This is a genomic window from Parabacteroides faecis, assembly GCF_014647375.1.
Lineage (GTDB): Bacteria > Bacteroidota > Bacteroidia > Bacteroidales > Tannerellaceae > Parabacteroides > Parabacteroides faecis.
In genome coordinates this window covers 57,672-115,342 of sequence record NZ_BMPB01000003.1, presented here as the reverse complement: position 1 = coordinate 115,342, position 57,671 = coordinate 57,672, and the positions used below count along the sequence as shown (strand labels likewise).

Annotated in this window: 36 protein-coding genes (2 of these 36 cut by a window edge); 28 read left to right on the top strand and 8 right to left on the bottom strand. The window is 47.7% G+C overall.

The features are described 5' to 3' along the window. The 5 genes from IEY67_RS04850 to IEY67_RS04830 form a co-directional block, all read left to right on the top strand. On the top strand, positions 1-2,847 hold the 3' portion of the coding sequence (locus IEY67_RS04850) for a TonB-dependent receptor (protein WP_183669458.1). The gene continues 555 nt to the left of window position 1, outside the view; only the last 2,847 of its 3,402 coding nucleotides appear in the window; its start codon lies off the left edge, out of view; the stop codon is at positions 2,845-2,847. A 12-nt stretch (positions 2,848-2,859) separates the two neighbouring features. After that, entirely contained in the window at positions 2,860-4,560 is a 1,701-nt protein-coding gene (locus tag IEY67_RS04845) for a RagB/SusD family nutrient uptake outer membrane protein (RefSeq protein ID WP_122352384.1), read from the top strand. 158 nt (positions 4,561-4,718) lie between these two features. Beyond that, complete coding sequence (locus IEY67_RS04840; protein WP_183669460.1) at positions 4,719-6,626, top strand: FAD-dependent oxidoreductase; 1,908 nt, start codon at positions 4,719-4,721, stop codon at positions 6,624-6,626. A gap of 16 nt (positions 6,627-6,642) precedes the next feature. Further along, positions 6,643-8,502, top strand: a complete 1,860-nt coding sequence (locus IEY67_RS04835; protein WP_183669462.1) for an FAD-dependent oxidoreductase — start codon at positions 6,643-6,645, stop codon at positions 8,500-8,502. A 197-nt stretch (positions 8,503-8,699) separates the two neighbouring features. Further along, positions 8,700-10,355 (top strand): glycoside hydrolase family protein, encoded by a 1,656-nt coding sequence (locus tag IEY67_RS04830; RefSeq protein WP_183669464.1) that lies wholly within the window; start codon positions 8,700-8,702, stop codon positions 10,353-10,355. A gap of 652 nt (positions 10,356-11,007) precedes the next feature. Here IEY67_RS04830 and IEY67_RS04825 read toward each other — a convergent pair. Next, complete coding sequence (locus IEY67_RS04825; protein ID WP_183669466.1) at positions 11,008-11,568, bottom strand: RNA polymerase sigma factor; 561 nt, start codon at positions 11,566-11,568, stop codon at positions 11,008-11,010. Between the two features lie 660 nt (positions 11,569-12,228). On the opposite strand from IEY67_RS04825, the gene IEY67_RS04820 reads away from it, so the two are divergent. From IEY67_RS04820 to IEY67_RS04785, 8 genes are all read left to right on the top strand, one after another. After that, entirely contained in the window at positions 12,229-13,113 is an 885-nt protein-coding gene (locus IEY67_RS04820; RefSeq protein ID WP_122374279.1) for a FecR family protein, read from the top strand. A 212-nt stretch (positions 13,114-13,325) separates the two neighbouring features. Then, positions 13,326-16,694, top strand: coding sequence for a TonB-dependent receptor (locus tag IEY67_RS04815; RefSeq protein WP_229800957.1), 3,369 nt, complete (start codon positions 13,326-13,328; stop codon positions 16,692-16,694). A 22-nt stretch (positions 16,695-16,716) separates the two neighbouring features. Next, positions 16,717-18,576, top strand: coding sequence for a RagB/SusD family nutrient uptake outer membrane protein (locus IEY67_RS04810; protein WP_183669471.1), 1,860 nt, complete (start codon positions 16,717-16,719; stop codon positions 18,574-18,576). 30 nt (positions 18,577-18,606) lie between these two features. Beyond that, entirely contained in the window at positions 18,607-19,095 is a 489-nt protein-coding gene (locus tag IEY67_RS04805) for a DUF5018-related domain-containing protein (protein ID WP_183669473.1), read from the top strand. A 94-nt stretch (positions 19,096-19,189) separates the two neighbouring features. Continuing rightward, positions 19,190-20,698, top strand: coding sequence for an endo-alpha-N-acetylgalactosaminidase family protein (locus tag IEY67_RS04800; RefSeq protein ID WP_183669475.1), 1,509 nt, complete (start codon positions 19,190-19,192; stop codon positions 20,696-20,698). 20 nt (positions 20,699-20,718) lie between these two features. Beyond that, positions 20,719-23,763: a glycoside hydrolase domain-containing protein gene (locus IEY67_RS04795; protein WP_183669477.1), complete on the top strand. Its 3,045-nt coding sequence runs from the start codon at positions 20,719-20,721 to the stop codon at positions 23,761-23,763. A 50-nt stretch (positions 23,764-23,813) separates the two neighbouring features. Continuing rightward, positions 23,814-25,541 carry an endo-alpha-N-acetylgalactosaminidase family protein gene (locus IEY67_RS04790; protein ID WP_183669479.1) on the top strand — a complete coding sequence of 576 codons (1,728 nt, stop codon included), beginning with the start codon at positions 23,814-23,816 and terminating at the stop codon, positions 25,539-25,541. 27 nt (positions 25,542-25,568) lie between these two features. After that, positions 25,569-26,918, top strand: a complete 1,350-nt coding sequence (locus IEY67_RS04785) for an endo-alpha-N-acetylgalactosaminidase family protein (protein WP_183669481.1) — start codon at positions 25,569-25,571, stop codon at positions 26,916-26,918. Between the two features lie 6 nt (positions 26,919-26,924). Here the strand turns inward: IEY67_RS04785 and IEY67_RS04780 are convergent, their stop codons facing one another. After that, entirely contained in the window at positions 26,925-29,069 is a 2,145-nt protein-coding gene (locus tag IEY67_RS04780) for an outer membrane beta-barrel family protein (protein ID WP_183669483.1), read from the bottom strand. Between the two features lie 174 nt (positions 29,070-29,243). Here IEY67_RS04780 and IEY67_RS04775 point away from each other — a divergent pair, with 174 nt between their 5' ends. Beyond that, positions 29,244-30,704, top strand: coding sequence for a sensor histidine kinase (locus tag IEY67_RS04775; protein WP_229800956.1), 1,461 nt, complete (start codon positions 29,244-29,246; stop codon positions 30,702-30,704). Positions 30,705-30,714: 10 nt separating this feature from the next. Beyond that, positions 30,715-31,386 carry a response regulator transcription factor gene (locus IEY67_RS04770; RefSeq protein WP_122374288.1) on the top strand — a complete coding sequence of 224 codons (672 nt, stop codon included), beginning with the start codon at positions 30,715-30,717 and terminating at the stop codon, positions 31,384-31,386. A gap of 10 nt (positions 31,387-31,396) precedes the next feature. Here IEY67_RS04770 and IEY67_RS04765 read toward each other — a convergent pair whose 3' ends face one another. After that, a complete protein-coding gene (locus IEY67_RS04765; RefSeq protein WP_183669487.1) occupies positions 31,397-32,668 on the bottom strand; it encodes a Gfo/Idh/MocA family protein in 1,272 nt (423 codons plus the stop codon). A gap of 201 nt (positions 32,669-32,869) precedes the next feature. Here IEY67_RS04765 and IEY67_RS04760 point away from each other — a divergent pair, with 201 nt between their 5' ends. From IEY67_RS04760 to IEY67_RS04745, 4 genes are all read left to right on the top strand, one after another. Continuing rightward, positions 32,870-33,406 (top strand): hypothetical protein, encoded by a 537-nt coding sequence (locus IEY67_RS04760; RefSeq protein ID WP_183669489.1) that lies wholly within the window; start codon positions 32,870-32,872, stop codon positions 33,404-33,406. A gap of 103 nt (positions 33,407-33,509) precedes the next feature. Next, positions 33,510-36,692, top strand: coding sequence for a SusC/RagA family TonB-linked outer membrane protein (locus IEY67_RS04755; protein WP_122374291.1), 3,183 nt, complete (start codon positions 33,510-33,512; stop codon positions 36,690-36,692). 15 nt (positions 36,693-36,707) lie between these two features. Continuing rightward, positions 36,708-38,195: a SusD/RagB family nutrient-binding outer membrane lipoprotein gene (locus tag IEY67_RS04750; RefSeq protein WP_183669491.1), complete on the top strand. Its 1,488-nt coding sequence runs from the start codon at positions 36,708-36,710 to the stop codon at positions 38,193-38,195. A gap of 104 nt (positions 38,196-38,299) precedes the next feature. Then, positions 38,300-39,319, top strand: a complete 1,020-nt coding sequence (locus IEY67_RS04745; RefSeq protein WP_183670002.1) for a metallophosphoesterase family protein — start codon at positions 38,300-38,302, stop codon at positions 39,317-39,319. Between the two features lie 160 nt (positions 39,320-39,479). Here IEY67_RS04745 and IEY67_RS04740 read toward each other — a convergent pair whose 3' ends face one another. Continuing rightward, positions 39,480-40,649, bottom strand: a complete 1,170-nt coding sequence (locus IEY67_RS04740; RefSeq protein ID WP_183669493.1) for an MFS transporter — start codon at positions 40,647-40,649, stop codon at positions 39,480-39,482. 227 nt (positions 40,650-40,876) lie between these two features. Between IEY67_RS04740 and IEY67_RS04735 the strand changes: the two genes are divergently transcribed. From IEY67_RS04735 to IEY67_RS04710, 6 genes are all read left to right on the top strand, one after another. Next, positions 40,877-42,058, top strand: a complete 1,182-nt coding sequence (locus IEY67_RS04735; protein WP_183669495.1) for a DUF4934 domain-containing protein — start codon at positions 40,877-40,879, stop codon at positions 42,056-42,058. 93 nt (positions 42,059-42,151) lie between these two features. Further along, complete coding sequence (locus IEY67_RS04730) at positions 42,152-43,453, top strand: phenylacetate--CoA ligase family protein (RefSeq protein WP_122374295.1); 1,302 nt, start codon at positions 42,152-42,154, stop codon at positions 43,451-43,453. Positions 43,454-43,475: 22 nt separating this feature from the next. Beyond that, positions 43,476-43,901 carry an ACT domain-containing protein gene (locus IEY67_RS04725; RefSeq protein WP_028726750.1) on the top strand — a complete coding sequence of 142 codons (426 nt, stop codon included), beginning with the start codon at positions 43,476-43,478 and terminating at the stop codon, positions 43,899-43,901. 67 nt (positions 43,902-43,968) lie between these two features. After that, positions 43,969-44,781 (top strand): outer membrane protein assembly factor BamD, encoded by an 813-nt coding sequence (locus IEY67_RS04720; protein ID WP_122352405.1) that lies wholly within the window; start codon positions 43,969-43,971, stop codon positions 44,779-44,781. A gap of 25 nt (positions 44,782-44,806) precedes the next feature. Continuing rightward, positions 44,807-45,139, top strand: coding sequence for a DNA-directed RNA polymerase subunit omega (locus IEY67_RS04715; RefSeq protein WP_122352406.1), 333 nt, complete (start codon positions 44,807-44,809; stop codon positions 45,137-45,139). Between the two features lie 76 nt (positions 45,140-45,215). Beyond that, entirely contained in the window at positions 45,216-45,677 is a 462-nt protein-coding gene (locus IEY67_RS04710; RefSeq protein ID WP_183669497.1) for a DUF4293 domain-containing protein, read from the top strand. 93 nt (positions 45,678-45,770) lie between these two features. Here IEY67_RS04710 and IEY67_RS04705 read toward each other — a convergent pair whose 3' ends face one another. The 4 genes from IEY67_RS04705 to IEY67_RS04690 form a co-directional block, all read right to left on the bottom strand. Continuing rightward, entirely contained in the window at positions 45,771-48,875 is a 3,105-nt protein-coding gene (locus IEY67_RS04705) for a glycoside hydrolase family 2 TIM barrel-domain containing protein (protein WP_183669499.1), read from the bottom strand. 5 nt (positions 48,876-48,880) lie between these two features. Further along, a complete protein-coding gene (locus IEY67_RS04700; RefSeq protein WP_183670004.1) occupies positions 48,881-51,196 on the bottom strand; it encodes a family 20 glycosylhydrolase in 2,316 nt (771 codons plus the stop codon). A gap of 125 nt (positions 51,197-51,321) precedes the next feature. Further along, positions 51,322-51,990 (bottom strand): porin family protein, encoded by a 669-nt coding sequence (locus IEY67_RS04695; RefSeq protein ID WP_183669501.1) that lies wholly within the window; start codon positions 51,988-51,990, stop codon positions 51,322-51,324. After that, positions 51,987-53,786 (bottom strand): LysM peptidoglycan-binding domain-containing protein, encoded by a 1,800-nt coding sequence (locus tag IEY67_RS04690; protein ID WP_122352415.1) that lies wholly within the window; start codon positions 53,784-53,786, stop codon positions 51,987-51,989. The genes IEY67_RS04695 and IEY67_RS04690 overlap by 4 nt, the downstream gene beginning before the upstream one ends. An 80-nt stretch (positions 53,787-53,866) precedes the next feature. Between IEY67_RS04690 and IEY67_RS04685 the strand changes: the two genes are divergently transcribed. The 3 genes in view from IEY67_RS04685 to uvrA are tightly spaced (at most 18 nt apart) and all read left to right on the top strand, a layout consistent with a single transcriptional unit that may run on beyond the window. Then, positions 53,867-55,246 carry a T9SS type B sorting domain-containing protein gene (locus tag IEY67_RS04685; protein WP_183669503.1) on the top strand — a complete coding sequence of 460 codons (1,380 nt, stop codon included), beginning with the start codon at positions 53,867-53,869 and terminating at the stop codon, positions 55,244-55,246. Next, positions 55,224-56,198 (top strand): lytic transglycosylase domain-containing protein, encoded by a 975-nt coding sequence (locus tag IEY67_RS04680; RefSeq protein WP_183669504.1) that lies wholly within the window; start codon positions 55,224-55,226, stop codon positions 56,196-56,198. Before IEY67_RS04685 ends, IEY67_RS04680 begins: the two co-directional genes overlap by 23 nt. An 18-nt stretch (positions 56,199-56,216) precedes the next feature. After that, positions 56,217-57,671: the 5' portion of an excinuclease ABC subunit UvrA gene (gene uvrA, locus IEY67_RS04675; protein ID WP_183669506.1), read on the top strand. Its footprint extends 1,389 nt past the window's final position; 1,455 of the gene's 2,844 nt are visible here — the first part of the coding sequence; the start codon lies at positions 56,217-56,219; the stop codon falls past the right edge of the window.

The following is a 57,671-nucleotide window of genomic DNA, read 5'->3' as shown; positions in this document are numbered from 1 at the left end:
GTCTCAAAAGATATTCAGGTGAAAGACAGATCCAGCTTTACCATCTCTCTGGAGGAAGACTCCGAATTATTGGATGAGGTAGTCGTTGTCGGATATGGAACCATGAAAAAGAAAGACCTGACGGGAGCTGTCGGAACCCTGAAGGGAGAGTCCTTGTCTGCACGGAAGACAACGCAGTTGTCCACCGCTTTGCAAGGGGCGACCTCTGGCGTTCTGGTTACGCGTGACAACAGTGCTCCGGGAGCTACGGCATCTATCAAGATACGTGGTGTGACAACTATCGGCGAATCGAGTCCGTTGGTCATTGTCGACGGGGTTCCCGGCGATATCAACCAGGTAAATCCGGATGACGTGGAAAGCATGTCCGTATTGAAGGATGCGGCTTCCGCTTCTATTTACGGTTCGCGGGCTGCGGCAGGTGTGATTGTGATCACGACGAAACGGGCAAAAGAAAACGATCTGTCACTCAATTATAATTTTGAATATGGCTGGGAGATGCCTACGCGGCTACCTGAATATGTAGGTGCCCAAAGGTTTATGGAAATGGTCAATGAACTGCGTTATAACGATAATAATGCAGGAGGTTGGTATCAGACCTATTCGGAAGACCAGGTCAACAACTGGATAAAAAACAATGCGACCGATCCGGATGCCTATCCAATCACCGACTGGCAGGATGAGATCCTGAAGAACTCAGCACCCCGCCAGACGCATTCGATCAATATCGCCGGCGGTAGTAAAGTCGTCCAGACAAAAGCCTCTTTCCGGTATGATAAAACAGACGGTATCTATGTGAACCGGAACTATGAGCGTTACATGATCCGGGTCAATAACGACTTTAAGATCAACAAATATATAGAAGCTCATTTAGATGTGAATTTCAAACGCTCCAAGTCAGAGGAACCGCATAGAAACCCGATGGACCTGCAATATCGTGCTACTCCGCCTATTTATGCGGCCCGGTGGAGCAACGGGATGTGGGGAGATGTGAAAGACGGCGAGAACACATTGGCTATGATCACCGACGGAGGTCTGAAGACTTCCTGGTATAACCGTTTGGGCGGTAAGGCGGCTATCGATATCTCTCCGATCGAAGGACTGAAGATATCTGGCGTGATCGCCCCGACCTATAACTTCGATAAAGTAAAAAGTTTCCGTAAACAGGTTCCTTTTACTTATGCCAACGATCCTAATACAGTAAAGGGATATATGAATGGTTTTACGACGACCAAGTTGACCGAGAACAGGAATGACAGTTACGATGTAACCACCCAGTTTTTCGCTAATTATAATAAATCATTCGGACAACATGATCTTTCCGCCATGATTGGTTATGAAGATTATTACGCATTCTGGGAAAACCTGAGCGCATCCCGCGACCAGTATGAACTGATGAATTTCCCTTATCTGGATATTGGTCCGGAGAATTTGAGAGACAATGGAGGCAACGCCGAAGAATATGCCTATCGTTCTTTCTTTGGCCGTATAGCATATAGTTATGCGAGCCGTTATCTGTTGCAGGTGAATTTCCGTCGTGACGGTTCGTCCCGCTTTGCCCCTGACAGCCGGTGGGCTAACTTCCCTTCGCTTTCGGCAGGATGGGTTGTCAGCGAAGAACAGTTTATGAAGAACCTGAACTGGAACTGGCTCTCGTTCCTGAAGTTAAGAGGTTCGTGGGGTACGTTGGGCAACGAACGTATCACGATGACTAAAAACAGCAGCACCGTACAGAATTATTATCCGTATCAGTCTGCTCTGAATTTTGGTTCAGCCTTGTTCTATAGCGGAAATTCCCTGAACTCCCTGTTGAGTGCCGCCCAGCAATATTATGCTGTCCGCAATATCTCCTGGGAAACGACAGAGACATGGGACATCGGTCTGGACGCTAATTTCCTGGATGGACGTTTACATTTTTCCGGAGACTTCTATAAGAAAAAGACCAAAGACATGCTGCTGGCCCTCGAAATACCCAAGTTCATCGGATACGACAACCCGAGTGTGAATACGGGCAATATGCATACGACCGGTTATGATCTGGAAATAGGATGGCGTGACCAGGTGGGCGATTTCAGATATTCCGTTTCGGCCAATTTATCTGATTTCATCTCGAAGATGGGTAATCTGGGAGGTACTGAATTTCTGGGAGAGAAGGTGAAGATGGAAGGCAGCCAGTTCGACGAATGGTATGGTTATATCAGCGACGGATTGTTCCAGACACAGGAAGAGGTGGATAATTCACCGAAACTGAATAATAACGTGACGGTTGGCGATATCAAATATAAAGATATTTCCGGTCCGGACGGCGTGCCCGATGGTAAAATATCTTCTGAATACGACCGCGTATTGTTGGGAGGTTCTCTTCCCCGCTACATGTTCGGCGTGAATTTCTCGGCTTCCTATAAAGGCTTTGATTTTTCAATGATGTTCCAGGGAGTAGGCAGTCAGAATTCCCGTATCAGCAGAAATATGATCGAAGGATTGAATACGAACTGGGGCGGATTCCCCTCCATCCTGGAAGGCGATTATTGGAGTACGAACAATACGGCTGCGGAAAATGCAGGGGTGAAGTATCCCCGCCTGACACGTAATAGCGTGGATGCCAATATGAGCATGTCAGATTATTGGATGTTCAACGGACGTTATTTGAGAATGAAGAACCTGACGGTAGGTTATACGCTTCCTGGCGTATGGACGAAGAAGATAAGCATGGAGTCTGTCCGGTTCTATCTCTCCGGCAATGATCTGTTCTGCCTGAGTAAATACCCTCGCGGCTGGGACCCTGAAGTAAGTACGACGGGCTATCCTATTACGATGTCGGTGCTGTTAGGTGTATCTGTTAATTTTTAAATGAAAAAGACCATGAAACGAAATAATATAATAGTTTGCTTATTCAGCGGTATCACGCTGCTTACTGCCTGCCATGATTTGGATTTGAACCCGTTGTCTTATGGTTCGACAGAAACCTGGTATTCCAATGAGATAGAGATAGAAATGGCTGTCAACGAATTGTATAGAGATGCATTCTGGCCGTTGGATGAAGAGGGTAATACCGATTGGTCTGACGATAATATCTATCGCGAGTCCCTGACTCCTTTTCAGAATGCGACCTTGAACGGGCAGACGGATAAGGTGACGGACTTGTGGTCCAAACAATATAAAGTCGTTTCCCGTGCCAACGGGGTTATTCTGAAAGCACACCGTGCCGTCGAGGCCGGAGCTTCTGAATCGAAGATCAATGGTTTTGTTGCTGAAGCCCATTTTCACAGGGCATGTGCCTATGCGAAATTGTCCTCGAAGTTCGGAGATATCCCTCTGGTAGAGACCGATATCGACATAGAGGAAGGGATGGCGATGGGACGCACGGATATTGCCCTTGTAAAACAATTTGTGTATGACGAGTTCGATACCGCTGCGGAAACCTTGCCCGTTTCCTATTCCGGAGTCCAGCGGGCCACGAAAGGCGCGGCTCTGGCAATGAAGGCCAGGTATGCACTTTATATGGGTGATTACGAGGTGGTCGTTGCTGCAACGAAGGCTGTTATGGATTTAGGAGTGTATTCTTTGCATAAAGATTACAGGAACTTATTCCTGACAAGTACTAAAAATGCGGAAGAGTCTGTTTTCCTGATTCCCCGTTCCGTTGAATATAATGTCGTAATGAATGTGAGAGGCTGGTTGCCCCGGAATTCCGGCGGATATGCGGTCCCGAATCCGACCTGGGAATTGTTCGCTTCGTATACCTGTACGGACGGATTGCCGATTGATGAATCTCCGTTGTTCGATCCCCATGACCCGTTTAAGAACCGTGATCCCCGCTTGTCCATGACGATCGTTCCGTTTGGTGAGACTTTTCTGGGGATAGAGTTCAACCCCCATCCGGAAGCGTTGGAAGTAATGAATTATAACACAGGTACGATGATCAAGAACAACGATAGCCGTGCAGTCGCTCAGTATGCTTCCTACAATGGCCTGGTATGGAAAAAGGGAATGGATGAAAGTTGCCTGGAAAATGCTTATAATATTGATCCTGATAAGATAATCGTTCGCTATGCGGATGTCTTGTTGATGTATGCGGAAGCAAAGATCGAATTGAATCAGATCGATCAGTCTGTACTGGATGCCATGAATGAAGTTCGGGCAAGAGCCTACGGTGTCGATAAATCTGCCGTAGGTCAATATCCGGCGTTTACTTCTACCGACCGGAATACGTTGAGGTCTCAGTTGCGTATGGAAAGACGGGTGGAGTTTGCCAAGGAAGGACTTCGTTACATGGACCTGATGCGTTGGAAGCTGATGGATAAAGTAATGAGCAAGAAGGTCTATATGATGCTTTATCCGGCTTCACTGCTGATAGAGAAAGTAGTCAGCCAGGGTGACTGGTTCTGGCCTTTTGCTCCGGAGATCGACGAGAATGGCCTGGCCGATTTTTCCAAAATAGAGGCAGCGGGTAAGATTGCTGTTGTGGCACAGAAGAAGTGGGACAATCGCCAGTATTTGTGGCCGATACCTACGACTGAGATTCTGATCAATCCGAATATGAAACAAAATCCGGATTATTGATCAGAAAGGTAAAAGGTATTTTATTTTTCGTAAAAGGAAGATAAAATACCTTTTCTTTCCTGATAGATACTTCGTATCTGAGGAAAAGATTGAAAGAAGAAGGACAGTTGATCTTATAGTCTTCTTATGCTATTTAGTAATAATAAATGTCGATTTTTATGAAACAATGGTGGATTATAATATGCATGATACTCTCTCCTTGTTTAAAAGCGGATAACCTTTTCATAGAAGCGGAAAGCTTTGACAAAAAAGGCGGATGGGTTCTGGATAACCAGTCTATGGGGCAAATGGGGTCTCCCTATCTGCTGGCACACGGGATGGGAGTCCCGGTGGAAAATGCCTCGACTCTCCTGCAGGTCCGGGAGGCTGGTGAGTATCGTGTCTGGGTACGAACCAGGGATTGGGTGAAGCAATGGGATAAGCCCGGTTCTCCGGGACGTTTTGAAGTGCTGTTGAATGGAAAAGCTTTGCGTACGACCTTCGGGACGGAAAAGGCGGTCTGGCATTGGCAGGATGGAGGAACAGTTCTGCTGAAGGTCGGTGAAAACAGTCTGGAACTTCATGACCTGACAGGTTTTGAAGGCCGGTGCGACGCTGTTTTTCTGACATCTTCGCTGGATTTACTACCCCCGGACGGAGGAAATGAATTGGCTGATTTTCGCCGGAAGATGTCGGGGTTGCCTGCTGAACCGGAAGAGGCCGGTGAATATGATCTGGTTGTCGTTGGCGGCGGTATGGCCGGATGCTGTGCAGCTCTCAGTGCTGCCCGTCTGGGTTGTAAGGTCGCATTGATACAGAATCGTCCGGTGTTGGGCGGGAACAATAGCTCGGAAGTCCGTGTCGGTCTTTCCGGCCTGATTGCCAGCCAGCCGTACCCTAACCTGGGCAATTTGCTTGATGAGTTCGGCGTTGTGGGGCATTGGAACGACTGGGAAGCGAAACAAGACCCATCGTCGGCAAGAAGTAAACAGATCCGGGAGATTTTACAGCGTCACCCGGAAAAGAAAATCCATAATGCAGGTCCGGCGACAAATTATGAGGATGAGAAAAAGCAATCTTTGTTGCAGGGGCAGGAAAACCTCAGCTTATTCCTGAATATGCAGGTGTATGATCTTAGAAAAGAAGGGGATAGGATTACTTTTGTGATCGGGAAAAGCATTATTTCCGGAAAAGAATATATCTTTAGAGGACGATTATTTGCTGATTGTACGGGGGATGGTGAAGTAGGATTCCTTGCCGGAGCCGATTATCGGGTAGGCAGGGAAAGCAAGGATGAAACGGGTGAACCCAGAGCTCCCTTAAAAGCCGACCGGTTGGTCATGGGAACGTCTGTGCAATGGTATGCGGAGGATGCGCCTGACCGTTCCGGGTTCCCTGATTGCCCGTGGGCTATCCGCTTCACAGAGGAAACCTGTGTTCCCGCCACGCGGGGCGACTGGGATTGGGAAGCTGGTCTCGACAGAGATCAGATCACGGAGATTGAATATATCAGGGACCATGCCCTTCGTGCCGTTTATGGTAATTGGGCCTTTCTGAAAAATCAAAGCAGTAAGAAAGAACAGTTTGCCGGAAAGAAATTGGCATGGGTCGCTTATATCGGCGGAAAACGTGAGTCCCGTCGTTTGCTGGGAGATATCGTTTTGCGTGAACAGGATTTGCTGGAGAATATTTCTTATGAAGATGCTACCTTTACGACGACCTGGGGAGTAGACCTGCATTATCCTAAACCGATAGCGGGAATGGACGAAGAACCGTTCCTGTCCTATTGTGATGTGCAGGAGATAAAACCCTATGCAGTTCCGTACCGTTGCCTGTATTCGAGAAATGTCGGAAATTTGTTCATGGCAGGCCGGAATATAAGCGTGACTCATGTCGCACTCGGAACGGTACGGGTGATGCGTACCGGGGGAATGATGGGAGAAGTGGTTGGCATGGCGGCTTCGTTGTGTAAAAAGTTCGACACGTATCCCAGAGGGATATATGAAATGTATTTGCCGGCTTTGCAGACGTTGATGCGGCAGGGTGTGGGTAAACCCGGCTTTCCCGATGCTGATAAATTAGACTAATGTAAATATATGTATCATGAAAACAGTACTGACATTCTTTTTATTATTGAGTTTTGGAACGATACGTGCCGCCGATCTGTTCGTCGAAGCCGAGAGCTTCACCCATAAAGGCGGTTGGGTTGTCGACCAGCAGTTCATGGACCTGATGGGGTCGCCTTACCTGCTGGCACATGGCATGGGTGAACCGGTGGAGGATGCTTATACGGAAGTTACTTTCCCTGAAACAGGAACCTATTATGCTTATGTCCGGACGTATAACTGGACTTCTCCCTGGAAAGACGGGGAAGGCCCCGGCAAGTTCAGTCTGTCTGTCGGAAACAAAAAGTTGATTTCTCCCCTGGGAGCCGAAGGTTCAGCCTGGATGTGGCAGGTTGCCGGGAAAATATCCGTCAAGGATCGGAAGACTGTCCTGAAGCTGCAGGACCTGACCGGTTTCGACGGCCGTTGCGATGCAATCTATTTTACGACGGAAGAGGGGAAAGTGCCGCCTTCAGATGTAAAAGAGCTGGAAGCTTTCCGGCGCGAGGCATTGGGTTTGCCTGATACGCCTGCCCTCGCAGGACAGTATGACCTGGTTGTCATAGGGGCCGGGATTGCAGGGATGAGTGCGGCGGTATCCGCTGCCCGGCTCGGATGCAAGGTCGCGTTGATCAACGACCGTCCCGTTGTCGGAGGTAACAACAGTTCGGAGATACGTGTACATCTGGGTGGCCGTATCGAGGCAGGTCCTTACAAAGAACTGGGAAACCTGCAGAAAGAATTTGGACCGACCCGCGGAGGAAATGCACAACCGGCGGATTATTATGAAGACCGGAAGAAGCTGGACTGGCTGGCAAACGAAAAGAATATAACTCTTTTCCTCAATTATCGTGCTATCGGTGTCGCGAAGGATGGCAATAATATTACTTCGGTCGTGGCCAAACATATTGAAAGCGGCAAAGAACTCGAATTTAAGGCTCCTTTATTCTCGGATTGTACAGGTGACGGAACGATCGGTTACCTGGCAGGTGCCGATTATCGTATGGGTCGTGAGAGCCGGGAAGAATTCGGTGAAAATACCGCACCGGAGAAGCCGGATAAAATGACAATGGGTGCATCGGTCCAATGGTATTCGGTCGATAATAAAAAGCCTTCTGCATTTTCTCACTTCAACTACGGTGTGGAATTTAACGAAGAGAATTGCGAAAAGGTGATGATGGGAGAATGGACCTGGGAGACAGGAATGAATTATGACCAGATAAAAGATTTCGAACGCATACGTGATTACGGATTATTGGTCGTATATTCCAACTGGAACTACCTGAAGAACCGTATGAAGGATAACTCCCAATACCGTAACCGTAAGTTGGGTTGGGTCGCCTATGTGTCCGGCAAACGTGAGTCCCGCCGTCTGATGGGAGATTATATATTGAAGGAAGACGACCTCCGTAAATACGTGATGCATGAAGACGGGACAGCCGCTACGACCTGGAGTATCGATTTACACTATCCCGATCCCGCTAACACGAAGAACTTCCCGGGGCAGGAATTCAAATCGATTGCCAAACACATCAATATTTATCCGTATCCGATTCCTTACCGCTGCCTGTATTCCCGGAATATCGACAATCTGTTTATGGCAGGCCGTAATATAAGCGTGACTCATGTTGCTTTGGGAACTGTCCGTGTTATGCGTACAACGGGAATGATGGGGGAAGTGGTCGGAATGGCTACCTCTATCTGCAAGAAATATGGTGTCAAGCCCAGAAACGTCTATCAATCCCATTTGGATGAGTTGAAGAAACTGATGGAAGACGGTACCGGAAAGAAAGGTTTGCCTAATAACCAAACGTATAATGAAGGAGGAACATTGAAGGAGAAACCGGTTGTCAAATAGTATTTCTTAGCTATATATTCCCAGCCACCTGATATAGTTCTGTCAGGTGGCTGGCTTAGTTATGCTGCTCACCTGTCTCAGGTGTACCGGGAGAAGGAACTACGCAAACCTTTGCGTAGTTTTTTTTCATATAACCGGCTGTATACAATATATAAAAGTTATACATTTGAGGTATTAAAAGCTTAATAATTAATACTATGAAACTCTATTCTTTATTATTGTGTACATCTGCCGCTCTCTGTATCGGAACGCAAAGTCTGACTGCGCAGATAACCGAAAGGCCGCGTCCTGCCGAATGGGATAACCTGGTGGAAGGTGCCCGGTTCATAGACCGCTTTCTTCCCATGCCTGCCGGAAAACTGAGTGCCGATGTCTGGGGAGCCAAAGAAGTGGTTCCGCGTTATGTGGATAACGGGATTGAAGACAATGTTCGTTCCTATTGGGGTGGTAATATCCTGAAAGAGAAGGATAACAAATACCATCTGTATGTCTGCGGATGGCCGGAGAACTCGCCGAAAGGGCATATGTTCTGGCCTAACTCGACAGTCTATCATGCTGTATGCGACAATTCGACAGGCCCTTTCATCATCAAAGATACGATCGGACCGGGACATAATCCGGAAGCCTTCCGCCTGAAAGACGGGCGTGTGGTCGTCTATGTCATCGACGGTTATTATCTGGCGGATGACCTGAACGGTCCGTGGACCCGTAAGAAGTTTGATTTCGACAACCGCGACCGCCGGATCATAGAGGGCCTTTCAAACCTGACATTCGCCCGGCGTGAGGACGGCTCTTACCTGATGGTCTGCCGGGGAGGGGGCGTATGGATCAGCCAAACCGGACTTTCCCCTTACAACCAGATTACGGATAAACGGGTATATCCTCCGGTAAAGGGTGAGTTTGAAGATCCTGTCGTGTGGCGCGACCATATCCAGTATCACTTGATCGTAAACGACTGGCTGGGCCGTATCGCCTTTTATCTTCGTTCAAAAGACGGTGTGAACTGGGTAACCGATCCGGGGGAAGCTTATCTACCGGGCATATCCGTACATGAGGACGGTAAGGTGGAAAATTGGTTCAAGTACGAGCGTATCAAGATATTGCAGGATAAATACGGCCGTGCCATTCAGGCTAATTTCGCTGTGATCGATACCTTGAAAAATGAAGACTTGCCAAATGACAATCATAGTTCCAAGAATATAAGCATCCCGTTGAATCCGGGTCTGTTGCTGACCGTTCTCGATGCTGCTCCCGTTACGGATAAAACAAAAACGATCCGTGTAAAGATCACTGCCGAGGAAGGTTTTAACCCACAGACGGATATCGACTTGGCTTCTTTGCGTTTCGGCGCATCTACCGAGGTCAATCATGGCAGAGGTTGCCGGGTGCAGAGCACGAAGAATGACGGGAAAGACCTGATCGTCACTTTCGATGCAAAGGGTAACGGCATAACGGCCGAAGAGTTCGCCCCAAAATTATTGGGAAAAACGACTTCCGGTAAATTACTTTACGGATATGCCCGTTTGCCCTGGATCAGCTATAACGACCCGATCCTTTCTGCCCGTCTGCCGGTATTTGCTTCTGACAGTCAGGATATACATGTAGTGGTGGAGAATTTTGGTCAGGTAGCTTCCGGACCTGCCGTTCTGAAACTGGAACAGCTTCAGGATGGAAACAGGAAGGAGATCGGGCAAACAAAACTGACCTCTCTGTCCCCTTATGGCAAAACAAATGTGACACTAACCCCTAAAATAAAGTTTGAGAAAGGAAAAGCATACGATTTTGTCCTGACTATCCGTACGTCGGACGATGTCGTATCCACTTTCACTTTTCAGACTACCCCGGTTGAATGAGTTTATTTTGAATATAGCCATAGGTTATTCTGTTTACTGAAAATTGATCTTGGCAAAATGATTTCGTATTTCCTATTTCTGTATTAATATGTCTGATATATTGCTGAATGGGTAACGGGTGATCTTCCGGAAGAGTGCTTTTAGACATTTTTTTTGTTACAATAATTAACAAATATACCCCGGAATCGTTTTCTAAAACAAATTTTGGAAAAATAGTCAGTTCGTTTAAAACGAATTTTTTTTCATTTTAAATGAGTAGGTGATTCGTTTAAGACGAAAAAAGTGTTAAAAGTGGTTGCGCGAAGGATAGACTGATGCTTTTTTTAGCTTGAATAGTATGTTTTCTAGCAGTATTTATCTCTGGAGTGTCTGTGAAAAAGTTAGAAAATAGAGCGTTATAAGTAATGGAAATATCTGATTTGTAAAATAAATGGATATAATATAGGGGTAAATGTTATCTATCTGTTCTGTTATTTTGTCATAAAGCATCCTGTTTGATAAACCTAAACCCTCGGAGAATACAGTAAAATTCATCAGTTCCATCCCTTGCTGGTATAATCGCTCCAGACATAGGTTGAAATAGCATTTTGACACATTTGACATTTTGCCTGTCGGAATGAATGAGAGTTGTATGTATATTATATTTCATGAGTCAATACCTTTTCTTCAGATAAGCATGTATTTTCTTATAGCCGGTAGCAATATGGGCTTCCACTGTTTTTTGTGATATTTCCAGCAAAGTGGCGATTTCTTTCTGTTTAAGTTTATCGGAAAGAAACAATCTGAATACTTCCCTGCACTTTTCCGGTAAAGAGTTGATCGCTTTTTGTATCAGTTCCCGTTGTTCCTCATCCAGTAGTTTGGATTCAGGATTATTGTTGTCCGGTATCACTTCGATATGGTACAGATCCAACGGAGCTTTTTCCGGCTCGTTCGTCCGGCGGATATAATGTAATGCCTGATGTTTTACGGAGGTATACAGGTAGCTTTCAATATTTTCTATTTTATCCAGCGTCTCTCTTTTCTTCCATATAATAAAGAATACGTCGGATACCGCTTCTTCAGCTTGTTCCTTGGATGACAGGTAATAAAAAGCTTGATGGAACAACTGCTGATAGTACATGTCAAAAAGCAGACGAAAGGCTTTTTCGTCTCCCTTGGTGATTTTATCAATCAAGGATGATTTCGTGTATCCGCTCATTTTGAATTTCATACGTACTGCGTTCAGTGGTTTATCTCGATACTAAGGAAAAAGCAGTTTTTACAGGAGTAAATATACGGCTTTTCTTTTACGTGCAGTTTGTTCTCTGTGTTTTTAATAAAATAAATGGCAGAGTAATGTTCCTGTAAATCAAATGGATATATAGGATGAATCAATGATGGACGTTTGCTTTTCATAAGGTAGACCTATTTGCTTATCCGAAAATTCCCTGTCCGGATTGAACATAAAGAAAGCGTGGGAACTGCTGAATGTACCTAAATACGAGGTTCTAGACTACCTTAGTAACCGATACAAACAACATACCCACGCTCTTTATTTGATATATAGGTACACCCATGGGTATACGTACGTATATAACAAGATAAAGAACATGAGCGTTTGTTGTCTACTACCCGGTTACTATGAAATTGTCTAGATTTCGTATTTAGGATAATATCATTAACGCTTATGTTTTTAACATGTGAATGTGCCGCAACGCTTTGCTTTTTAAGCACGAAACAAATATATATAAAAAAGCCGAAAGGTGTATATCCGTATATATAATTTTCTGCCCCTTTCATTAAAATGTTAAAAATGAAATTCTTTATTAGGGTTTTTTCCGGAAGCTGTCATCTATATAAGTGAACAGGATAATTATCATAATAAAAAAAGATGTCGGATATAAAAAATAGAAGAGACGAAGAGATTATAGGACGCATTCGGTTTAAACCGGTTAAAACAGAACCGGATGTTGTCTACGATAGACTATGGCAGCGGGTAATGAATTCGGATACGATCATAATGGGTGTTTCTTCCGTCTGGAAATATGCATCGATCGCTGCTTCGGTTGCCTTGCTGGTCGTTTCTTCTTTCTTATATAAGATGTATACGGAACCGAGGCCGTTGGCTTATCTGGAGGTTACTTCCATGATAGGTTCAAAGACACAGGTTTTGTTGCCGGATAGTACCGTTGTCTGGCTGAATGGAAATTCACATATCCGGTATCCTGAAGTGTTTGATAGTAAAACAAGGCAGATTGAGTTGACGGGTGAAGCGTTCTTTGATGTAACCGAGAATAAAGAGAAACCTTTTATTGTAAACCTGGAGGGCATGCATGTGAGAGTTCTGGGAACAGAATTCAATATCTGGGCAGATCCGGATTCGGATTTGATCGAAACGACGCTGGTTAAAGGCTCGGTTGCATTATATACTGATACAAACAGTACCCCGACACCCGATGAGATTTTGATTCCGGGTGAACAGGCCCTGTTCGATAAGCAGAGTGGAAGTATCGAAGTACGTCCGGTAAGGACCTCTTCCTATACTTCGTGGATGACAGGTGACTTCTTTTTCGAAAAAATCACATTCGGAGAAATCCTCAGTGTACTGGAACGTTCTTTTAGTGTGAAGTTTCATTTGAAAAACGAATCAATGAAAGATGTATTCCTGACGGCACAATTTACGCATAAGGAGTCGCTGGAGGAAATATTGTCTATCCTTCAAATCTCGATGAGATATAAATTTGAGATAAAGGATAGGGATGTGTATATCAGATAAACGATTGTTGAACCTTAAAAATTAATTGAAGACCATGAACAGTACGTAAAACAGTTAAAAAAATTGGGAATGCTACCAACATCCCCAATTTATGCTCTAAGCGCAGATCATTTAAGTAAAAGGCAACTACCAATTGCCATAAATAATCAACTAGATTTTGCAAATGTATGAATAAACATTTAATTAGAGTGTTTCATGGGGCAAAAAGCTCTATGAATGAGGGAAATATTTCTCATAAGACACGCAATCAAGTTTTAAAAGTAACGAAATTAGCCTTATTGTTCCTCTTTGTTTGTTTATGGGAAGCCACAGCCGCATTATCCTATTCCCAGGTAACAAAATTGAACCTTGAAATGAATGGAACGATCCTTCAGGTGTTAAATTCCATAGAGAGCCAGTCAGAGTTTACCTTCGTGTATAAACTGAATGAGGTGAACCTGGATGAGAAAGTCTCCGTCGATCTGAAGAACAAATCCATAGATGAAGTATTGGAAGTATTGCTCCGTAACAAATCGTTGGGATACAAAATAACGGACAGACATATCGTTTTATTTAAGAAAGAAGAAGTAAAGCAACAGTCACAACCTAATACGATTGTTACCGGAACGATTCTCGACGACTTCGGCGAGCCAGTTATCGGTGCCAATGTCCTGGTAAAAGATCAGGCAGGTATAGGTACAACGACCGATATGAACGGAAAATTCTCCCTGGATCTGAGAGATCTAAAGTCTCCGGTTTTAGTCGTCTCTTTTATCGGTTACACAACACAGGAAGTGGTTGTAGGTAATAAAACAACATTGAATATCACACTAAAGGAAGACTCGAAAGCACTGGAAGAAGTCGTTGTGATCGGTTACGGTACCAACTCAAAACGTAATCTTACTTCAGCGGTTTCGACTGTGAATGCTGAGAAAATGAAAAACGTACCGGTAGCTAACGTAACAGATGCGTTGGCGGGGCGTGCTACAGGTTTGATCGTTACTTCAGCCGGTGGTGGTTTGAATAAACAATCCACGGTTTCTATTCGTGGTGGCGGAACGCCTATTGTTGTTATCGATGGATTTGTTTCAGAGTATAATGACTTTGTTAATTTAAACTCAGACGATATCGAATCAATGTCTATTTTGAAAGATGCCGCTGCTGCTGCCGTATACGGACAACGTGCCGGAAATGGCGTATTGGTGGTGAAGACGAAGAATGGTTTGAAAGGTCTTCGTGTAGATTATAGTTTTAACCAGAGTTGGAGTGAACCGACTTATTTGGAAAAGAAACTGGATTCATACGAACGGGCATCATTCGATAATACTGTACGTAATCTGTATGGTTTGGAACCTCGCTGGACAGATGAGGAAATCGAAAAATACCGTACGGGATCTGATCCGTATAATTATCCGAATACGGACTGGCAAAAGATCATGCTGCGTAATTTAACTCCGGAAACTAAGCATTCGCTGGCAGTACGTGGTGGTTCGGAATTTAATAAGTATTATGTTTCTTTTCAGGCATACGACCAGAAGTCGATGTACAAAGCCGATACGGAATGGTTTAAAAGATACAATGTCAGAATGAATGAAGTATCGGAGTTTAAGGATCTGGGATTGAAACTGACGTTTGGTTTGGATGGTTATATTTCGACTATGCAAACTCCACGTTCCCAATATTCAACCGGCTACTGGCAAACCTGGGGACACATCCAGAATCAGGGACCTATGGGATTAGCATATAATAAAGACGGACAGATCTATGTAGGGTACGACAATCCCGTTGCTGAAGTCTCTTCTGAATCCGGTTATTTTAAGTTTGATAACAAGATGATTACCGGTCTTTTTAATGCCGAATGGAATGTATACGGTGTGGAAGGATTGAAGGTAAAAGTGGGAGGTAATTACCGTTTTGGAATGTATGATACCAAAGAATGGAACAAGACTGCTCCCCAATATGATTTAGAGGGAAATAAAGGGCCGGATTTTCCTGTTAGCTTGCAATATACAACTTCCAACAATCGTATGTGGACAATGCAGTACTTTGTAGATTACAATCGTTCCTTTTTGGACGAAACGCATAACGTGTCAGCCACATTGGGATATGAGCAAAGTTACGCTTTTGGACGAGGTTTCGATGCCAAACGTAAAAATTATGTTTTTATGATCGACCAGATGGGGGCCGGACCTTCTGATACAATGGAAAACGGTGGTAATGAATGGGAAAGAGGAAGTGCCGGCTTGGTGGCCAGGGCTTCTTATAATTATAAGAAAAAATATTATATAGAAGGTTCTTTACGCCATGATGGCAGTGACTTGTTTCCGAAAGATCGCCGCTGGGGTAATTTCTTTTCCGGATCTGCAGCCTGGGCTGTATCGGAAGAGAGTTTTTTCAGGCCGTTGAAAGAACGTAATATATTGAATTTCCTGAAACTTCGTGCCAGTTATGGCCAGGTCGGGATGGCAGATGTAAGCCGGTTTAGCTATTTGACATCTTATGGTTTGACAGAACGCGGTTATGTATTGGATGGTAAAATTGTTCCGACTTTCAGTGAGGGAGATTTGATCAGTGACGATATAACCTGGTATACGATTAACTCTACTGATATTGGTTTCGACTTTAATACATTGGGAGAACGTCTGTCTGGTAGCTTTGACTATTTTTATATGAAAACGACAGGTTTTCTAACATCACCTTCTAATGTCGGCTATGCAGATCCGTTGGGATTATCTCTTCCGAAAGTGAAGTCTAATGGCGAACACCGCCGTGCCGGTTATGAATTTAATCTTTCCTGGAAAGACCATGCGGGTGATTTCAATTATGAGGTAGGTGCTAACTTTACTTATTTCGATCAGTTGGTAGCCGTTGCCTGGGACGAAGACCTGGCAAATCAGAAGAATCCCTATCTGAGAGCTGTTCAGCAGACCGGATATTATGGTACGGGTTATACGAACCAGGGATATTACCAGAACTCTGATCAGACATTGAATTTACCCCGTCGCGACGGTTCTTCCAATCTGGTTGCCGGTGATATCATTTATAAAGATATGAATGGTGACGGATTCATTGACGGTGCCGACCAGTGGCGTATCGGGAAAAACAGTTTTCCGCGCGGCAACTATGGTATATATGCCAATCTTTCCTGGAAGGGATTTTCTGCCAATATCTTATTCCAGGGAGCAACTTCACGTGACATGTATATTGAAGATGTGGTACGCGGACAATCAACCGGTGGTTATACTATGGTGTATCCTTATCAGCTGGATTATTGGATGCCGGATAATACGAATGCTAAATTTCCGAGAATAGCGATGAACTCGAGTGTGAATGGAAATAATAACTATGTTACCTCCGACTTCTGGTTGGTCAACGGACGTTATATCCGTTTGAAATCGCTTCAGTTGGGTTATGATTTTCGTTCAGTATTGTTGAAGAACATCAAATGGCTTTATAAATGTCAGGTAGTGTTGAGTGGTCAGAATTTATTTACGATTTCACCTGCTACGAAATATGGCTTTGACCCGGAAAATGGTAGTACAAACAACTATGATTATCCGATGCAACGTGTATATGCCATTAGTTTGAACCTTGGATTTTAATCATTAAATAAAGAATAGACTTATGAAACTAAAGAATATAGTATCATTGGTATCCTTATCGCTTTTACTGGGAGTTGCTTCTTGTAATGTGTTGGATACTCAACCCTTTGAAACGTATGATGAAGCAACCGTATGGGGATCTAAATCGACAGCCGATGCTTTTGTTACGGGAACGATAAGTAATGTGATGTATGGTTATGTGAACGGAAACCAGACAACTTGGGAAGAACGTACAGGTAATGCTGTTCATTCCAACGGAGGAATAGGTTTCGTTCGTGAACAGATGGACCGGTACAGTGGTGATGGAGGATTAGGGGACTTCGGGAATATTCGCCGTTGCAATCTGATTATCGAGAAAGCGACTGAATATACAGGGCAAGGTCTTTCGGATGCAGATTCTAAAGATCTGATAGCGAAAGGCAAGTTATTACGTGCATTGCTCTATTACCGTCAGGCTCGTACGATGGGACGTTTTGTATGGGTCGATCGCGTATTGGCTCCGGCTGATACGGCTAGTAATGGAATGATGATGCCTACTACAAAAACAACAACGGAAAGTTATACTTATATCTTGAACGATCTGGATGCTGCTATTCCTGATTTACCTACTTCTGTAAAAGCAGGGGAATTGTCTCGTAATATGGCTTATGCCTTTAAGTCGGAAATAGCGTTGCAGGCTGCCGCTTACGAAGCGGACGCTGCAAAAAAGAAGGAATGGCTGAAAGCCTCCATTGCTGCAGCTGATGCTGTGGAAGGTGCTTCTTTAGGAACCAGTTACGGAAATATCTTCAATGAAAAAGATCCTTATTCCAGTGAGATTATTTTTGCTATCTACCGGGATAAAGCTAATACGAATACGGATGCCATAGCACCGTTACAGAATGTGATGCCTAATACCAATAATGACAACCTTGTAAAGAATGGCTGTGGTCCGTTGTTCCAGACAAATGGCGGACAACCCTTTATCGGTTGGTTATGGTGGGCTCCTACACAAAATTTGGTGGATGGCTATGATGTTATCGATGAAGCGACCGGACAGGGGGTGGTTTGGAACGAATCGACCCAGTTCAAAAATAATGTGACGCTTGTTCAGGGTTCAGCTCCTGATTGGGCGATCGATCAGGAAAAGGCAGAAGTATTGTTTTATGGAAATACGAAAGGTGATAAGCTTATCAACGAGCTTATGTATAGCAACCGTGATGCCCGTTTCTATGATACTTTCGTGTACGATGGGACGACCTGGTGGAATGAAGATATCCATTTGACTGTGAATGGTAACTTGTGGCGTAAGGTGAACGGTGGTTTAGGGCCTCATATGGGATTGACCAATTATTACTGGCGTAAAGGCGTGTATAATGTTGAACCTCGTGTTCTGGCCGGAACCCCGACTAATTACCATTATGTGGTAACTCGTTATGGTCGCGTCCTGCTGAACAAAGCCGAGGCCATCTTGTGGCTGGCAGGAATGGGAGAGGGCAACTATGCCGATGCTGTAGCTATCTGCAACCAGACCCGTACCGTTCATGGTAAATTACCGGCTAAACAGGTGAATAGCCTGGAAGAGGCCTGGAAGTTCTACAAACAGGAACGCCGTTGTGAGTTGACGATGGAAAACGATTATTACTGGACCCTGCTACGTTGGGGTAAACACGGAGGATATGCCAATAACGGTGTGGCACCGGGTGGTAAGATTGCCGGATTTACAGAAATACCGACTTATGTTGAAATTAAGAATGACCGTAAATCATTCTATGTTGGTAAGGTGACTCATGGTGACAATGATATCCGCGAGTTCCGTGAAGACCGTCGTTATCTCCTTCCTATCCCACAGGGACAGATCGACCGTAACGCTAATTTAGGTCCTCAGAATCCGGGTTGGTAATAGATGATTAATCATTAATACAAATGAAGTATGAAAAAGAATATGATAAAACTGATGAAGAGTAGTCTGTTGTTAATGTTTGTCCTGGTATGTTCTTCCTGTCTGAAAGGCAACCTGGATGATCTGCCTGCTTTTGAAGAGGCCAATATCACGGATGTGAAGTTCGACTTTCGTTATAAAGATACGACAGATGAATGGATCAACGGAGAACCGATCGTGAAAGTAGTCACTCTGACTGTATCCGATAAGGTTATCAACGCCGAAACCGGTACGATCACCTGTACGGTCACGGTACCTCCAGCCGACGGTCCTTTTACGGAAGCGATCCGTAATACGGTTACCCTGACTAACCTGGTCGGAAAGTTCAACCTTTCCACTGCGGCAGTTATTGCTCCGCAGGACGGTGCCCCGACATTAGGTACACCCGGTGATTTTTCTGCCACACGCAGGTATCTGGTGACAGCTGCCAACGGTACGAAAAAAGATTGGACAATCCAGGTTACTGCATTGAATAAGTAACTATATTTATACCCTTAGATCTGAAATCCTGAGGCTGTCCGCTACCTGTATGGGGACGGACAGCCTTTTCTCTATCAACTAATGTAGAATGAATATGAAGAAGAAAACTCATTTCGGATTATTGTGTTTAGCCTTTTTGTTGGCCACGCATTCTTTATTCTCCCAGGGCACTTCCCCGGAATCGTGGCGGAATATCTCCGGAGAGAAATATGACTGGACGAAAACGATGCGTCCCGAACAGCCTTATATGCATGCCTATCATCAGATGCAGCTGATGAAGATCATGTTGTCTTATCCGGATGAGAAAGGCAATCCGGTTATTTGTTATACCTTTGAACAGGTCCTGTCCCTGGTAAAACAGATGGATGCTGTCACACGGGGACTCCCGAAGACGCTTTACCTGGTAGGATGGCAATATAACGGGCACGACGATAAATATCCGGCCTGGTTTGAAGTGAATAACGCACTGAAAAGGGAATGCGATGCTACCGGGCGGGAATCTTTGCTCTGGCTGGCTAAAGAGGCAAGGAAATATAGTACCTGTATCAGTGTCCATGTGAATATGACGGACGCTTATGATGACAGTCCGCTTTGGGATGAATACCTCTCCAAGGGTTTTATCTCCCGGAATACCGACGGGACACCGATGCAGATCGGCGTATGGAACAACCGTAAAGCCTACCAGATCTGTTATAAAAACGAGTGGGAGAGCGGCTATGCTGTCAGGCGGATCGATGCCTTACTGGAATTACTGCCTTGTATCGGGGAGGCCGGTTCGATCATGATCGATGCTTTCTTCGTGCGGGACAACCCGTATAAAAAGATCTCGTGGGAAGAGGAAGAGAGCTATCAGCGAAGAATATTCCGTTATTTCAGGGGAAAAGGTATCGACGTCACTCACGAAAGTTTTAACCGCTTGCGGGAAGGCAAAGACCTGTTCATCGGGCTGACTCCCTGGTATCTGTGGTTTGAAGCGACCGAAGCAGACTATATGAAATATCCCGCTTATCTGACAACCGGCGGTGCATCTTATCTCTTTGCCAAACAATTCCCGGACCTGACGAAAGAACAGCTCCAGCTGGGTTTCCTTTTCGGTATGAGCGGACGTGGCGAAGATTGCTTCGGTAATCTGGAAAACGGTTCTTTACCTGACGTCAACTGGATAGATAAATACCGTTACCAGTTTTATACGGGAACGTTACCTTACGTCTATCTGAACCGTTACAAACCGGAAAAACTGACAGGGAAAGGCGAGAATCGTGTCGTTTATTATAACGATGACCTGACCGCTTCGCTTAAGGATTCGACTATCATTCATCACAAACGTTTGTTGAGGGATAAGGACGATCTTTTTATACCGGTTCTCTGGCGTGACGGTCGTGAGTATATGGCCTATTCCGTAAAAGGCTACTCCGGTAAATCCTGGCAGTTGCCACCCGACTGGTCGGACGTACACAGCGTGGATATTTATAAGATAACGCCTTCCGGTATCTTTTATAAAACCAGCGAGGTCTGCACTGACGGATCTGTCCGCCTGTCGCTCGAACCGGATGAGGCTGTCTCTGTGTTTCCTTCTACCGGATGTCATAAATCAGGTTTTTAGCCTATTAAAATTCTAATAACATGAAACATATATTACTGTCTATCTTATTTGCCTGTCTCGGATTTTCCTGTGGTGGGAATACCGTTCAGGCTCCATATTCTTATGCCGTAGCGGAGACTCCGTGGAACGAGGCTCTGGGTAATCACCGTGCAGTATTGACCGTTGCCGCCCCGGCCGATGCCGTCAGACTTTCTTTCGACTGGCGGCGTCCGGATAAAGAGGTGGAGGATCGCTGTTTTCTGATAATCGATGCGGAGACAGGGGATACGATCCCCAATATCCAACGGCTGAGAGTGGATAATGAACAATGTGAACTCTTGTTCGGTCCCGTCAGCAGGAAGGGAACCTATTTCTTCTATTATCTGCCTTACCGCGTACAGGAAGGCTGGGGGAACTATCACCGGGGATACTATCCGAAGGAAGATGCACCTGACCGGCAATGGCTGTCTGCTACATCGTCCGCCTCTTCTGCCGGACAGTTTCCGGAAGCTACGATCGCCCGCGTGGAATCGCGTACGCAGTTCGACAGCTTCTTCCCGATGGAAGTAACGGCCTCAGCAGGCGAGAAAGAGCAATACAGGCAAGCCAATCCCGGCCGTTTCCTGGTCTTTCCGGAGGATCGTTCTTTCCCTGTGCGGATGAAAACGAATGTACCTTACAAATGGCTGCAAGGTCAGGACCGTTCTTTGTTTAAAGGAGCTGCCATGCCCAACGAATATTATGCGTTCCAGTTGGGTATATGGGCGGGAAACCAGGAACTGAAAAGCATTACTTATGAAACATCCGGCCTAAAAAGCGGAAACAATGTGATCCCGGCGGAAGCTATTACCTGTTTTAATATAAACGGAGTGAATCCGTTGGGAAAACCTTTTACCAAAAAGGTGAGCGTAGCACCCGATGCGGTCCAGCCGTTGTGGTTCGGGGTGGATCTGAAAGCAGACCAACCCGGCGGCACTTATAAAGGCGTTATTGTTGTTTCAGACGAAACAGGATATGCTGTCCCTGTGGATATCGAATTGAAAGTGTCCGGTAAAATGCTGGCAGACCGCGGAGATAACGAACTCTGGCGTCATAGCCGCCTGCGCTGGCTCAATTCTACCCGAGGAATCAGTGACAAACCGACAGAGGGATATACCGATATGTCTCTGTCCGACAATCGTATTTCCTGTCTGGGGCGTACGGTATCGCTCGATATGCAGACCGCCCTGCCGACCTCTGTCGACTCCTGGGGGCATGAACTGCTGGCTTCTCCCGTACGCTTTATCATCCGTACTTCTTCGGGAGAAAAGAAACTGAACGGAACCGTCGACCTGACCGGGCAATCCGAAGGAAAAATGTCGGGTAGCTGGAAAGCTGAAGACGATGATCTGACACTGACCTGCAACGGTACGATGGAGTTTGACGGCTGGATCAACTACGTTTATTCCGTCACTCCCAAAAAGGATTTACAGATCGAAGATATCCGGCTGGAGATACCGATGAAAAGCGAAGCAGCCCCTTATTTTATGGGATTGGGCCTACCCGGACAGGAGACCCCTGCCAACTATTCCGGAGGCTGGGAGACACAGGGAAAGACGGTACATGATTACGCCGTATCTATCCCTACCTCCAAAAGTACTTCCTGGTTATGGCCTTTCGACAGTTTCTGGTGTGGTTCCGAAAAAGCCGGTATTCATTGCGAATTACGCGGAGCGAGTTATACCGGCCCTTTGCTGAACCTCTATCGTCCTGCTTATCCCGAAAGCTGGTATAACAACGGCAAGGGTGGTTTCCGCATCAACCGTAGCGGAAACCGGACAACGGCTACTGCATACAGCGGCGAGCGTACCCTCAAAGCCGGCGAGAACCTGACGTTCGATTTTGCCTTATTGATCACCCCGGTAAAGAAAGTGAATAGCCATAGCCAGTTTACCGACCGTTATTACCATAACGGCGGAGCACCTACCCCGGGACAGGAGAACCTCGACGCCGGTATTAAGATCATCAACGTACACCATGCCAACGCGCTGAACCCGTTCATCAACTATCCGTTCATTACGGCCGACAAGATAAAAGACTTTGTGGATGAATGGCACGGCAAAGGTTGTAAGGTGAAACTTTATTATACGATCCGTGAACTGACGAATGTAGTCCCTGAGATATGGGCCTTACGCAGTCTGGGAGACGAGATACTGCAAGGTGGTAACGGTGGCGGTTTCCCCTGGTGCCGGGAGCATTATGTAACCGATTATACTCCTCAATGGTATCAGCATCTGGAAGACCAGCAGCTGGGCGTGGCAGCCGATGCTTCCGTCCTGACAGCAACGGGCGATTCCCGCTGGTATAATTATTATGTGGAAGGACTAGCCTGGCTGGTGGAGCATACCGGTATCGACGGGCTGTACCTGGATGATGTCGCTTTCGGTCGCGATATGCTGAAACGGATGCGTCATGCGATGGAAGAAGTGAAGCCGGGTTGTATCATCGACCTGCATTCAAATACTGGTTTCTCACGCGGACCGGCTACCCAGTATGCGGAATATTTCCCTTATGTGGATAAGGTTTGGTTCGGCGAAAGCTTTATGTATGACGAGATGTCTCCGGCAAACTGGCTGGTGGAAGTCTCCGGTATCCCGTTCGGTCTGATGGGGGATATGTTGCATGGCGGCGGTAATAAATGGCTGGGCATGCAGTACGGCATGACCGTTCGTCAACCCTGGCTGACGGAAGGGGTATCCTGCGATCCTCGGTATATCTGGAGGTTATGGGATGACTTCGGGATCATGGATGCACAGATGATCGGTTTTTGGGAAAAGAATCCAGCTGTAACCACTTCGGATAAAGAGGTGAAAGTAACGGCGTACGTGAATAAAGGCAAAACGCTTCTCTCGATCGGTAACTATTCCGGAGCAAAGAAAGAGGTTAAACTGAATATCGACTGGAAGCAATTAGGTCTGAATCCGTCGTCTGTCCGTATGCAGGCTCCGGCTGTTACCGACTTTCAGGAAGCACAGGAGTTTACGCCAGCCGATCTGATCCCGGTCGATCCGAAACACGGATGGCTGATCATTGTATCTGAAATTTAGACTCACCTTTTTCTCTTTTATCATATTACTCTGTGTAAACAAATTATTTTATGAAAACACTTTTCTATATTCTAATAACCCTGTTCTGTCTGTCCTGTAGTATGCAGAACAAACTGGAGGAGATCACTATCCGGCTGGATAAGGAAACCCTGAACCCTGTCCGTAATCCGGGTGAACGGGGAACTCTTCATGTTACCGGTCGTTATTCCAATGGAAAGACCACCGATCTTCCTTTGTCCGATATTGCTTTGTCCGTACGTACGGTCAGTGCCAGCGGAAATGTCGAGGTTATCGCTTTATCCGGCGATCAGTTGATCCCGAAGGACGGCGGACTGGCAGAAGTGACTGCCGTCTACCAGAAAGACGGCGCGACTTACCAGGCGAAGAAGAGAGTCGTTGTCGCTCCGTATTACCGCGACTATCACCAGACACTGGTATTGAAACTCTTTATGGGGTACGACGGCGAACTGAACGAACCCGATCCGAACAACGTGATTTTCCAGCATGAAGACCCATCCCGCCTTTGTACATTCGGCCACGCGCTCGATGTCGTGAAACGAGTGGATAATCTGACACGCGGTATTCCCAAGATCATCTACCTGGTCGGTTGGCAACGGGGTGGTCACGACCATCTCTATCCTGACTGGAGTATCGTCAACCCCAAGCTGAAACGGGAAGAAGATGCCACCGCCCTTGAAAGCCTCCGCTGGCTGATCCGTGAAGCGCGTGCCTATAACACAACGATCAGCCTGCACATCAATATGGTCGATGCTTTTGAGGAAAGCCCCCTGTGGGATACTTACATCAAGAACGATATTATCGCCCGCGATGCCAACGGCAACCTGAAATCTATCTGGGAATACGTCAAAGGCCATAAAGCTTATCATCTAAGCTATACGAAAGAGTGGGAGAAAGGCTTTGCCAAACCCCGTATCGACCATCTGATCGACATGATTCCCGAACTGAAAGACGGCCATACCATCCATATCGACGCTTTTATGGCGTACTGGCAACCGGAGAACCGTCCGCTTAGCCCCTGGCATGCCAAGCCCGAAAACGGAGGCATCGACATCTACAAAGAGGTGGAAACACAACGGAAGATATTCAAATACTGGCGGGAAAAGGGCTTCGACGTGACGGGCGAGGGCATTTTCTGGGCTCATCCTGCCGGCGAAGGCTTTGTCGGTCTTCAACCGATGTCGTGGTGGTTCCCGGACGATAAGAACTTCCAGATGGAGATTCCCGAACGTCTGTCGGCAAGGGGGCGTACCCACCGGGAAGGGCAGGGCGATTTCCGTTTCGGTTCCAGCATGCAGGGAGAGGAGATTTTCCAGAAAGATCTGGCCAATCTACCCGGCTTCCTGTCCCAGTTCTGTACCATGACATTGCCCTGGTATTACCTGAGCCGCCTGGAGCGGGTTGCCTTTGTCGATGAGGCCCTGTATTACAGCGAGGGGGTCATTGCCCGTGTGGAAGACGGAAAGAACATCATCCGTAAAGGCGATTTCATCCTGCGTGAGAACGACAACCTGTTCGTTCCGGCACTTTGGAACGACAACGAGATCATCGCCTATTCCGGCGACGGATACGAAAGCCATAGCTGGCTGATGCCGGAAGGGTGGGAGAAGGTCGGTGCCGTAGATGTTTATTCTATCTCCATGAACGAACCGGCACGGAAACTATCGGCAATACCTGTGGACAACGGACTTCTCAAGCTGGCGTTAGGGAAAGGAGAGGCTGTTTCGATCGTTCCGGCAGGACAGTCGCTTACCAGATAAACTGATTAAAATAATATGAAAATAAACATGAAAAGATTGTTAGTACTTTTTATTTGTCTGTATGCCTGTACCTCTTTGGTACGGGCACAGTTCAACCATGATTACTCGCAGACATGGGTGACGAAAATGGCGTTGGCTTCACTCGACGAGCGCGGCGATTGTATAGTGCGCCTCACTTTTGAGCAAGCACTGGAAATGATCCGCCAGTCGGATAACCTTTCGCTGGGTGTGCCGAAGATCGTTTATCTGGTTGGCTGGCAATATAACGGGCATGACGATAAATATCCTGCCTTCTTTGAAGTGAACGAGCATCTGAAAAGGGAAGCCGATACCTCCGCCCGTGAGAGCCTGCGCTGGCTGATGCGTGAAGCACGGAAATATAATACGGTCGTAAGCTTGCATATCAATATGACCGATGCCTACGACGACAGCCCTTTATGGCCTGAATACGTAGCGAACGACCTGATCTCGAAGAATGCCGACGGCAGCCTGAAAGTGATCGGCGTATATAACGGTCGCAATGCCTACCAGATCAACTACCGCAACGAGTGGGAGTCCGGCTATACCCAGATGCGTATCGACCGCCTGCTGGCTTTGCTGCCCGAATTGGAGGATAGTGGCACGATCCACGCCGATGCCTGGATTGCACGTCCGAGCGAAGGACATAACGAAACGGTCATCGTAGAGGCTGAATATCAGAAGAAAGCCGCTGCATACTGGCAGGCCAAGGGGCTGGACATCACCAGCGAATGGATGATGGATTACATGGTCGGCTGCGTTCCTTACGCCTGGCATTTTAATGCAGCTACCCAGGACGATTACCTGCGTATCCCCGCCAATGTCTATACCGGCACGGGCCTTAACCCGGATATCCGCAGCAACGACCATGACCTGGGATTTCTTTTCGGCACTTCCAGTTATGGCGAGCCCATCTGGAAGATAGCAGAGAATTATTCCTGGCAACCTCTTCTCTCCGAAGACTTCATGTTGAAATGTCCGCAATATTTTTATCTGAACAGTCTGAAGCGCCTTTCTGTGGAAGGAGAGGGGAAAAACCGTATCTCCCTGTTCAGCGACCAGGTCAGCGTTTCGCTTTCCGACAGCACAGTCCGGCAAAAAGACCGTCTCCTGCGTAATAAAAACACCCTCTGCATCCCGGCCGTATGGCGTGACGATGAAGGTGTGATCGTCTACAGCCGGGACACGAATGGCAAGACCTCTTTCGATATTCCTTATTTATGGGGTAACCCCAAATCGGCAACCGTCTATAAGGTGACGGCCGAAGGTTTGCAGGAACCCCGGAAGATCCATATAGCTAATGCAAAAATGGTCATCGATATAGCTCAAGGGATACCTTATTATGTGATACCGGAGTAAGCGTTTTTACGTTCCGAACCGTGACGTATCTACCGCCTTTACCTTCTTCTCCTTGTAGCCGCCGAAGCTGTAACGGATTGTCAGCAAGATCGAACGGTTGTCCTGGAACAGTTCCATGCGGCTCTTCTGACCCTGCTGGTCGATATGGGTGAGCGGCTTTTGACTGTTCAGCAGGTCGTTGCCTTTGAGAGTCAGGCGGAGCTTCTGTTTGGGAAGCGTCCATACCAGGGCGGCATCCAGGCTGTAGAGCGGGTCGATATCGTAAAGGCCCTGTATCACCTTCGTACAGTAATCGCCGGTGAGGTCGAGGGAGAGGTTTTTGTCGCGGGTCAGGAAGATCGTGTTGGTCAGCATGGCCCGCCCGAAGAGCTTCTTCCGGTCGAAACGGACATCGACCAGCGTCCCTTTGTCGTGGATACTGAAGCCCATCAGCGTCAGCCGCGAACTAAGCACCTCGCCGGCACGGAAAGGAACGATCGCCATCAGTCCGAACATATTGTGCGTATCCAGGTTGATCGTATGGAAGACCGATTGCAGGCGGTCGGGCGACTGGTACGACATCTGTTGTATCTTATCCGGCTGGAAATTGGCGAAGGCTCCCAACACATACTTGTTTTTGAGGATATAGGTCAGTTGCACCGAATAATTCAACTCCGGTTTCAGTTCCGGATTGCCTTTGATTACGCTGTAAACATTCATATAATAAGTATTCGGCGTAGTCGCCCAATAAGAAGGATATTTCCGGTTGCTCGATAAGGAGAACTGCAACATGTTGGCAGGATCGATCCGGTAAACGAGCGACAGGGCAGGGAAGAGGTCCGCCTTGTCCCATAACGTACTTTTCTTTCCCGCTGAGTCGATCGAAGCCTTGTAATACCGGACGGTCAGCGAAGCATCCAGTGTCAGCTTCTTCCCGAACGAACGCGAGAAACCGCCGAAAGCGCCGACCGAATGTTCCCTCTGCGTCAGGTCGAATGTCCCTTCGCGTTCTTCCGTATTGTCGAGCAACGCTTCCGCCTTGTTGTCCGTCCCCGACAACGAAGCCTCCAGCCCGTAGGACAGTTTCCATTTGTTCGCGGTAACGACGAAATGGTTCAGGTATATATTGGCCCGTTGCGTCTGCTGACGGCTTTCGTTGCGCCTGTCCTGGTCGGTGTCGTCTTCAAAATTGTTGACCAGCTCCTGCAACGATTTATCTTTGTAGAAGGTATAGTCGATACCCGCGTTCAGGTTCTTATGGCCGTTGTAATCGATGCGTGCACTGTGCAGGGAGGTCGGTCCGGTCGTCCGGCTGGCGGTGTTTACCGTTTCGATGCCTGTGAACTCCGTCCGTCCTCCCCGGTGGGAAGCGGGGCCGTCCTGTACATACCGTCCCGTGTAGGAAGCCGAGAGCTTGTCCTTGTTGTCGAAGTCATATTCGAAAGCACCCCGCAGGTTGTGGGCGATGCTTTTGTTCTCCGACCAGTTCTTTTGCAGGATATCGTACCGCTGTCCGCCGACGGTCGGTTCCGCATGCATATCTTCCGTCGAGCGGCTGTGTCGGTAGCCCGTCGAGTAGGAGAAGTCCGTCGTATATTTCTTTCCCGTGTACGACAGGTTCATCCGTCCCGAAGGAGAGAAATAATACCCCTGTTCCCCCGTCAGCGACACTTCCCCTTTCAGGATATCTTTCAGGCTCTTGTCGTTCTCGGTGACCAGGTTGATGGAGGCGCCCTGTACACCGTATTGCGGCGGCGTACTGTACATCACTTCCACTTTTTTCACCTTATCGGAAGAGGTCGACTTCAGCATGTCGGCCAGCTGTTCCGGTGTCATGCTGCTTTTCCGGCCGTTGATGATGATCGTCGTGCCCGATGTGCCGAGCAGCGAGATATTGTCGCCTTTCTTTTCTACGCCCGGCAGTTCGCCCAGGACATCGAACGCATTGTCCACCGGTTTGCTTTTCATCAGGTTGGGAATGTCGTACTGGAGTTTTCCTTCGATCATCTTCACCAGCGGGCGTTCGGCTTTGACGAATATCTCCGGCAGTTCCAGTGTGATGCTGTCGTTCACCAGGATCGTACCTTTGCCGTCAGTCTGCTTTTGTGCCGATAACCGGGCGGGTAGTGGGAGCAGGCTGGCTATCAATAACAGGTAATAGATTCTTTTCATGTTCTTGTGCTTTTCGTGATTTTTATACGAAAGGTAGAAAGGGCCCTGAACAGTTCCAAAAAACGCCTGCATTTGGTAAGACTAAATAACATTCGTCCGAAACTGTGTTATTTTGGTTTAAAGCGGCAGGCGGCAAGCCGGAGAATCCCTATATTTGTTTGCATGAAATCATCCATGAAATATATCATTGCACTGGTGATCGTGTCGTTATCCGGGATATTCGCCTACCAGTTGTTCTGGATCAACCGGCTGTATCATTCCCACCAGCAGCAGAACAGGGAATATATCATCGAAGCAATCCGCAATGCCGACCATATCGAACTGTTCAGCCGTGCCGACACCATCAGCCGGTTGGCGAACAAGCGGCGGGAGACCTTCTCGCAGGCCGACGACCGGGGAGGTATCGCCCTGACCACCCGTTTCCGGAGTAAGGACTCGGTGCCGGCGACCGTCCGGATCGTTGAGAAAGAAGCCGGACTCCCTCTTATGCCCGAGGTGGATGCCGAGATGAAGAAAGTTCTCGAAAGCGGCAAGGTCAGGGTAGGCGATGATTTTAGTTCACTGGGTCAGCTGGGGTTGCAGATGCAACGCAGCCTCCACGAGGTGATCGATACGATCTTTCCCGTCGACCTGGCGAAGTTCGACAGCCTGCTGACGGCCGGTCTCCGGGAGAAAAACCTGCACCTCCGCCATTTCACGGAGATACGGTCGCTTACCGACAGTACGGTGGTCACCTCTTCCGTCCCCACTGGGGAAGACCCGGCGCATTACGACCGTTATACCTGGGAGTATACCACCTATCATCCGAAAGCCTATTATGTCTATGTGGAACCGACCCGGCTGGCTTCGCTGGCGGGAATGACGGGTATCCTGGTCTCTTCGTTCCTGATCCTGTTGATCCTGGTATTGTCGTTCGCCTACATGATCTGGTTCCTGCTCCACCAGAAGACGGTGGAGCAACTGAAAGACGATTTCACCCATAACGTGACGCATGAGTTGAAGACCCCCATCGCCATATCCTATGCCGCCATCGAGTCGATCATCCATTATAATCTTCTGGGAAATAAGGAGAAGGCTGATAAATACCTCCACCTCTGCCATGAGGAACTGGAGCGGCTGGGCGGAATGGTCGAACAGATCCTGACCCTTAGCCTGGAAAAACGGAAAGAGATCCGTCTGGTGATGGAGGATATCTCGTTGAATGCCCTGATCGGCAAGATTCTGGAACAGCAGAAGATCAAGTCGTCACACCCTTTCCGTATCCGCGTGGAGTCTGTCCCGGAGGAAATAACTCTGAAAGCCGACCGTGTACATTTGTACAGTATCATCAGCAATCTGGTGGATAATGCCGTCAAATATGCGGACAAGGAACCGGAGATAACGATACGGGTGGAGGCTGCCGGAGGAAAGGTGCAGCTGCGTGTGCAGGACAACGGCCCCGGTATTCCCGAAGAGTACCGCCGGCATCTCTTCGATAAGTTCTACCGGTTACCTTCCAGCCGCCATTCGCAGGTGAAGGGCTACGGCATCGGACTCTTTTACGTGAAGACAATGGTGGAGAAGCATGGCGGGACGGTCACCGTAGAGAGCGTGTCCGGTCAGGGTTCCTGTTTTATAGTTACATTACCGCAATAACCCCAAGCTTATGGATATTTTATTAGTAGAAGACGAAATCTCCCTGGCCATGATCGTCAAAGACGCATTGGAGGAGGAAGGCTATGAAGTGGCGGTAGCACGTGACGGACTGGATGGGATAGAGCATTATTTTAAAGAGCATCCGGCACTGATCATTGCCGATGTGATGATGCCGGAGGTGGATGGTTTCGAGATGGTGCGCCGCATCCGTCGGATGGATAAGGAGGTGCCCGTCCTGTTCCTCAGTGCCCGCTCGTCGGTAGACGATATCGTGCAAGGGTTCGAACTGGGGGCGAACGATTACCTGCGGAAGCCTTTCAGCCTGCGCGAACTGATTGTCCGTGTGAAGGCCTTGATCGTCAAAAGCAAGGCTGAGCCTATCGCCGTTGCGTATCACGAAATCGGGTTGTACACGTTTTATCCGTCTACACAGACCTTGGAGGCAGGGGGGGAATCAGTCGAGCTTTCCTTCAAAGAGTCGGAGTTGCTCCGGTTGCTTTGCGAGAGCGGTAATTTTCCGGTCAATACCAAGGATATTCTACTTGAACTGTGGGGAAATGACAGTTTTTACAATACCCGCAGCTTGCATGTCTTCATCACCAAACTCCGGCATAAACTGGAAAAAGACCCCCGTATCAAACTATTGAATGTACGGGGGATCGGATATAAATTGATCTGCTAGAGACTCTTGCCTAAGGGTTTGGGAGAGTTACCACTTTTCCCTCCTTCCTACTTCTTTCGGCTGCAAACGCTATCAGGTGGCTTTCCAGCGACTCGTCGAGCGGTGTGCTCATCAGGCTGGCATCCTGGCGGCGGATGGCCTCTATCCAATCGCGGATCATGCCGGCATCGCCTCCTCCGTGGCCGACACCTTCGTAGTTGAGGGCATCTTCAGCGTTGGCGTTGTATGTTTTGGACAGGCCGGTGGCGAAATCGGTATGGGTGAACTCTTCCATATCGCCGACGATATCGCCCCGTGTCCCCATGATACGGGTGCGGCGTCCGCCATAGGAGGTGAAAGCCTCGATCGAGAAGTTGACCGTAACGCCTCCTTCAAACTCCATCAACATCATATAATGATCCGGCTGGTTGTTTTGGCAGTGGTAAACGCATTTGCCGTACGGGCCCGTCTGCAGGTTCTCCAGGATGACGTCACCCTGTTTGTCCGGGTCTTCCGGAAGGTCGAACACATAGAGCCAGGTACGGTCGCGGTGATAAATCTTCAGGGCGGAGTAGGGGCAGGTCGCTTCTGCCGGACAACCGTCGGTACAACGTGCCGGGGCACCTTCCGGAGCATTCTCCGCTTTGAAGTGCGTCAGCTCACCGAAGGCGACTACCTTCTTACAGGGCTTGCCGATCATCCAGTGCAGGATATCGAGGTCGTGGCTCGATTTCGCCAGTACCAGCGGCGTGCTCTTTTCCGAATCGCGCCAGCTTCCGCGTACATACGAATGGCACATATGCACATGTTCTACTGGCTCGAAATGCTGGATGCTGACCAGCTCGCCGATCGCCTTGCTGCTGATCATCTCTTTCAGCATCAGGAAATAAGGCGAATAACGGAGCACATGGGTAAGACCTACGATCTTACCTTTCTCCCTGGCATAAGCCACCAGACGGCGACACTCTTCGTCGGTCTGTGCAATCGGTTTTTCGAGCAGGATATCGTATCCCAGGTCGAGTGCTCTCATGCAGGGGGCATAGTGCAGATGGTCGGGGGTAGCAATGATCACGGCGTCGGCAAACTTGGGACGGCTGAGCAGCTCTTCCCAGGTGGCGACACGGTTTTCCTTTGGGACATGGTATTTGTCGCCGTATATGTTACACCGCAGTTCGACTAATTCGGCGATACCTGTTATTTGTAGATCATCCGGATGTTCCAGTGAATAGTCACCGTACAATTTTCCTCGTCCGCTGGCTCCCAGTACGATCGCGGTGACGGGAGTAGTTTTCTCTGTATTCATAGTATAAAAAGCATAAAAGATTAATTTTCTTCAAATATAGGATAATTTCTTTACAAACCGGTTATAGGACAGGGTTTCCCCATTAAATAGGGTTCCTGCTTTGTAATAGAAAGGTAAATATAACTTAATTCCTTTGTATCTGTTTTGTAACATGCCTCCTCTACATTTGCAGCGTAATTTAATAGAAAAAGAAAAACAGTTATGAAAAAGAGTTTAGTGTTATTAGTTGTTTTATTAGGTACTTCGTTCTCCATGTTGCATGCCGTGACAGTTGCCGATGGAGATAATGACAAGGCTGGCAAAACAAGTGTGGAAGCTGCTCCTGTCGAAACATGGGAGTTCTATTCCACCCAACAGGAACCTACTGCTGAAGAACTGGCTAACGCAAACAATCATAAGTTCGGTAAGGAGGTCGGATGCTTGTATAATGCGTTTATGGATATGTATGTGGTGAAAGAGGAAGTGGTTCCGGGTGATCCTGCCCGCCGCACGGTGATCCGCAAACCGGGTATCTACAATGCGGTCCGTTCCATCGAAAAGCAGTTGAACAAGGATGTGAAAAGCAATAAAATGACGAAGGAAGCTGCAGCAGACGAGTTCGCGAATGTCCTGAAGATCGCCCTGGCTGCTATCGACTCCGATACCAACACCTTTGAAGAAGCCCTCCAGGGTAATAAAAAAGATTCATCCCGCCTACTGGCTATCTTCGACAACGTTAAACTGAAGAACCTCTATTAATTTCCCCCCCCTCTTTCCCCTGATAAGTTTTGTTGATAAATAAAGTTTTAGGGCAGGTCTGTTTCCTGCCTCCGGCTTTCTATGTACACCAATTAATTTAGATATGAAGAACAAATTTTACTTAATGATTTGCGGACTCCTTATCTGCACCTCCCTGGCTTTTGCCCAGTCGGTGAAAGTGACCGGTACGGTAACGGACAAGCTGGGTCCTGTGATTGGAGCTGCAGTAGTCGTGAAGAACTCTACGGTCGGTACAGTAACCGATATAGACGGTAACTACGAGATTGAAGCGCCGAAGAACGCTACCCTGATATTCTCTTTTGTCGGATACGAAACGGTGGAACGCCCGATAGGCGATCTGAAGGTTATCAATGTAGAGATGTCCGACGACGTCAAGCTAATCGACGAGGTGGTGGTAACAGCCATCGGTATCAAACAACAGAAAAAGAAACTAGGTTATACCACCCAGCAAGTGAGCACGGAAGCCCTTGAACAACCGGGTACGGTGAACGTGGGTAATGCCCTCTCCGGTCAAGTCGCCGGTCTGACCGTTAATAACCCGACAGGTATCTTCCAGGCACCGAGTTTTTCTCTGCGGGGTAAAACACCGCTGATGGTAGTGGACGGTATTCCGGTGGAGTCAGACCTGTTCGATGTCTCTCCGGAGAATATCGAAAGTATCAACGTGCTGAAAGGTACGGCCGCCGCAGCTCTGTACGGTTCGCGGGGAAAGGACGGTGCGATCCTGATCACGACCAGGCTGGCGAAAGAAGAGGGTCTGGTGGTAACAGCCGGCATATCCAGCATGGTAACGGCTGGTTTCACCGTGTTTCCCGAGACACAGAATGAGTTCGGTTCCGGTTCAAACGGACAGTATGAGTTCTGGGACGGTGCCGACGGCGGTATCTCCGATGGGGATATGACGTGGGGGCCCCGTTTTGAAGGGCAGAAGATAGCCCAGTGGAACAGCCCGATCCGTGACAAGCAAACAGGTGAAGTGATCCCCTGGTGGGGCGATGTCTCCGGCTCTGTCTACGACGACCGTACACGCTACGAACGTGTTCCGATCACCTGGGAGGCACACGACAACCTGAAGGATTTCCTTCGTACGGGTGTGATCACCAAAGCGACTTTCTCCGTGGCAAATAAGACAAAGAAAGCCAATTACAACTTCAACGGCGATTTCTCCAAACAACGCGGACAGGTTCCGAATACCTCGATCTATACGGGCGGCCTGAACTTTAACAGTATGTTCAACCTGAGCAATACGGTGACTCTTTCTTCCAACCTGTCATATAATAAGGTTTATTCCCCAAACTATCCCCGCTATGGCTACGGACCGAAGAATCACATGTACACGATCCTATTGTGGATGGGTAACGATGTGAACGGGAAGGAACTGTCACAACATCTGTATCGTCCGGATTCGGAAGGAACCCGGCAGGCAAACTATAACTATGCCTGGTATAACAACCCTTATTTTGCAGCCAATGAGCTGACACAGAAACACGACCGCAATACAGTGAACGGGCAGGTGAAACTCAACTGGGATGTATTGCCCGGACTGACCCTGCAGGGACGTGCCGCCGGTCGTCTGGAAAGTACGTTTGAAGATATGAAAAGCCCGAAGTCGTATATGAACTACGGCGATTCACGTAACGGTGATTATAAGACCTGGAACAGCGATCAGCTGGATATCAATGCGGATGCGTTGGCTACTTATACACAGGCAGTCAGCAAGGATTTCGCCTTTACGGCCAATCTCGGAACTTCACTCTACTACCGCCAGATACGCAAGGAAACACAGGCTACCGACGGACTGATCGTTCCGAAAGTATATAATATGGGAAACAGCCTGAACCCGGTCAGTGCAACCAACCTGATGAACGAGAAGGCAATCGAGAGTGTCTATGGCTCTGTGAACATCGACCTGTTTGAAGCGCTTTTCCTGACCTTCACCGGACGTAACGACTGGTCGTCTACGCTTTCGGCTGCCAACAATTCTTATTTCTATCCCTCTGTTTCTGCCAGTACACTGGTGAACGAATATGTGAAGCTGCCTTCGTGGATGGATTATCTGAAGGTCAATGCTGCCTGGGCACAGGTATCCAGCGACCTCGATCCGTACGCCTTGCAGGCGACCTATGCAAAAGGTATCCTCTATGGCAGTACGCCTTCGGTGACGTATCCGAATGACGTGACCGATCCTTCCGGCTCCGGAACGGTGACAGCCCTGGTGAATCCGGATATCCTGCCTCAGAAGACCTCTTCCTTTGAAGTCGGTATGTCGACTTCGTTCCTGCATAACCGTCTGGGGTTGGATCTGACTTACTACCGTATGCTCGACCAGAACAGTATCATCAAGCTGCCTATCTCCGAGGCTTCCGGTTTCCCTTACCGCTTTGTGAACGGCAATGAATATACGACGAACGGTTTTGAACTGATCGTGAACGCCACACCTGTACAGAATAAGAACTTCACCTGGAATGTGTCGACCAACTGGAGCAGTAATATCCGCAAGCTGACAAAGATTTACGGCGGTCAGGATAAATTCGGCGACCTGAAGGTGGGCGACCGGGCGGATGCCATGTACGCTACCGAATGGGAAAAGACTCCGGACGGCCAGCTGATACTGGATGCTAACGGCATGCCGACCCAGAGCGCGTTTACCACCCATATCGGTAACCAGTCACCCGATGTTCGCTACGGACTTCAGAATACGTTTAAGATCAAAAAGTTTACCGTCAATATCGATATGGACGGAGCGATCGGCGGCACATTGGTCTCGACTACCACCCAGAAGATGTGGTGGGGCGGAAAACATCCGAAGTCGACCATGTACCGTCAGGAAGAATATGAGAACGGTGGCAAGGCGATCTATGTGCCGGAAGGCGTAAACATCGTCAGCGGTGAGGTTACCTATGATGTGAACGGGAATATCCTGACAGATACCCGTGTGTACAAGAAGAATGAAACGGCTGTCAATATCCAGACCTGGGCACAGAACTATCCGTATCGTGCCGTGGTCCGTACCAGCGAGAACGAGTTGTTCGCCAACACTTTCAACCGCTCTTACTTGAAGCTGCGCCGTGTGGCTGTGTCTTACGACCTGAAGAACCTCTTCGAGTCGAATGTGATCAAGGGACTGGATCTGACCCTGTTCGGCAACAACCTGGCTGTCTGGAAGAAAACGCCTTACCTCGATCCCGACTTCGGTGCCAGCGACTCGGACCTGCAGGACCCTTCCGCCCGTTATATCGGTATCAGTGCAACCATCAAATTATAATCCTACGATAAAGCAATGAAGAAATATCTGAAATATATAGCAGCCGGTGCCGCTCTGGCATTCACCTGCAACTCGTGTATCGACCTGGAAGAGATGAATGTCGATCCGAACAACCCGACGACCACCGATCCGGCACTCTTGCTTACCGGATTGTCTTTCAAAACATTCGAAGAATCGGATGCACAGGTTTGCCACGCTACGAAACAGTTGGTGCTGACCTCCGGCGAAAGTCCTTACCAGGTGTATAAATGGACACGCGGCGGCTTCGGTTACTACAGTAGCCTGCGCGATGTGACGAAGATGAAAGAGGAAGCGGAGAAGAGTAACGAGACGGCTTATGAGGCTTTGGCTCTTTTCTTTGAAGCACATTATTATTATATGTTGACGATGATGTTCGGTGATGTGCCTTGCAGCGAAGCCTTGCAGGGCGAAACGAACGAATTGTACCAACCCAAATATGACTCGCAGGAGACGGTACTGTCTACCGTGCTGGCCAAACTGGATGAAGCAAATACGTTGTTGACCGACAATAATAGCATTATCAGCGGCGATATTATCTATGGAGGCGACCTGCTGAAATGGCGCCGCCTGATCAATGCCTACCGGCTGCGGGTCCTGATGTCCTTGTCGAACAAACAGACCGTAGGCGGGATAGATGTGAAGTCAACCTTTGCCCGTATCTTCCGGGACGAACCGCTGATGACCGGCGAAGCCGACAATGGCCAGCTGGTATTCCTCGATCAGCAGGATGACCGCTATCCTTATTTCAATGACAGCGACTTCGGTTCGGGGCGTTATATGGATTCTACTTATGTGGCTGTCCTGGCTACCCGTAAAGATCCCCGTTTGTTTGCTTTCTGTACGCAGACCCCTGCTGCGGAAAAGGCGGGACTAGCCGTGGACGATTTCGCCTCCTATGATGGCGGCGATCCGGCAATCCCTTACAGCCTAGTGAACGATAAAGTCTCATTGGGTGGTTGTTCCAAACCGGCTACCCGTTATTACCAGCATCCGACTAACGAGCCGATGATTCTGCTGGGATATACCGAGCAGCAGTTGCTTCTGGCGGAGGCGGTGGTTCGCGGCTGGATTTCCGGAGATGACAAGGAGTTTTACGAATCGGCGGTCAGGGCTTCTTTCCGCTTTTATGAGAAATATGCCTCTTCCGTAGCCCAGTATTTGGGGGAAGATGCTGCTGATACCTATCTGCAGGGCGACAAGGTGGCTTATGCTTCTTCGCTGACAAAAGAGCAGAAGATAGAGCGTATCATCCTGCAAAAGTATATCCCTACTTTCCTGCAAGGCAGCATGTGGATGCCTTACTATGACCAGTTGCGTACGGGGTATCCTGAATTTCGCCGGGCATCCGGAGTGAGTCTGCCATACCGCTGGATGTATCCGCAGGACGAGTATAATAATAATGCAGCCAGCGTACAGGCTGCCCTTCAGTCGCAGTTCGGAGGAAACGACAGGACATCTGATCCTCTTTGGTGGATTAAATAAAAAGAAATGGCATGAATAGAAAGGAGTTTTTACGGACATCGGGGCTTTTGCTTCCGGTGTCTTTTTTAGGAGTTTCCGGCGCAGAAGCAATCGGAAAGGGTACGATGAAAGAGGTTGCAGAAACGGCTACCGGAGCGTCTTACCTGGATAGTGCGTCTTATAAAGCGCATGCGGACAAGTTGAAGTTTAATGCGGACGGTAAATTCAAGATCGTACAGTTTACCGACGTGCACTGGGTTCCGGGCAACCCGGCTTCGGAAGAGGCTGCCGAACGCATGAATGAAGTACTGGATGCCGAAAAGCCTGATTTCGTGATCTATACGGGTGATATCGTGTTTGCCAAGCCGGCAGCGGAAGGGTTTCGGAAGGCGTTCGAGCCTGTTATCTCCCGCAATATCCCGTTTGCCGTAACTTTGGGTAATCACGATGACGAACATGACATGACGCGTCAGGAGATCTATACGTTCATCAAGGATATGCCGGGCAGTCTGACCGGCACGGTGGAAGGGTTGAGCGGTGTTACCAATTTCATCTTGCCGATACGAAGCTCGAAAGATGCGAAAGAGGCTTTTATCCTGTACGGCTTCGACAGCCTGGCTTATTCGCGGAAGGAGGAAACCAAGGGTTACGACTGGATCAAGCCGGATCAGATCGACTGGTACAGGAAATGCAGTACTGCGCTGACGGCGAAGAATGGGGGTAAGCCGCTTCCGGCACTCGCCTTTTTCCATATCCCTGTGCCTGAATATAACCAGGCGGCTTCCGACGAGAATACGTTGCTAATCGGTATCCGTAAAGAGAAAGCTTGTGCACCGGTAATCAATTCCGGGTTATTCACGGCTATGCTCGAAGCCGGGGATGTGATGGCTACGTTTGTCGGCCATGACCATGTGAACGATTATGTTGCCCGCTGGAAAGGACTTCTCTTGGGGTACGGACGTTTCACAGGAGGCAAGACGGTCTACCATGACGTACCCGGAGGAAACGGAGCACGTGTATTCGAATTAACCGAAGGCGAGCGTTCTTTCAAATCCTGGATACGACTGAAAAATAATCAAGTGATTTCATCGATCCACTACCCGGCGGATTTTGTAAAAGGTGGGGACAGTAATCCCTTTACCTGAGTGTGTCCGTATAATTTCCCCGGTAGGAAACTCCAGTTCCCTGCCTGGGAAACTCGCGTTTCTTGCCTAGGAAACTCCGGTTCCCTCCGCAGGAAACTGGAGTTTCCAGACCGGGGAATTACGAGGAAACTGTAATCTCTTGTCAGTTAGTTAGGTAAGCTTATTTCTCTTCTTTCGCTTTTGAGGCCAATTGTAACCAAAGGAACAATGCTCCCGGAACCAGAATAATAGCGGCTGATACCAGCAACGCGGTACGCAGTGAATAGACGTCGTTCAACCAGCCGATAAACGGGGCAATGGCGGCAAACATCAGCCGGATGATGAAGTTACGGATAGACAGGACCGTCGCCCGCATCTCCGAGAATGTCATCTGGTTGATATACCCTTTTAATATCGGCGTAGCAAACCCTCTGATCACGTAGAAGACGAGCAGGATAGCCAACCCGGCATACGTCAGGTTGAACGCCAGTGCCACGTAACCGCCTGCTACGAATGTCAGGATTAGTATCCCCATCTTCTTAGGTCCGAAATAGCGGTCCACACGGTCTGAATAAAGGGCGGCGATGCCGACAGTCAGGTTCAGTACCGTCCAGATCACCCCGAACCAGGAGGTTGGCGTATTCATATACATCAGGTAGGGTTGCACGAACCAGGCCATCGTCAGAGTCGCAGCCCCGATGATACCTGAAAACATGATATTATAGCATAGTCTCTTATTCGTAACCAGCGAGTATTTGATGATCCGCATGATCTCCTGTATCGGGCTTTGTATCTTACTCTTGATATTCAGCTCCCGCAGTGCAAAAGCGGCAGGAATGCCGCTGAAGGCGATCACCGCTTGGGCATAAAAAGGATAGCGTAGGGAATAGGCGGCCAGCAATCCGCCGAAGATACCGGCAACGGCTTCCGCAAAGTTTCCGATCATGGTGATACGTCCCTCGTAACGCAGATACAGATTCTCTTTTTTATATTGCACGGTCGTATCGTACAGCAAGGCGGAGTCTGCCCCGTTGACCAGCGTTTGCCCTGTACCCAGTAGTATTTCGGCGATAACGAAAGCAGCGAACGTGGACGTAAAAGAATAGCAAAGATATCCGAAGAAGAAAAGAATACATCCGACTATCAAGCATTTGCGCCGTCCCCACACATCGGCAAGATATCCCGACGGTATCTCCAGCGCTACGGCAGCAATCGAATAAACGCTTTTCAGGATGAATACGTCCTGCAGTCCCAGTCCGTGATCTTCATAGAAGAGCACGATGATCGGCATGACCAGGGTGAACCATTTGGATAATTTAATAATGTATAGTGCAAGTATGTTTCGTTTCATTCGGGAGTTTCTTCTCTGGGATCTCCTGACAAAAGTATATATTTTTTCAATAAAGAGCTAATCTGCCAATGGAGATAGCAATAAGTTCAGATCTTTCTAAGTGATTTCTCTTTAACTATCTTCTTTTTACGAATATATTTAAAATATTACGAAATAATCGTATTTGTCTTGCCGCTTTGAAATATAATCCTTTTATTTGCGATGTGTTATATTAAATTAATAAGGTTATGAAAAAGATAGGACTATGTTTGGCTACTGTGATGTTGTTGACGGGGATGAATGGGTGTAAAGATCGTGCGGGAAGTGAAGGACCTTTGCCGGTGCTCGACTTTCGTGCAGATATACCGGATCAGGAAGTAGCCTTGCAGGATTTAGGCAAGGTGCGTTATTTTCGTTTGCATACACCAGGGGATGTGTTGCTGGGCGATCAGATGAAGTTGGCACCGGGTGAGCACGGTTTGTTCTTCTTTGGGCCATCCAGCGGAGATGTGATAGGCTTTGATAAGAAGGGGGAGATGATTTGCCGTTTTAACCGGAAAGGGCAGGGAGGTGAAGAATATGTCAGGATACGCCATATCCTGTATGATGCAAAACGGCAGGAAATCTTTCTGGATGCAATCACCCAAATGCAGGTATATGATCCGGAGGGGAACTTTAAAAGAACATTAAAAATTCCGGAATCTTATCAGATGGATGTCGTGGAGTCTGTGGACGAGAATACGATGGTTTTTCTGGATATGCAAGGCGCTCTCTTCGTGAAAGAAGGGGAGACAACCCGGATAGATGATAATCCGGAAGCAAACAACCAGCCTTTTGTCGTAATGGATAAAGATACCGGAGAAAAGATAGAACGTCTTCCTCTTGTTTCGAACGAGCGTTACCGCAGTATGATCGTGACCACGCGTGACGGACGTCCTTTTGTCTTGTTGAATCGTATGAGAAACCTGCTTGCCTGCGACGGAGGAGGTTGTGTGATCAGTGAACCGGCAGCCGATACGCTTTATTTGTTATCCCCCGACCGCCAACTGAAACCGGTCTTTGCCAAGCTCCCGCTATCGACCGAGAAAGACGGCAAGATCGCTTGCGAGATCAGGGCTTTGACACCGGATAAGATGCTTGTCAACGCTGTTTTCTTGAAAGACGAAGGCCAAATGACATTACGGAACGAGCTTTATCTATATACAGTAAAAGAAAATACCTTCTCTCACGTCAAACTGGCGAATAAAGATTGGAAGAACGGAGACATGATGAATTTTGTATTCAATAATAACAAGCTTTATTACATCTTATATCCTTTCACGTTACTCGAAGCGATGGAAAAAGGAGAACTCTCCGGAGAGCTGGCGGAGATAACCAAAACATTGGACGAAGACGAGAATCTGATCCTTATGGAAGTCGATCTCGATTGATTTGACGTTATTATTTATTGTTAGTTAGTAAAAAAGTTATTACTTTGCGACAGTTTTATACTACTAACAATTAAATGATAACAAACTGATACCATGATTTGGAACGAAACTATTGAATGTATGGACCGCGAAGAAATGCGGAAATTACAGAGCATCCGGTTGAAACGGGTTGTCGAACACGTTTATCATAATACCCCCTTTTACCGCAAGAAAATGCAGGAGATGGGTATTACTCCGGATGATATTCAATCTATTGAAGATATATCCAAGCTGCCGTTCACGGTTAAGCAGGATTTACGCGATAATTATCCCTTCGGACTGATGGCTGTACCGATGTCCGAGATTGTTCGTTTGCATGCCTCTTCGGGTACGACCGGAAAACCGATCGTTGTAGGATATACCCGCAAGGACTTGTCCATCTGGTCGGAAGTGGTGGCACGCTGCCTGACGGCTTATGGTATTACAAAGAATGACTCCGTGCAGGTTTCCTATGGCTACGGTTTGTTTACCGGAGGTCTGGGGGCTCATGGCGGCGTGGAAAATATCGGCGGGACAGTGATCCCGATGAGTAGCGGTAATACGCAGAAACAAATCCAGCTGATGCACGATTTCGGTGCGAAAGGACTGGCATGTACGCCTTCGTATGCCTTGTATCTGGCGGAGACGATCCACAGTTCTGGTATCCCTTTGGAAGAATTTCAGCTGAGAGTAGGAGCCTTCGGTGCCGAACCCTGGACGGAAAACATGCGTAAGGAACTGGAAGATAAACTGAACATCAAGGCATACGATATCTACGGACTGACGGAGATCTGCGGTCCCGGTGTCGGCGGCGAATGCGAATGCCAGAACGGGACACACCTGTGGGAAGATCATTTCTTCCCGGAAATCGTCGATCCGGTAACCCTGCAGCCGGTTGCTCCGGGCGAACAAGGCGAACTGGTGTTCACGACATTGACCAAGGAAGGTATGCCGATGATCCGTTACCGTACACGTGACCTGACACATCTGATCTACGAAAAATGCGAATGCGGCCGTACGGCTGTCCGCATGGGCCGTATCCTCGGACGTAGCGACGATATGATGATCATCCGCGGTGTGAACGTATTCCCGTCGCAGGTAGAGTCCGTATTGCTGGAAATGCCGGAATTTGAACCGCATTACCTGATTGTGGTAGATCGTGTGAACAACACCGATACTTTCCAGATCCAGGTGGAAGTACGTCCGGACTATTATTCGGACGAGATGAACAAGATGATCGCGCTGAAGAAGAAGATCGCCGCCCGCATGCAGAGCGTGATCGGTATTCAGCCTGATATAAAGATCGTCGAACCGCGTAGCCTTGAACGCAGTCAGGGCAAGGCTAAACATGTGATCGACAATCGTAAATTAGTTTAACCCCTTAAAAGAGTAAAATGCTATGCTAATTAAACAATTATCCATCTTTCTAGAAAATAAGAAAGGCCGTTTTACGGAAGTAGCAAAGATTTTAGGTGAAGCCGGAGTGAATATGTCGGCCTTTACGGTGGCAGAAAATTCGGATTTCGGTATTCTGCGTCTGATCGTGTCGGATACGGAGAAAGCTATTCAGGTTCTTCGTGAAAAACTATATGCGGTGAGTGTGGCCGATGTTGTATGCCTTCATTGTCCCAATCAGCCGGGTGCGCTGGCTAAGGCGATGGAGATCATTACTTCTGCAGGTATTTTTGTCGAATATATGTATGCTTTCTCGCAGGGAGAGGCGGCGAATGTGATCATCCGTCCCGACAATGTGGAGAAGTGTGCAGAGGTGCTGAAAGCCAATAAACTGGAGCTGATTGCTGCCAGCGATTTATATAAGTTGTAAATATTAACGTTATGCGCTTCGTTATTTTACCGAAAATAATGTAACTTTGCGCGCTAAAAGTATGTGAATGAAAAAGGTTGTATTTTTATTGATGATGATTACGGTCTTGTTATCCTCTTGCGGGGAGTACAACAAGATACTGAAAAGTACGGACTATGAGCTGAAATATTCGTATGCAAAGAAGTACTTCAATGCAAAGCAATATAACAAGTCCGCTACCCTGCTGGATGAACTGGTTACAATCTTTAAAGGAACTGCTTATGCCGAAGAATCCTTGTACCTGCTGGCCCAGAGCTATTACGGACAGAAAGATTATCAGACGGCTTCGCAATACTTTAATACGTATTATACCACCTATCCGAAGGGCGAATACACTGAATTGGCCCGTTATTATTCAGGATATGGCTTGTATCTGGATTCGCCCGATCCGCGGTTAGACCAGACACAGACGTATGAAGCTATCAACCAGTTGCAGCTCTATCTGGAGTATTATCCGCAGAGCGAACGTGCTGCCGAAGCCCAGAAGATCATGTTCGAATTGCAGGAGAAACTGGCTTACAAGGAACTGCTGGCTGTAAGATTGTATTATAACCTGGGTACTTACATGCGCGACAATAACTATTTGTCTGCCGTGATCACTGCCGAGAACGCGTTGAAGAACTATCCTTATTCCAAATATAGGGAAGAGTTCATGTTCTACGTATTACGCTCGAAGTATGAACAGGCTATAAATAGTGTGGAAGAGAAGTTACAGGGTCGTTATCGTGAGGTTGTGGATGAATACTACACTTACATGAACGAATATCCGGAAGGCAAATACGTAAAACAGGCACAAAAGTTCTACGATTACGCCAACAAGAGAATAACAGATACGTATTAACGATATTATTTAACAATAAAGTAAAATGGATTACAGAAAGTCTAACGCTCCTTCGAATACGGTTACCCGTGACATGATGAAGTTGTCAGCCGACACGGGAAATGTGTATGAAACAGTAATGATCATCGGTAAACGAGCTAATCAGATTAGTGTTGAAATGAAGCAGGACCTGGAAAAGAAACTGCAGGAGTTTGCATCATACAACGATAACCTGGAAGAAGTTTTCGAAAACAGAGAGCAGATCGAGATCTCCCGTTATTATGAAAAACTTCCGAAGTCGACGCTGATCGCAGCACAGGAATATGAAGAAGGTAAGGTTTATTATAAGAACCCTGCTAAAGAAAAGAATAACTTCTAAGAAGAAATATTGTGTAAGATATGAAAAGGCTGACCCTGATAGAGTCGGCCTTTCCATTTAAAATGAACTAATAACCATGTTACAAAGAATACAAACAGTTTATTTACTTATTATCGTGGGCCTGATGGTAGCCACGCTGTTTTTACCTCTTGCCTTGTTGCAGGCGGGAGATCAGTTTTACTCTTTCGATGCGACGGGTGTCAGCACGATCGCCGCTGAAGCGGAGTTGGTTTATCCGACGTGGGGACTTTTTGCATTGACGGCGGTGATCTCTATCCTGGCGTTGCTCACCATCTTTTTATTCAAGAAAAGAATCCTGCAGATCCGTCTGTGTGTATTTAATGCCATCCTGATGTTGGGTTTCTATGCTTTGTTCGTTTTTTTTGTATGGATACTGAAAGAAGAACTGGCAGGTGTCGCTCTGAGTGTAAAGATCGCCTTGTCTTTCCCGGTAATTGCCTTGATCCTGGATTACCTGGCTATCCGTAATATCGGTGCCGACGAGGCTCTGGTTCGTTCGCTCGACCGTTTGAGATAAGTATCCGGAGATTCAAATCTCGGAAAAACATAAAAAACGCAGCCATGTTATCATTACATGGCTGCGTTTTTTATGATACGGAAGTCGTAACGACTATTCTACAGGGCGTAATACAAACTCGAACGTTGTCTTTTCCACCGGTACCAAATACTGTGGTAATACACCCGGTCCGCAAGTAGCTGTACCGACACCCGCCTGTTCGGCATCCAGATGGACAGTCACTGTACCGCTTCTCTTCAACTGATTGATATGGGTGGAAGCATCGATATTGCTGTCCGTAAAAGGAACGATGCTGAACTGCCAGGGAGTAGTGGCTGTTACGTGCAAGCCGTTTCCTGTGTCGTTCGTGATCGTTGCCCAACGCATATCCGTACGGTTTCCGGTCGACTGAGGTTTGACGTAATAATGGAACATTCGTTCCGCGTCCGTCTTGTCGAGGGCGATCCGCCCGCTTTGGATGCGGTCGGTGTATGTTTCTCCGGTGCGTCCCAGGTAAGAGACCTGTGCATATTCGGATGGCATTTCGAAGGTCAGTCCGATACGTGCCAGCGATTTGACGATAGCGGTATCCGGAGTGAAGGAGGTTGCTATCTTTACTGTGCCGTCAGGGGTCAGTTGATAGTGCTGCGTGGCTGTCCCTACTGTCTCACCTTTGCCGTTCAGGAGTGCCAGCGTTGTCTGGACACTGTTCTTTCCTGCCCGGAAGGCTTTTGCCTGTTGGCTGAGCGCGTTAAGGCCTGCCGTTTTCCACAAGCGGGCACCGTTACGGTCGCGGTTATCGTTGTCCGTGATGGGGCGGTAGAGGCTGATCATGAGCGGTGTGGAAAGCATTTCTTTTCCGTCGAGCTTATAAGAGGTCATGGCCCCTGTCTCCGGAGAGAAGGAGATGCTGATGCGGTCGTTGCTGAATGTGTTGTCGTCCTGTTTCAGGGCAGAAGCCTTCAGGGTGGGATATTCCGGGCGATAGTTCTTGTTGGCGGTCCATACAAACTGATCGTAAGCCACTTCATGGGTGACCGGGATGAACGGACGTGCCTGCTTTGGTGTCCAGCTCAGATTCAGGAATACCTCTTTACAGTTTTTCGGTAAGGAGGTTTTACCGAGTGTCAGTGTGGTGGTTTCGTGTGGCAGGCAGTCGACGGTTTCTGTTCCCTGGCGTACAACCTCTCCGTTGTCTGTGACCAGTTGCCAGTTCAGGGTATATTCATTCAGATTGCTGAAATCATACCAGTTTTTGACGGAGAGTGTCAGGTTGCGTTCGTCAGTCAGACTGGCCTTGATATATTGGTAGACCTTTTTCACTTCGTTCAGATGTGGATGCGGTACGCGGTCGGCACCGATCAGACCGTTACAGCAGAAGTTGTCGAAGCTGGGGATGCCTTTAGGACCATAATCGCCTCCGTACGACCAATACCAGTTGCCGTTCTCATCCAGTTCGCGGAACGACTGGTCTACCCAATCCCAGACACAACCGCCTTGTGCCATCGGTTCGTTTTCGAATACATCCCAGTATTCTTTCAGGCCGCCGACACTGTTTCCCATTGCATGCACATATTCGCAAAGAATGAAAGGGCGGTAGATTTTCGGCTCTTTCTGGTTCAGGTATTCTTTGATAACGTCTACGCTGCGGTACATACGGCAGTAGATATCCGTGTTGTAGTTTTGCTCGGCACGTTCGTACTGTACTGGCCGGTTCTTTTCGACAGATTTGAGCCAGTCGTAAGTACGTTCGAAATTAATGCCGTTGCCGGCTTCGTTACCCAGCGACCAGATCACGATGCAGGGATGATTCTTGGAACGTTCGTACATCCGGCGGGTGCGGTCCATATGGGCAGGGAGCCAGGTACTGTCTTTAGCCAGCGATTCGGGACCGTATCCCATGCCGTGTGATTCGATATTGGCTTCGTCGATCATGTAAAGACCGTATTCATCGCAGAGTTCGTACCACAACGGATCGGTCGGGTAGTGGGAGTTGCGCACGGTGTTGATGTTATACTGTTTCATCAGTTCGATATCTTTCAGCATCAGTTCGCGGCTGACGGTACGACCCAGCTGCGAATGTTCGTGGCGGTTCGTTCCTTTGACCAGTGTCGGTACACCGTTCACGCAGAAGCGGCCGTCTTTGATTTCGGAGGTGCGGAAGCCGACTCTGCTTCCCGTCAGTTCAGTCTCTTTGCCGTTACTGTCTTTCAGCGAGAGAAGAAGCGTGTACAGGTTCGGATGCTCTGCACTCCAGACTTTTACACCGGGGATAGTTACGCCTTTGAATGTGATCCGGTTATTGTCTCCGGCGGGAACTTTGATTTCCTCTTTCAGGACGGTTTTGCCATCGGCATCTTTCAGTTGGTAGGCGATGCGTGTGTTGGGATCAGATTTGCCTGCGATCCGGACATCCAGGTTGAAGATACCGTCCCGATAGGTGTCCTTGTCGAGTGTAGAGACAACTTTGTAATCGGCAATGTATTGCTGCGGAGTACTGTAGAGGTAGACGTTGCGTTCGATACCGCTCAGGCGCCACATGTCCTGACATTCCAGGTAGGAGCCGGAACTCCAGCGGTACACTTCCAGCGCGACGGTGTTTTCACCCGGTTGCAGTTTATCGGTGATATCCCATTCTGCGGGCGTTTTGGAACCTTGGTTGTAACCGAGTTTTTCCCCGTTCACCCATACATAATAGAAAGAGATGACACCTTCGCAACAGAGTACCACGCGGCGGCCGTCCCATGATGCCGGTATGGTAAAAGTACGGCGGTAGGACCCTACTTCATTTTCTGCGTAGGGAACCAAAGGCGGGTTTTTCTTGAAGTTGAATATCGGATCGTCGAACTCATAGGTTTCATTTACATAGATAGCCGTGCCGTATCCCTGGCGTTCCCAGTTGCCGGGGACATTGATGTCTGCCCATCCTCCGGTATAAAAAGAAGGTTTGTAGAAATCCTTCGGACGGTTGTCGGGGTTTTTTGTCCAGTGGAATTTCCATTTGCCGTTCAGGCTTTGATACCAGGGCGACGATTCGTGGTCGCGGGCCGATACGGCTTTCTCGTTTTCAAAAGGCCAGACGTAGGCGTGCGGTTCCAGTTTGTTCAGACCGATTGCGTACTGGCTCTGCCACTCGGGCGTGTTGTCTGCAGGCTCTGCTGCAGCCTGGAACATTCCCAGGCTGCACAGAGTGAAAATAGATAACAGAGTTTTTTTCATTGTATTTATAGAATTATTATTTCATCTGTATATATCCATGTACCTTGTCCCGGCCGTGTATGATCTTCAGGGCATTTCCCGGGATTCTTCAGCTCGACTTTCAGGTAACGGCCTGTAGATGCCAGGTTGTCGAATGTCTTGTCTTCGATACGGATACCTTCACGGAATATCTCTTCCGGCGTGAAGGAACGTTCAGCAATACGTGTATATGTCCGGTTATCGTTTGAAACGGATAACGTAATCTTTGCCGGGATATGTGCCCCCATTCCGTAATTGGTGATGCAGCCGATCGTTATCTGTCCGATATTTTCTTCTTTTCCGAGGTCGATCGTGAAGGAGGCATCTTTGTCATACCATCCGCACCATTCGAAATCGGATTGCTTGTCACTTCCCCTTAGTCCGTTGGTCAGGCGGTAAGTCTGCTCGTTACCGTCAATGACCGGACGGGCTGTTGCCTTGTTCCGGTGAAGGGGCAAGGTCAATGTCTGCCCTTTTTGCTCTCCCGACGCAAAGGTCGCCGCTTTGATCGTAACATCGTCGGTGAAGGCTAATGAATCCGTGTAGAGCGGGGAAGAAGCCTGTGGCTCGCTGCCATCCACCGTATAACGTATCTCCATATCCGGGCGGATACAGGTGAGGGCGACTTTCAATGTATTGTTATCCCCTGTTACCAGATGATCGATGTTGAACATGGAACGGGCATAGTTTACTTCCAGATAGTCGTAATGCCCGGTCAATACATCGAGGCGTTTCAGGAAGCCGGGCCAGTCTTTCTGATCTTTTCCCGACCAGGCTATTTCGGCAACGGTTGCCAGACGCGGGAAGAGCAGGTATTCGACATCTTTCGGCGAGTTGACAAATTCGGTCCATAACGAACCTTGCACTCCGAGCAGGTTGGCGGCTGCTTCCGGTTCCCATTCTGGTTGTATCGGTTCATAATCATATACGTTTTTCAGTGTATTGTTCCCGAAATAAGTGCGTGGCTCAAACCACTGCGGGCCCTGGTAACGGATCAGATATAATACACGCGCCGGGGTCATAATGAATTTGTGGCCCATTTTACCCGCTTTGTATCCGGCAGTTCCTAATCCCTGCCAACCATAGATAACGGCATCTTCGGGTATTTTGCTGTTTGTCAGTTCGTCCCAGCCCATTACCTGCTTGCCTTTGCTTCTGACATAGTCTGCCATCCGGTTCATAAAGTAACCTTGCAGGTCTTCTGCGTCTGTAATACCTTCTTTTTTCATCCGTGCCTGGCAAAGCGGGCATTTCTTCCAGTTCACTTTCGATGCCTCGTCACCTCCCAGGTGGATATAAGAAGAGGGGAACAAGTCGGCCACTTCATCGATCACATCTTCCAGGAAAGAAAAGACTTTCTCGTTCCCTGCGCAGTAAACGATCTCTGCCGCATGTGCCCCCATACCGGGAATGACACCGATAAAGTCTTTCACAACGGGACAGGCCAGTTCCGGATAGGCAGCCAGCGAGGAGTTGGTGTGTGCAGGCATTTCTATCTCAGGGATGATTTCGACCTGGCGTGTAGCGGCATAGGTGATGATCTCTTTCATATCCTCCTGCGTATAGAATCCGCCTACAGGTGTCTCTTCTCCCGGTTGGGCGTTTTTACGTTGGGAGAAATCTGTGTCACGGGCCACTCTCCAGGCTCCGACTTCCGTCAGGCGGGGATATTTTTTTATTTCCAGACGCCATCCGTTACCATCGACCAGATGCAGGTGGAGTTTGTTCAGTTTCAGCATCGCCATATAGTCGATTATCCGGATCACGTTTTCTTTAGGAATGAAAAAGCGGGAAACATCGAGCATTAAACCACGGTAAGGGAAGCGGGGACTGTCCTGTAAAGTCAGTGCCGGTACGCTCCATTCGATTCCGTCGGCCGGTACTCTGCTTTCTATGGCTGGCGGGAGTAGCATACGGATGGATTGTACGGCATAGAAGAAGCCGCAGTTATCAGCTGCTTTTACAGATATATGGGAAGGCGTTATTTGCAGTTCATAATTTTCTTTAGCGAGTGTTGTGTCGGTAGAAAAAACGACGGAAGTAGTCTTGGAGGACGAACCGGTTCCGATTGTCGGAGTGAATCCGGCGGAGGTCGTAAATAAGTCGGCTAATAATCCGGCTACAGCTTCCTGCTCCTGATTTTCGATCCGGATCGTTGTCGATTTGTTAAAGGTGAAATGCCCTTTACCGGTGGTTTGTTGTTCCGGCCGGGGAATGATGTTTATCCCGGAAGGAGTTGAGTTTGTGCATCCTGTAACCAACCAGACAAGAAAGGTTATAAGGAGTAGTTTGTCTTTCGCCATTCGACCTGCTTTTAGTGTTAACATATTCATCCGTGTTAATTAGATTATCCGGAAGACAAATTTATATGTATGTGTGTGGTCGAATGTCCGGTTTTGTACAAAAAAGTTCAATATTTGTCCGATTCCTATTTTTTCCGGATAGGTAGCAGATAAATGATACGTGCGGAGAAAACCTGGCTGGCCGATTTGTTGAAATAATCCGTTTTACGATTGTGGAAGATGTCTCCCAACGCATAGTAATAACGTCCTTCGAGCAGGAAATAACCGATGCCGGTACGCAGTTCGATACCGGGACCACCACATAATCCCCAGTCGAACTTTTGTTCGATAGGCATGTCGTGCTGGTTGTTGGCTCCTGCATTCTGGTTTTTCTCATTGGGGTTCTGATCGGTCTTTTCGCTGATAGCGAAGCCGACCTTCGGCCCTAGGTTTACGTAGAACTTGAACTTGTTACTACCGAAATAAATATGGGTGAAGAACGGTATCTCCAGGTAATTGATCGTACGTGTATATTTGTAAGTCGGGTTCTCGTCGAATTGCTCGTCCCAACCCTGCTGGCTGAAATTCAGTTCCGTCTGTAGCCCCAGATTCTTTTCCGTGTTCCAACGCAGTACCAGGCCCCCGTTGTATCCCTGTTTCATCTTGGTGTAGACCTTCGGGTTGAAGCTGACAGATGAGAAGTTCATGCCGAAAGAGGCACCTACGGATACTTCCTGGGGAAATTTATTTTGTGCCATAACGCCGGTTATGACGGCCAGGTATAAAAAGGATATGATTGTTATCTTTCTGATCATCTTACTTCGCTACGTGTTACGTTATAGTCACTCTGGTAATGAACGATAAATGTGCTGGTATTGATGAATCCGCCCCAGTTGTTTACCCGTTCAAAATCGAAACAGGTCTGTATGCCCTTGTAACGAATATTGCCCAGGTTGTTCTCGAAGTTGGAACCGTATTTCCGGATGGCATCGAAAAAGAACATACCTGTGTCGAAACCTAATATACCATATTTAGGGAATATGTTAATCAGGGTCTTGCTATACCATGTCTTATATTTGGAATAAAAGTCGGAGACTTCCGGCGAGAGGTTGTCAGCATAGAAGAAACTATATATATAGGTATTCAATGCAAAGAAGTCGTCGAGGCATTCGTTGGTATAAGTTTGCCATTCCGGATAACCGAACATCGTGATGTTGTATTCCGGTTTTGTCTCTGCCAGCATACGCAAAGGCGCTTTGAACTTGTTCAATGCTTCCAGGCTGCCTGAAGTAGGGATAATGACACTGCGTTTGTCTGTGCTGAGCATCGCTTCCATTTCGACCGGGAATGTCTCGCTCGAATAAGTTAGTTCGCGCCAGGAGATGTTGCGTTGCTTCATCTCTCCTTGCAGGGCTTTGACGAAGTCGGTCTTTTCTTCGGTACCGGGCACTTTCAACAGGATGATGTTGTCGTTGGCAAATAGGTCGCAACCAGCTTGTGATGCTTTGGCATACAAGTAGGAGTGAGGGGTGTTTACCTGGAATATATTTGCATTGGACAATACATCATCGTTTTTGGAGGTGAACGGTATCACATATTTGATATTATTCTTTTCGGCAAATTCGGCGACCGGCGCGATCTGGTCGTTCTGTACGGCTCCGATGATCAGGTTGGCTTCTTTCAAGACATCTTCTTTCAGGATTTCTTTCACCTTTTTGGTGCCGTTGCCTGTATCGAATACGGAGAGTTCGATCGAACAGCCGCTGTTACGCAGACTGTCGACGGCCAGTAACAGACCTTCATAATATTCGATGAAACGTTGCGTGTTGGAGGATGGTTTTGCCTCATTTGTCATGAAGGGCAACAATAAAGCTACTTTGATCATGTTGACCCGTTCGATCTTTTTCGGGGTCGATAGCAACGCATTTACGTCTCTTTCATGCATGACCGGAGCTGTTTCCGTAACTGTCTCTTTGGTTTCCACCGGTATTTTGATGACCATTCCGGCCTTTACCCCGTTCTTCAGTTCGGGGTTTCGTTTGATCAGTTCCGTGCTCGATATGTTGAATTTCCGGCAGATGCGGTACATCGTTTCTTTCTTGGCGATCGTGTATTCGATTTCTTTGGTTACCGACTTTACTTCCTTGGTGGGCAGTGTCTCGATAGGTGTTGCCGGGATACGAATCGTCTTGCCGATCGTGAAGGTGGAAGTCGACAGTCCAGGGTTTGCCTCGATGATATCGGTTCCGGGTACGGCATACCGGATAGACAACGAATAAAGCGTTTCTTTCGGTTGTATGGTGTGATACAGGAAATTATCCTCTGCTTTCCCCATCGGAGCCGTACCGGCATCCCGTTGCGGAATCTTTAATGTAGCACCCGCTTTGATCGATTCGCGGCTTTCCGGATTCAAACGGTAAATGTCATCGACGGTCACTCCATACATCGTTGCGATTGAGTATACTGTCTGTCCCCGCTCAATCGTATGATAAAATATATTATCATTTAATTCGTTAGTAGTAATAATTCGTGCTTTGTTGTTCTGTGAATACAATGAAACACTACAGAAACTCAGGCACAACGTCAATACGTATATACTGATCTTATTCATTTGTTAATTCGAATATTTGCAGCAAAGATAGTGTATGTCCGTATAAAATACTAATTTTGGAAGCTAATTAGGTTATATATATGCAAAGGAATTTTATAAGAAGAGTGGTCGGGACGCTCTGTTTTTTATTATTGATACTTGCAGCACATGCTCAAAAATATACGGTGACAGGGGGGAAAGGGACTCCTTTGCTGGCTTTTGATAATAAACAACCCACCAGTAGCCAGTTTCAGGTTTACCTTGTATATGGCATGGATAATGTAGAAATACGATATACTCCTACATCTGGTTCGTATCAATGGTATCGCTATAAGACTAAAGCGAAAGCAGGGGTTGGTAGCGATGCCGAAAAAATATCATCTGTTCAGGAGGGTAGTGAAACAGTCATTCGAAATCTGGAAGAAGGATATGGGTATTATATATTGGAAGACGATGCTTATTCGAAAGCTGGCGGGTATGTATGGATTATAGACTACAGTAAATATGTTTTTGAGGCGACTAGCCTCTATATAGATGTGCAAAAGAGCAATTGCGGCAAGATGTATTTGGGTGGAGATGTTGATATGAAGGAGATGAGATATTATGATCCGTCAGGAGTACCTGGAATATTGAAGCGTGAATTTGATGTTACTTACCAGACGATGGATATATCGGAAGATCAAACGGCATATCTGCCGAAAACAGTTACTGATACGGTGGAAGATATTTTTACAGTCGGTATCGAAGCCCCTCTTTGCGACACCGATGTCACTCTGAAAGGAGATTTGTTTGCCCGTCATTTCGGAGTGGAGAAAACAATGACGACAGGTGTCTACCAGGCAATCGCAGTGAAAGTCGTTTTGAAAATAGATACTTTATCATATACGAACGCAACCAATATGGTTGCAAAAGGGGATAGCCTTTCCGCCCCGGTCGAGTTCAATTTTAAAGCTGTTTGCAATACGCCGGTTGCTGCCATTTTCAAGTGGGAGATCTATAAAAAAGATGGAACCGAGGGAAAGGGGACAAAAGTGATCGACTTTAACAAAGGAGAAGAAGTAAGCTATATATTCAACCAAAACGGTACTTATACGGTTTATTTATCAGTATCAGATCGTACAGCCCAGTGTACATGGGAGCCTGAAGATCCGGTTACGATCAACATCTCGGACTCTTTTCTCGATGTTCCGAATGCTTTCTCACCCGGTACGTCACCCGGCATAAACGATGAGTTCAAAGTGGCCTACCGCTCGTTGACCCGTTTCAAATGTTGGATATTCAACCGTTGGGGAGTACAGATGTATTACTGGACAGACCCGTCGCAGGGTTGGGATGGTAAAAAAGGCGGTAAATACGTCCCGCCCGGAGTTTATTTTTATGTGATAGAGGCTACCGGCTCAGACGGTAAGCCAATAAAGAAAAAAGGTTCAATTAACATTTTTAGATCAAAGAGTATAGATGATGAAATTATCGAAGAATAATATATTCAGTTTTTTGTCGGGCGGTCTGATCTGCCTGACTGCGTGTTTGTCTATCGGATCGAGCGATTCGGAAAAGGTGCTTGACGGGCGTCCGGTGGTGATGTCGATGACTTCGTCGCCCGATATACCCTCGTCGGTCACTTTTTGTGGAACGCCGATCGACTTAACCCGCTATAATATGCGTGAAGGATTCGACCGGGAGATGAGTAGTTTCACATACTTCCATTCGACCACTATGTTGCTGATCAAACGCGCCAACCGTTATTTTCCGGTTATCGAACCGATATTGAAAGCCAACGGCATTCCCGACGACTTCAAATACCTGGCGGTCATAGAGAGCCATCTCGACCCGCGTGTGTCGTCTCCGGCACGTGCCGTGGGAATGTGGCAGTTTCTCGAAGGGACAGGCAAGCAATATGGGCTGACTGTCACCCCGACCGTGGATGAACGCTGTCATGTGGCTAAAGCAACTGAAGCAGCATGTAAGTATTTGAAAGCTGCTTACGACAAATACGGTGACTGGGCAAATGTGGCCGCTTCTTACAATGCGGGCATGGGGCGTATCTCCGGCGAACTGACCAAACAGGAAGCCGATAGCACCTTCGACCTCTGGCTGGTAGAGGAGACAAGCCGTTATGTATACCGTATCATGGCGATCAAGCAGATTTTTGAGAATCCTTATAAGTACGGTTTCGTGCTCCGCGCAGAAGACCTTTATAAACCGATTGCCTGCGAAGATGTGGCTGTATCGTCGGACATTCCCGATTTGTCTGCTTTCGCGCAGAAGTATAATATAATGTATGCCGATCTGAAACGCTTCAATCCCTGGTTACGCGACCGGAAATTGCAGACACTGGGCAAGACTTATACGCTACAGGTCCCGAAAGAAAATGAAATGTATTACAAGACACCTAACACCTACGTGCATAACTCGGCTTGGGTGGTAAGATAAATTCCCTTGATAAAAAGTATGAACGATAAAAATGCATTGGAAGGCGGTCGTATTTCCGTTTTAGGCGCCCGTGTTCACAATTTGAAAAATATAGACGTCGAGATACCGCGAAACAAACTCACCGTGATAACCGGTATGAGCGGTAGCGGTAAATCTTCGTTGGCTTTTGATACGATCTTTGCTGAAGGACAACGCCGCTATGTGGAGACATTTTCCGCTTATGCCCGTAATTTCCTCGGCAATATGGAACGTCCGGATGTGGATAAGATTACCGGATTAAGCCCGGTCATCTCGATCGAACAGAAAACGACCAATAAGAATCCCCGTTCTACCGTAGGTACTACGACAGAGATATACGACTTTTTCCGTCTGCTTTATGCAAGGGCGGGTGAGGCTTACTCGTACCTGAGCGGGGAAAAGATGGTGAAGTACACCGAAGAACAGGTGCTCGACCTGATCCTGGAACATTACGAAGGGAAGAAAACCTATCTGCTGGCTCCGCTTGTCCGTAACCGTAAAGGACACTACAAGGAATTGTTTGAACAGGTTCGTAAGAAGGGTTACCTGACAGTCCGTGTCGATGGTGAGATAAAAGAGATATTTCATGGCATGAAGCTCGACCGCTACAAGATGCACAGCATCGAGGTGGTGATCGATAAGATGGTCGTGTCGGTTTCCGACGAACGCCGCCTGAAAGAAAGTCTGCGTACAGCCATGAAGCAGGGCGACGGGCTGGTCATGCTGTTGGATGCCGATACCGACGAGTTGCGTCACTACAGTCGCCGCCTGATGGACCCGGCAACCGGACTTTCTTATAGCGAACCGGCTCCGCACAACTTCTCTTTCAACTCGCCCCAGGGGGCGTGTCCGAAATGTAAAGGATTGGGACAGGTGAACCTGTTGGATATGGAAAAAATCGTACCCGACCCTTCCCTCAGTATTTATAACGGTGGGATAGTTGCTTTGGGTAAATACAAGAACTCCCTTATCTTCTGGCAGATCGAGGCTCTTTGCGAAAAGCACGGCGTGACGATCAAGACGCCGATCAAAGATATCCCGGCAGAGGCGATCGATGAGATCATGAACGGGACGGACGAACGTCTCCAGATCAAGAACGAATCGCTGGGTTCTTCCAATTATTTCCTGTCTTACGAAGGTGTTGCCAAATATATCCTGATGCAGCAGGAGAGCGAGGCTTCGGCTTCCGCACAGAAATGGGCGGGACAGTTCATCAAAATGACTACATGCCCGGAATGTAACGGCCAGCGTCTGAACAAAGAGGCGTTGCACTACCGCATTGCGGGAAAGAATATAGCAGAGGTCTCTTCGTATGATATTTCCGAACTTTACGAATGGCTGGACGGTATCGAGGAGCGTCTGGACCAGAAGCAAAAACAGATTGCCATAGAAATATTGAAGGAGATACGTTCCCGCCTGAAGTTCCTGCTGGATGTGGGACTGGATTACCTGTCT

Excerpts from the sequence above, each read along its gene's own strand:
- IEY67_RS04845 (WP_122352384.1), top strand. The coding sequence starts at position 2,860 with ATGAAACGAAATAATATAATAGTTTGCTTATTCAGCGGTATCACGCTG.
- IEY67_RS04840 (WP_183669460.1), top strand. The coding sequence starts at position 4,719 with ATGAAACAATGGTGGATTATAATATGCATGATACTCTCTCCTTGTTTA.
- IEY67_RS04835 (WP_183669462.1), top strand. The coding sequence starts at position 6,643 with ATGAAAACAGTACTGACATTCTTTTTATTATTGAGTTTTGGAACGATA.
- IEY67_RS04830 (WP_183669464.1), top strand. The coding sequence starts at position 8,700 with ATGAAACTCTATTCTTTATTATTGTGTACATCTGCCGCTCTCTGTATC.
- IEY67_RS04825 (WP_183669466.1), bottom strand. The coding sequence starts at position 11,568 with ATGAAATTCAAAATGAGCGGATACACGAAATCATCCTTGATTGATAAA.
- IEY67_RS04820 (WP_122374279.1), top strand. The coding sequence starts at position 12,229 with ATGTCGGATATAAAAAATAGAAGAGACGAAGAGATTATAGGACGCATT.
- IEY67_RS04815 (WP_229800957.1), top strand. The coding sequence starts at position 13,326 with ATGAATGAGGGAAATATTTCTCATAAGACACGCAATCAAGTTTTAAAA.
- IEY67_RS04810 (WP_183669471.1), top strand. The coding sequence starts at position 16,717 with ATGAAACTAAAGAATATAGTATCATTGGTATCCTTATCGCTTTTACTG.
- IEY67_RS04805 (WP_183669473.1), top strand. The coding sequence starts at position 18,607 with ATGAAAAAGAATATGATAAAACTGATGAAGAGTAGTCTGTTGTTAATG.
- IEY67_RS04800 (WP_183669475.1), top strand. The coding sequence starts at position 19,190 with ATGAAGAAGAAAACTCATTTCGGATTATTGTGTTTAGCCTTTTTGTTG.
- IEY67_RS04795 (WP_183669477.1), top strand. The coding sequence starts at position 20,719 with ATGAAACATATATTACTGTCTATCTTATTTGCCTGTCTCGGATTTTCC.
- IEY67_RS04790 (WP_183669479.1), top strand. The coding sequence starts at position 23,814 with ATGAAAACACTTTTCTATATTCTAATAACCCTGTTCTGTCTGTCCTGT.
- IEY67_RS04785 (WP_183669481.1), top strand. The coding sequence starts at position 25,569 with ATGAAAAGATTGTTAGTACTTTTTATTTGTCTGTATGCCTGTACCTCT.
- IEY67_RS04780 (WP_183669483.1), bottom strand. The coding sequence starts at position 29,069 with ATGAAAAGAATCTATTACCTGTTATTGATAGCCAGCCTGCTCCCACTA.
- IEY67_RS04775 (WP_229800956.1), top strand. The coding sequence starts at position 29,244 with ATGAAATATATCATTGCACTGGTGATCGTGTCGTTATCCGGGATATTC.
- IEY67_RS04770 (WP_122374288.1), top strand. The coding sequence starts at position 30,715 with ATGGATATTTTATTAGTAGAAGACGAAATCTCCCTGGCCATGATCGTC.
- IEY67_RS04765 (WP_183669487.1), bottom strand. The coding sequence starts at position 32,668 with ATGAATACAGAGAAAACTACTCCCGTCACCGCGATCGTACTGGGAGCC.
- IEY67_RS04760 (WP_183669489.1), top strand. The coding sequence starts at position 32,870 with ATGAAAAAGAGTTTAGTGTTATTAGTTGTTTTATTAGGTACTTCGTTC.
- IEY67_RS04755 (WP_122374291.1), top strand. The coding sequence starts at position 33,510 with ATGAAGAACAAATTTTACTTAATGATTTGCGGACTCCTTATCTGCACC.
- IEY67_RS04750 (WP_183669491.1), top strand. The coding sequence starts at position 36,708 with ATGAAGAAATATCTGAAATATATAGCAGCCGGTGCCGCTCTGGCATTC.
- IEY67_RS04745 (WP_183670002.1), top strand. The coding sequence starts at position 38,300 with ATGAAAGAGGTTGCAGAAACGGCTACCGGAGCGTCTTACCTGGATAGT.
- IEY67_RS04740 (WP_183669493.1), bottom strand. The coding sequence starts at position 40,649 with ATGAAACGAAACATACTTGCACTATACATTATTAAATTATCCAAATGG.
- IEY67_RS04735 (WP_183669495.1), top strand. The coding sequence starts at position 40,877 with ATGAAAAAGATAGGACTATGTTTGGCTACTGTGATGTTGTTGACGGGG.
- IEY67_RS04730 (WP_122374295.1), top strand. The coding sequence starts at position 42,152 with ATGATTTGGAACGAAACTATTGAATGTATGGACCGCGAAGAAATGCGG.
- IEY67_RS04725 (WP_028726750.1), top strand. The coding sequence starts at position 43,476 with ATGCTAATTAAACAATTATCCATCTTTCTAGAAAATAAGAAAGGCCGT.
- IEY67_RS04720 (WP_122352405.1), top strand. The coding sequence starts at position 43,969 with ATGAAAAAGGTTGTATTTTTATTGATGATGATTACGGTCTTGTTATCC.
- IEY67_RS04715 (WP_122352406.1), top strand. The coding sequence starts at position 44,807 with ATGGATTACAGAAAGTCTAACGCTCCTTCGAATACGGTTACCCGTGAC.
- IEY67_RS04710 (WP_183669497.1), top strand. The coding sequence starts at position 45,216 with ATGTTACAAAGAATACAAACAGTTTATTTACTTATTATCGTGGGCCTG.
- IEY67_RS04705 (WP_183669499.1), bottom strand. The coding sequence starts at position 48,875 with ATGAAAAAAACTCTGTTATCTATTTTCACTCTGTGCAGCCTGGGAATG.
- IEY67_RS04700 (WP_183670004.1), bottom strand. The coding sequence starts at position 51,196 with ATGGCGAAAGACAAACTACTCCTTATAACCTTTCTTGTCTGGTTGGTT.
- IEY67_RS04695 (WP_183669501.1), bottom strand. The coding sequence starts at position 51,990 with ATGATCAGAAAGATAACAATCATATCCTTTTTATACCTGGCCGTCATA.
- IEY67_RS04690 (WP_122352415.1), bottom strand. The coding sequence starts at position 53,786 with ATGAATAAGATCAGTATATACGTATTGACGTTGTGCCTGAGTTTCTGT.
- IEY67_RS04685 (WP_183669503.1), top strand. The coding sequence starts at position 53,867 with ATGCAAAGGAATTTTATAAGAAGAGTGGTCGGGACGCTCTGTTTTTTA.
- IEY67_RS04680 (WP_183669504.1), top strand. The coding sequence starts at position 55,224 with ATGATGAAATTATCGAAGAATAATATATTCAGTTTTTTGTCGGGCGGT.